This is a genomic window from Streptomyces bicolor (assembly GCF_000719285.1).
Classification (GTDB): Bacteria; Actinomycetota; Actinomycetes; order Streptomycetales; family Streptomycetaceae; genus Streptomyces; species Streptomyces bicolor.
Genome location: NZ_JOFS01000025.1, coordinates 57672 through 113607 on the forward strand (window position 1 = coordinate 57672; position 55936 = coordinate 113607).

The 55936-nt window shown below is 70.7% G+C and carries 54 protein-coding genes, 1 tRNA gene and 1 riboswitch (2 of these 56 only partly in view); of the genes, 23 read left to right on the plus strand and 32 right to left on the minus strand.

What is annotated here, in order from left to right; all coding sequences use genetic code 11:
* On the plus strand, window positions 1–1310 hold the 3' portion of the coding sequence (locus IF78_RS0129065) for a peptide MFS transporter (RefSeq protein WP_031481287.1). It extends 190 nt beyond the left edge of the window; only the last 1310 of its 1500 coding nucleotides appear in the window; its start codon lies beyond the left edge, outside the window; the stop codon is at window positions 1308–1310.
* A gap of 77 nt (window positions 1311–1387) precedes the next feature.
* Here the strand turns inward: IF78_RS0129065 and IF78_RS0129070 are convergent, their stop codons facing one another.
* Window positions 1388–1678 (minus strand): DUF397 domain-containing protein, encoded by a 291-nt coding sequence (locus IF78_RS0129070; RefSeq protein WP_031481289.1) that lies wholly within the window; start codon window positions 1676–1678, stop codon window positions 1388–1390.
* Window positions 1660–2502 (minus strand): helix-turn-helix domain-containing protein, encoded by an 843-nt coding sequence (locus IF78_RS0129075; RefSeq protein WP_031481291.1) that lies wholly within the window; start codon window positions 2500–2502, stop codon window positions 1660–1662. The genes IF78_RS0129070 and IF78_RS0129075 overlap by 19 nt, the downstream gene beginning before the upstream one ends.
* A gap of 189 nt (window positions 2503–2691) precedes the next feature.
* On the opposite strand from IF78_RS0129075, the gene IF78_RS48575 reads away from it, so the two are divergent.
* Window positions 2692–2847, plus strand: a complete 156-nt coding sequence (locus tag IF78_RS48575; RefSeq protein WP_158751528.1) for a hypothetical protein — start codon at window positions 2692–2694, stop codon at window positions 2845–2847.
* Window positions 2848–3016: 169 nt separating this feature from the next.
* Window positions 3017–3202, plus strand: coding sequence for a hypothetical protein (locus IF78_RS43975; RefSeq protein ID WP_199921402.1), 186 nt, complete (start codon window positions 3017–3019; stop codon window positions 3200–3202).
* Window positions 3203–3258: 56 nt separating this feature from the next.
* Here IF78_RS43975 and IF78_RS0129085 read toward each other — a convergent pair whose 3' ends face one another.
* From IF78_RS0129085 to IF78_RS0129115, 7 genes are all read right to left on the minus strand, one after another.
* A complete protein-coding gene (locus IF78_RS0129085) occupies window positions 3259–4584 on the minus strand; it encodes a hypothetical protein (RefSeq protein WP_031481295.1) in 1326 nt (441 codons plus the stop codon).
* Between the two features lie 80 nt (window positions 4585–4664).
* Entirely contained in the window at window positions 4665–5732 is a 1068-nt protein-coding gene (locus IF78_RS0129090; RefSeq protein WP_037641520.1) for a hypothetical protein, read from the minus strand.
* A gap of 32 nt (window positions 5733–5764) precedes the next feature.
* Window positions 5765–6607 (minus strand): hypothetical protein, encoded by an 843-nt coding sequence (locus tag IF78_RS0129095; RefSeq protein WP_031481299.1) that lies wholly within the window; start codon window positions 6605–6607, stop codon window positions 5765–5767.
* Between the two features lie 30 nt (window positions 6608–6637).
* Entirely contained in the window at window positions 6638–7324 is a 687-nt protein-coding gene (locus tag IF78_RS0129100) for an LPXTG cell wall anchor domain-containing protein (protein WP_031481301.1), read from the minus strand.
* A gap of 140 nt (window positions 7325–7464) precedes the next feature.
* On the minus strand, window positions 7465–8730 hold the full coding sequence (gene serS, locus IF78_RS0129105) for a serine--tRNA ligase (RefSeq protein ID WP_031481303.1): 1266 nt from the start codon (window positions 8728–8730) through the stop codon (window positions 7465–7467).
* A 367-nt stretch (window positions 8731–9097) separates the two neighbouring features.
* Complete coding sequence (locus tag IF78_RS0129110; RefSeq protein WP_031481305.1) at window positions 9098–9631, minus strand: ATP-binding protein; 534 nt, start codon at window positions 9629–9631, stop codon at window positions 9098–9100.
* A 246-nt stretch (window positions 9632–9877) separates the two neighbouring features.
* The gene (locus tag IF78_RS0129115) at window positions 9878–10273 is read right to left on the minus strand and encodes an STAS domain-containing protein (RefSeq protein WP_031481307.1); all 396 of its coding nucleotides are present in this window, start codon (window positions 10271–10273) and stop codon (window positions 9878–9880) included.
* A 239-nt stretch (window positions 10274–10512) separates the two neighbouring features.
* On the opposite strand from IF78_RS0129115, the gene IF78_RS0129120 reads away from it, so the two are divergent.
* Both IF78_RS0129120 and IF78_RS0129125 read left to right on the plus strand, forming a co-directional pair.
* The gene (locus tag IF78_RS0129120) at window positions 10513–11463 is read left to right on the plus strand and encodes an RNA polymerase sigma factor SigF (protein ID WP_031481309.1); all 951 of its coding nucleotides are present in this window, start codon (window positions 10513–10515) and stop codon (window positions 11461–11463) included.
* A gap of 269 nt (window positions 11464–11732) precedes the next feature.
* Window positions 11733–13331 carry an RICIN domain-containing protein gene (locus tag IF78_RS0129125; protein WP_031481311.1) on the plus strand — a complete coding sequence of 533 codons (1599 nt, stop codon included), beginning with the start codon at window positions 11733–11735 and terminating at the stop codon, window positions 13329–13331.
* Here the strand turns inward: IF78_RS0129125 and hutI are convergent, their stop codons facing one another.
* From hutI to hutU, 4 genes are read right to left on the minus strand one after another with little or no spacing between them, the layout of a single operon-like run.
* Window positions 13332–14639 (minus strand): imidazolonepropionase, encoded by a 1308-nt coding sequence (gene hutI / locus IF78_RS0129130; RefSeq protein ID WP_031481313.1) that lies wholly within the window; start codon window positions 14637–14639, stop codon window positions 13332–13334.
* Window positions 14636–15997, minus strand: a complete 1362-nt coding sequence (locus tag IF78_RS0129135; RefSeq protein WP_031481315.1) for a formimidoylglutamate deiminase — start codon at window positions 15995–15997, stop codon at window positions 14636–14638. Before IF78_RS0129135 ends, hutI begins: the two co-directional genes overlap by 4 nt.
* The gene (locus IF78_RS0129140) at window positions 15994–17211 is read right to left on the minus strand and encodes an allantoate amidohydrolase (RefSeq protein WP_031481317.1); all 1218 of its coding nucleotides are present in this window, start codon (window positions 17209–17211) and stop codon (window positions 15994–15996) included. The genes IF78_RS0129135 and IF78_RS0129140 overlap by 4 nt, the downstream gene beginning before the upstream one ends.
* A complete protein-coding gene (gene hutU, locus IF78_RS0129145; protein ID WP_031481319.1) occupies window positions 17208–18872 on the minus strand; it encodes a urocanate hydratase in 1665 nt (554 codons plus the stop codon). The genes IF78_RS0129140 and hutU overlap by 4 nt, the downstream gene beginning before the upstream one ends.
* Window positions 18873–19000: 128 nt before the next feature.
* Between hutU and IF78_RS0129150 the strand changes: the two genes are divergently transcribed.
* The 5 genes from IF78_RS0129150 (at window position 19001) to IF78_RS0129170 (ending at window position 22711) form a co-directional block, all read left to right on the plus strand.
* A complete protein-coding gene (locus tag IF78_RS0129150; RefSeq protein ID WP_031481321.1) occupies window positions 19001–20425 on the plus strand; it encodes a type III PLP-dependent enzyme domain-containing protein in 1425 nt (474 codons plus the stop codon).
* A 181-nt stretch (window positions 20426–20606) separates the two neighbouring features.
* On the plus strand, window positions 20607–20999 hold the full coding sequence (locus IF78_RS0129155) for a hypothetical protein (RefSeq protein ID WP_031481323.1): 393 nt from the start codon (window positions 20607–20609) through the stop codon (window positions 20997–20999).
* A complete protein-coding gene (locus IF78_RS0129160; protein ID WP_031481325.1) occupies window positions 20996–21784 on the plus strand; it encodes a hypothetical protein in 789 nt (262 codons plus the stop codon). The genes IF78_RS0129155 and IF78_RS0129160 overlap by 4 nt, the downstream gene beginning before the upstream one ends.
* A gap of 37 nt (window positions 21785–21821) precedes the next feature.
* On the plus strand, window positions 21822–22322 hold the full coding sequence (locus IF78_RS0129165; RefSeq protein WP_031481327.1) for a roadblock/LC7 domain-containing protein: 501 nt from the start codon (window positions 21822–21824) through the stop codon (window positions 22320–22322).
* Window positions 22323–22336: 14 nt separating this feature from the next.
* Window positions 22337–22711: a roadblock/LC7 domain-containing protein gene (locus tag IF78_RS0129170; protein ID WP_031481329.1), complete on the plus strand. Its 375-nt coding sequence runs from the start codon at window positions 22337–22339 to the stop codon at window positions 22709–22711.
* 1 nt (window position 22712) lies between these two features.
* Here the strand turns inward: IF78_RS0129170 and IF78_RS0129175 are convergent, their stop codons facing one another.
* From IF78_RS0129175 to IF78_RS0129185, 3 genes are all read right to left on the minus strand, one after another.
* Window positions 22713–23297: a hypothetical protein gene (locus IF78_RS0129175; protein WP_031481331.1), complete on the minus strand. Its 585-nt coding sequence runs from the start codon at window positions 23295–23297 to the stop codon at window positions 22713–22715.
* Window positions 23298–23383: 86 nt separating this feature from the next.
* The gene (locus IF78_RS0129180; RefSeq protein WP_031481333.1) at window positions 23384–24244 is read right to left on the minus strand and encodes a MurR/RpiR family transcriptional regulator; all 861 of its coding nucleotides are present in this window, start codon (window positions 24242–24244) and stop codon (window positions 23384–23386) included.
* The gene (locus IF78_RS0129185) at window positions 24241–25758 is read right to left on the minus strand and encodes an aromatic amino acid ammonia-lyase (RefSeq protein ID WP_031481335.1); all 1518 of its coding nucleotides are present in this window, start codon (window positions 25756–25758) and stop codon (window positions 24241–24243) included. Before IF78_RS0129185 ends, IF78_RS0129180 begins: the two co-directional genes overlap by 4 nt.
* Window positions 25759–25899: 141 nt before the next feature.
* On the opposite strand from IF78_RS0129185, the gene IF78_RS0129190 reads away from it, so the two are divergent.
* The 5 genes from IF78_RS0129190 to IF78_RS0129210 all read left to right on the plus strand — a co-directional run bounded on the left by IF78_RS0129190 (window position 25900) and on the right by IF78_RS0129210 (window position 29739).
* A complete protein-coding gene (locus IF78_RS0129190; protein ID WP_031481337.1) occupies window positions 25900–26934 on the plus strand; it encodes an ABC transporter ATP-binding protein in 1035 nt (344 codons plus the stop codon).
* A complete protein-coding gene (locus IF78_RS0129195; RefSeq protein WP_031481339.1) occupies window positions 26931–27572 on the plus strand; it encodes an ABC transporter permease in 642 nt (213 codons plus the stop codon). Before IF78_RS0129190 ends, IF78_RS0129195 begins: the two co-directional genes overlap by 4 nt.
* Before the next feature lies 1 nt (window position 27573).
* Entirely contained in the window at window positions 27574–28272 is a 699-nt protein-coding gene (locus IF78_RS0129200; protein ID WP_031481341.1) for an ABC transporter permease, read from the plus strand.
* Window positions 28273–28294: 22 nt separating this feature from the next.
* A complete protein-coding gene (locus tag IF78_RS0129205; RefSeq protein WP_031481343.1) occupies window positions 28295–29227 on the plus strand; it encodes an ABC transporter substrate-binding protein in 933 nt (310 codons plus the stop codon).
* A 71-nt stretch (window positions 29228–29298) separates the two neighbouring features.
* Window positions 29299–29739: a hypothetical protein gene (locus IF78_RS0129210; RefSeq protein WP_078662636.1), complete on the plus strand. Its 441-nt coding sequence runs from the start codon at window positions 29299–29301 to the stop codon at window positions 29737–29739.
* A 24-nt stretch (window positions 29740–29763) separates the two neighbouring features.
* Here IF78_RS0129210 and IF78_RS0129215 read toward each other — a convergent pair whose 3' ends face one another.
* On the minus strand, window positions 29764–30525 hold the full coding sequence (locus IF78_RS0129215) for an SDR family oxidoreductase (protein ID WP_031481347.1): 762 nt from the start codon (window positions 30523–30525) through the stop codon (window positions 29764–29766).
* 133 nt (window positions 30526–30658) lie between these two features.
* Between IF78_RS0129215 and IF78_RS0129220 the strand changes: the two genes are divergently transcribed.
* Window positions 30659–31489, plus strand: a complete 831-nt coding sequence (locus IF78_RS0129220) for a helix-turn-helix transcriptional regulator (protein ID WP_031481349.1) — start codon at window positions 30659–30661, stop codon at window positions 31487–31489.
* Between the two features lie 360 nt (window positions 31490–31849).
* Here the strand turns inward: IF78_RS0129220 and IF78_RS0129225 are convergent, their stop codons facing one another.
* Window positions 31850–33238, minus strand: a complete 1389-nt coding sequence (locus IF78_RS0129225) for a cystathionine beta-synthase (RefSeq protein ID WP_031481351.1) — start codon at window positions 33236–33238, stop codon at window positions 31850–31852.
* Window positions 33239–33404: 166 nt separating this feature from the next.
* Here IF78_RS0129225 and IF78_RS0129230 point away from each other — a divergent pair, with 166 nt between their 5' ends.
* The 3 genes from IF78_RS0129230 to IF78_RS0129240 all read left to right on the plus strand — a co-directional run bounded on the left by IF78_RS0129230 (window position 33405) and on the right by IF78_RS0129240 (window position 36928).
* A complete protein-coding gene (locus IF78_RS0129230) occupies window positions 33405–34430 on the plus strand; it encodes an SGNH/GDSL hydrolase family protein (RefSeq protein WP_031481353.1) in 1026 nt (341 codons plus the stop codon).
* Between the two features lie 184 nt (window positions 34431–34614).
* The gene (locus IF78_RS0129235) at window positions 34615–35835 is read left to right on the plus strand and encodes an acetyl-CoA C-acetyltransferase (RefSeq protein ID WP_031481355.1); all 1221 of its coding nucleotides are present in this window, start codon (window positions 34615–34617) and stop codon (window positions 35833–35835) included.
* Between the two features lie 295 nt (window positions 35836–36130).
* Window positions 36131–36928, plus strand: a complete 798-nt coding sequence (locus tag IF78_RS0129240; RefSeq protein WP_031481357.1) for a hypothetical protein — start codon at window positions 36131–36133, stop codon at window positions 36926–36928.
* A 113-nt stretch (window positions 36929–37041) separates the two neighbouring features.
* On the opposite strand, the gene IF78_RS0129245 is transcribed toward IF78_RS0129240, so the two are convergent.
* Window positions 37042–37353, minus strand: a complete 312-nt coding sequence (locus IF78_RS0129245; RefSeq protein ID WP_078662640.1) for a hypothetical protein — start codon at window positions 37351–37353, stop codon at window positions 37042–37044.
* Between the two features lie 94 nt (window positions 37354–37447).
* On the opposite strand from IF78_RS0129245, the gene IF78_RS0129250 reads away from it, so the two are divergent.
* On the plus strand, window positions 37448–37678 hold the full coding sequence (locus IF78_RS0129250; RefSeq protein ID WP_031481361.1) for a DUF4287 domain-containing protein: 231 nt from the start codon (window positions 37448–37450) through the stop codon (window positions 37676–37678).
* A 75-nt stretch (window positions 37679–37753) separates the two neighbouring features.
* Here the strand turns inward: IF78_RS0129250 and IF78_RS0129255 are convergent, their stop codons facing one another.
* The 3 genes from IF78_RS0129255 to IF78_RS0129265 form a co-directional block, all read right to left on the minus strand.
* Window positions 37754–38650, minus strand: coding sequence for a Bax inhibitor-1/YccA family protein (locus tag IF78_RS0129255; protein WP_031481363.1), 897 nt, complete (start codon window positions 38648–38650; stop codon window positions 37754–37756).
* Window positions 38651–38864: 214 nt separating this feature from the next.
* Window positions 38865–40040 carry a 4-hydroxybenzoate 3-monooxygenase gene (locus IF78_RS0129260; RefSeq protein WP_031481365.1) on the minus strand — a complete coding sequence of 392 codons (1176 nt, stop codon included), beginning with the start codon at window positions 40038–40040 and terminating at the stop codon, window positions 38865–38867.
* A gap of 146 nt (window positions 40041–40186) precedes the next feature.
* Window positions 40187–40270: transfer RNA gene (locus IF78_RS0129265), tRNA-Leu, on the minus strand.
* Between the two features lie 393 nt (window positions 40271–40663).
* Here IF78_RS0129265 and IF78_RS0129270 point away from each other — a divergent pair.
* Both IF78_RS0129270 and IF78_RS0129275 read left to right on the plus strand, forming a co-directional pair.
* Entirely contained in the window at window positions 40664–41434 is a 771-nt protein-coding gene (locus IF78_RS0129270; protein ID WP_031481367.1) for an ABC transporter ATP-binding protein, read from the plus strand.
* The gene (locus IF78_RS0129275) at window positions 41434–43968 is read left to right on the plus strand and encodes an ABC transporter permease (RefSeq protein WP_031481369.1); all 2535 of its coding nucleotides are present in this window, start codon (window positions 41434–41436) and stop codon (window positions 43966–43968) included. Before IF78_RS0129270 ends, IF78_RS0129275 begins: the two co-directional genes overlap by 1 nt.
* A gap of 72 nt (window positions 43969–44040) precedes the next feature.
* On the opposite strand, the gene IF78_RS0129280 is transcribed toward IF78_RS0129275, so the two are convergent.
* Together IF78_RS0129280 and IF78_RS0129285 are read right to left on the minus strand one after the other, a co-directional pair.
* Window positions 44041–45354, minus strand: coding sequence for a class I SAM-dependent methyltransferase (locus IF78_RS0129280; RefSeq protein ID WP_031481371.1), 1314 nt, complete (start codon window positions 45352–45354; stop codon window positions 44041–44043).
* Window positions 45355–45604: 250 nt separating this feature from the next.
* Entirely contained in the window at window positions 45605–46990 is a 1386-nt protein-coding gene (locus IF78_RS0129285) for an NAD(P)/FAD-dependent oxidoreductase (RefSeq protein ID WP_031481373.1), read from the minus strand.
* Between the two features lie 547 nt (window positions 46991–47537).
* Here IF78_RS0129285 and IF78_RS0129290 point away from each other — a divergent pair.
* Complete coding sequence (locus tag IF78_RS0129290; RefSeq protein ID WP_031481375.1) at window positions 47538–47762, plus strand: hypothetical protein; 225 nt, start codon at window positions 47538–47540, stop codon at window positions 47760–47762.
* A 108-nt stretch (window positions 47763–47870) separates the two neighbouring features.
* Here the strand turns inward: IF78_RS0129290 and IF78_RS0129295 are convergent, their stop codons facing one another.
* The 8 genes from IF78_RS0129295 to IF78_RS0129330 all read right to left on the minus strand — a co-directional run.
* On the minus strand, window positions 47871–48821 hold the full coding sequence (locus IF78_RS0129295) for a Ppx/GppA phosphatase family protein (RefSeq protein ID WP_031481377.1): 951 nt from the start codon (window positions 48819–48821) through the stop codon (window positions 47871–47873).
* The gene (locus IF78_RS0129300) at window positions 48818–49357 is read right to left on the minus strand and encodes a DUF501 domain-containing protein (RefSeq protein WP_031481379.1); all 540 of its coding nucleotides are present in this window, start codon (window positions 49355–49357) and stop codon (window positions 48818–48820) included. Before IF78_RS0129300 ends, IF78_RS0129295 begins: the two co-directional genes overlap by 4 nt.
* A 35-nt stretch (window positions 49358–49392) precedes the next feature.
* Window positions 49393–49869, minus strand: a complete 477-nt coding sequence (locus IF78_RS0129305) for an FtsB family cell division protein (RefSeq protein WP_031481381.1) — start codon at window positions 49867–49869, stop codon at window positions 49393–49395.
* A gap of 102 nt (window positions 49870–49971) precedes the next feature.
* Window positions 49972–51252 (minus strand): phosphopyruvate hydratase, encoded by a 1281-nt coding sequence (gene eno, locus IF78_RS0129310; protein WP_031481383.1) that lies wholly within the window; start codon window positions 51250–51252, stop codon window positions 49972–49974.
* Window positions 51253–51567: 315 nt separating this feature from the next.
* Entirely contained in the window at window positions 51568–52260 is a 693-nt protein-coding gene (locus tag IF78_RS0129315; protein WP_031481385.1) for a LysM peptidoglycan-binding domain-containing protein, read from the minus strand.
* A 4-nt stretch (window positions 52261–52264) separates the two neighbouring features.
* A riboswitch (cyclic di-AMP (ydaO/yuaA leader) is annotated at window positions 52265–52464 on the minus strand.
* 198 nt (window positions 52465–52662) lie between these two features.
* Complete coding sequence (locus IF78_RS0129320) at window positions 52663–53727, minus strand: transglycosylase family protein (RefSeq protein WP_031481387.1); 1065 nt, start codon at window positions 53725–53727, stop codon at window positions 52663–52665.
* 167 nt (window positions 53728–53894) lie between these two features.
* Window positions 53895–55175, minus strand: a complete 1281-nt coding sequence (locus IF78_RS0129325; protein ID WP_031481389.1) for a cytochrome P450 family protein — start codon at window positions 55173–55175, stop codon at window positions 53895–53897.
* A 499-nt stretch (window positions 55176–55674) separates the two neighbouring features.
* A protein-coding gene (locus IF78_RS0129330) for a nucleoside triphosphate pyrophosphohydrolase (protein WP_031481391.1) crosses the window boundary here: on the minus strand, window positions 55675–55936 show its final stretch. Its footprint extends 713 nt past the window's final position; only the last 262 of its 975 coding nucleotides appear in the window; the start codon falls outside the window, past its right edge; it ends in the stop codon at window positions 55675–55677.

Here is a 55936-nt window from a genome sequence, read left to right on the forward strand (position 1 = left end):
TGGCCGCCGCGATCTACGGCGTGTACAACGCGGTCGTGTACATGGCCGCCATGCCCGGCGGCTGGGTCGCGGACCGCCTCTGGGGCGCCCGCAAGGCCGTCCTCGTCGGCGGCATCATCATCGCCCTCGGTCACTTCACGCTGGCGATCCCCTCGGACATCGCCTTCTTCTGCGGTCTCGGCCTGATCGCGATCGGCACCGGCCTGCTGAAGCCGAACATCTCCGCGATGGTCGGCGGCCTCTACGAGGGGCAGCCCAGCGCCCGCCGCGACGCCGGCTTCACGCTCTTCTACATGGCGATCAACATCGGTGCCCTGGTCGCCCCGCTGGCCGTCGGCTACCTCGGCGAGAACGTCAACTGGCACCTCGGCTTCGGTGTCGCCGGTGTCGGTATGAGCCTCGCCGTCATCCAGTACGTCCTCGGCGGCCACCACCTCGGCGACATCGGCAAGCGGCCCGGCACCCCGGCCTCTCCGGAGGAGAAGCGCGCCGCGCTGCGCAAGGTCGCGCTGTGGGGCGGCATCGCCGTCGCCGCGCTGGTCGCGGACATCGCGCTGGGCACGTACGACATCGAGCACATCGTCAACGTGCTCGCGGTCCTCGGCATCGTGGTCCCGATCGTCTACTTCGTGACGATGTACCGGAACCCTGCCCTGGCCGGCGAGGACAAGCCGAAGATCCGGGCTTTCGCGTGGTTCTTCGCCACCGCCGTGCTGTTCTGGATGATCTACGACCAGTCCGGTTCGCTGCTGACGATCTTCGCGGACGGCAAGACCGACCGCGTGATCGGCGGCTGGGAGTTCCCGGCGTCCTGGTACCAGTCGGTCAACCCGGCCATGGTCATCGTGCTCGCCCCGCTCTTCGCCGCCGTGTGGGTCAAGCTGGCGAAGCGCAACCGTGAGCCCAGCACGCCCATGAAGTTCGCCCTGGCGATGCTCCTCATCGGTGGCTCGTTCGCCATCATGGGCCTGGCCGGCGCCGCCGCCGCGAACAGCGACACGGGCAAGGTCACCGTCTTCTGGCTGCTGAGCGTCTACCTCGTGCAGACCCTCGGCGAGATGTGCCTGTCGCCGGTGGGCCTGTCCCTGTCGACGAAGCTGGCGCCGAAGCAGTTCGTGGGCCAGATCATGGGACTGTGGTTCCTGGCCGTCGCGACGGGCAACGCCCTCAACGGCTGGACCACCAAGCTCAACGCTCCGCTGGGTGACGCGCTCTACTACAGCCTGTGGGCCGTCATCGCCGTGGCCGCCGGTCTGGCCTTCATGGTGGCCGGCCGCAAGATCCGCGCGCTGATGGGCAACGTGCGCTAGCGCCTGCGGCTGAGCTGAACCGACGGAGGCCGTCGCACCGAGGGTGGTGCGGCGGCCTCCGGCTTTTGCGGGTCAGCTCAGTTCGGCAGCTCGCCGCGTCGTACGGCCGTGACGAAGGAGGCCCACGCGGTCGCCGGGAGGATCAGGGCGGGGCCGTGGGGGGTCTTCGAGTCGCGGACGGGGACGAGGGGGGCGGGGATGTTGTCGGCGACTTCGAGGCACGCGCCGCCGTCCGGGTTGCTGTAGCTGCTCTTGCGCCACGAGGTCCCGGCCAGTAGGTCGTCGGAGACTTCGACGCACTCGCCACCGTCCGGATTGCTGTAGCTGCTCTTGCGCCACGTCACGCCGGTCAGGTCGATGGATCGCACGGTGCTTCCTCCAGCATCTGCCCGATGAACTTCAGCGACTCAGCCGGTGACAGCGCCAGGTCGCGCATCGAATCGTACGCACGTTGCAGCCGCTCAACCTCCCTGTTCTCCTCGACCAGTTCGCCGTGGTACGCGGTCTCGGTGTAGGCGACCGTTCGCCCCTCGGGCAACCGCAGGAACATCACGGCGGTGCCCACCAAGCCGTGCAGCCCGGCCCCCAGCGGCAGCACTTGGAGCGTGACGTGCGGGCGCTCTGCCACCTCCGCCAGATGTTCGAGCTGGTCCCGCCAGGCCTTGGCGTCCCGCGCCGGCGTGCGCAACACAGCCTCGGACAGGATGCTGCGGAACGTCGGCGCATCCTCCCCCAGCAGCAGCGCGCGGCGGCCGACCCGCGCCTCCACTTGCTGGGCCAATTCTTCGCCCTTGATACCGCCCGTCGCGAGCACCTCACTCGCGTAGCCATCCGACTGAAGCAGGCCCGGCAGGATGCTCACTGCGAAGTGCCACAAGCTGACCGCCTCGGCCTCCAGCAGCATGTACCGGCGGTACTGCTCCTTGAACCGCGCCGGATCTGCGACCGCCAGCTCCCACAACGCCAGCAACAACCCCGGCGTCCCGTAGTACTCGTCCAGAGCCTGCGCCACCTCAGGGCTCCCCAGCGTCTGGCCCCGCTCCAGCTTGCCGAGCATCGACCAGTCCCAGCCCAGTTCCGCCGCAAGTTCCCGCAGACTGACCCCTTTCCGCTCGCGCAGCGCCCGTACCTCCTCCGCGAACCGTCGTCGCGGCTCCTGGCTGCGACTCGTCACCCTCCGTCGCTGCGGCACCCTGTTTCCCCCTCCGCCCGGATGTGGAATTTGTGGAATTTGGAGAGCCGAGCGTGGAACTAGCGCGTCCCAACTGCCTTTTCGCGTCCCGGGCACGGCATGCTCGTATCTGCCACCTGAACACGCAGCGTAATCCAGCGACTGCGCACAGCACAGGCGTTCCAGGAAACGAGCCTCAAGGAGTGAGCCATGACGCCGACGACCCTCTCCCGCGTCCCCCGTCTCCCCCGCCGCACGCGCCCGAACCGCTCCTCCGCCGCCTGGACGCCACCCGGCGGCTGGGCGCGGCCGACACCCGCCGTGCTGCGTGCGTTGGAGACGGCGCTCGCGCGGTGGTCGGCGTGACCACGCGTCCGGCATGGACGGCGGCGCCCCCGCCGCCGCCCGCCTGTGACGTGTGCGGGGCGTTACTGGCTCAGCGCGACGCCGCGAGAGAGGCGGGCCGGACGGCCGAAGCCGACACGTGCGAACGGGAGTTGCGGGAGCACTGGAGCGTCGGAAAGGGGTGTGCGCCGTGACCGAGCAGTCGCCGTACCCCTCGTTCGACGTGAGCCGCTCGCCCAAACCCGTGGACGGCTGTGAGTCCTGCCGGGCACTCGCGGCGAAGCGGGCGGCGGCACGGAGGGCGTACGACCACAGCGCGGTGGCCGACGCGAACGTGCTGATGCGGACGCATTTACGGCTGGATCACAGGATGTGACGAGGAGACGCGGACCCTGCTCGGAGATGTTCCGGAGCAGGGTCCGCCACAACGCCCTAGCTCCGCCTGGGCATGAACGTGAACACCGCTCCCCCCAGCAGCAGCGCCGTCCCCGCCACCAACCCCAGCGCCTTCAGCGAGCCGTGCTCCTCCGCACCCGTCGCCGCCAAGCCACCGTCCGTCGACGAGCCTCCGGCGGAACCCCCCGCTGAACCGCCGGAGGCCCCGCTCGCCTGTTCCGTCGTGTCCAGGGTCAGGGACACCTCGGTCTTCGTCGGCGTACAGGTCGTCGTCGTGCCCAGGGCCTTCACCGTCAGGACGCCCGGCGACAGCGTCGACTCGCCGCTCGCGCCCGGCTTGTACGTGCCCGTGAGGTCGGGGATCTCGATCGGGTCGCCCGCCTTGATGTCCTCGGAGTTGGTCGGGCCCTCGACGTGGACCGTGCCCTTGTCCGCGCCGCCCAGGACGACCTCCATGGACGGCTTGACCGAGTCCTTGGGGATGTCGGCGGGGCTGTCCATCACCGACTTCTTGAACTGGACCGTCAGATCGAAACTGCCGCCGTTCTTCTTGGCGTTGATCTGGACGGGCGAGGTCGCGTTCTTGTCGCCGATGGGCGTCTTGCACTCGTACGGGATCTCGACCTCCCTGCCCGTGAAGTCGCTCTGGCCGCCGTCACCGCCGCCGCTGCCGCCACCGGTGTCCGAACCGCCGGTGTCGCCGCCCGTCTCGCTCTCACTCGGCGTCGGAGCCGTGGGCGTCGGGCTCGACGAACCCGTCGGCAGCCCGGTGGGCAGATCGGTCGGCACACCCGTCGGCAGCGTCGGCACGACCGTCGGCAACCCTCCCGTCGTACCGCCCGAGCCTCCGCCCGCGTCCGTCACCTTGATCGTCGCCGCCGGCTTCACCGTCTCCTTCGGCGTGCACTTGGTGTCCGTCGAGATCGGCTTGTTGACGTTGATGTTGTACGCGTCCGGCGTCAGCGTCACCTCGCCCGGCGCCGTCAGCTTCAGCTTGCCCTTCATGTCGGACAGCTTCATGTCGGTGTTCTTGGGAATCGGCGGGTTCTCGCGCGGCCCCTGCATCGCGACGTCCGCCGTCTGCGCACCGGCCGCCTTCAGGGTGCCGGTCGGCTGGACCGTGTTCGCCTCCAGGTCCAGGATGTTCGGGTTCTTGGACGCCGCCTGGACGAACTTCCAGACGACCTCCACCTCGTCGCCGACCTTCGCCTCGGCGGGCGCGGTGATCTCCACCTTGGTCGTGCCCTGGACCGGCGGCAGCCCGGAGATCGCGGGCGGGATGCACTCGGTCGCGTACGCCACCTCGGCGGCCTGCGCGGGCGCCGCCGCCACGCCGAGCAGCACGCCCGCGCCGCCGAGCATCAGGGCGGCGCCGGCCGCGGTCGCTCTCCGAGGGCTTCTGGGGCTCCGAGGCCCGACCGGTATGACTCTCCTTCGCTTGCTCACGGGGGTCCCTTCCTGGTGGGAGTCGTAGGACTCGTCGGGCTGTTGTCGTGCGGTGCGGAGAGCCGACCGGCCGTGCCCGGGTCGTTGTCCGGGCTGAACCACGGCAGGGTCGAGGGTGCGGGCGAGGCGTGCCTCGCCCCCGCCCGGGGCTTCAGCCCCGGGATGCGCAGGGCCACTTCGGGCATACGGAAGCCGCGGCGCCGGGACGTCTGCCGGGGCCGTACCCGGTCCACCACCGCCATCCCGACGCGGAACAGCGCCGCCGGCACGACCAGGCAGACCAGGACCCAGAACAGCGTCACGCCCCAGGGCCTGCCCACGCCCCAGGGCTGCTCGGCCATCACCTTGCCGCCGTACTTCAGGGAGACCGTGTAGTCGCCGTGCGCCCCGGCGGCGAGCTCCACCGGCAGTTCGATGCGAGCCTTTCCGCCCGGCCGGATCGTGCCGCGCCACTGCTGTTCCTGCCACTGAGGGGCGAACACGCCGTGGGAGGTGCCGACCTGGAAGACCGGGTTCTTCACTGCCGAGGTGCCCACGTTGCCGACGGTGAAGACGAGGGTGCGGGCGGGCGGAGCGCCGAACCAGGTGAGCAGGCCGCTGGAGCCGTCGAGGCGGGTGTCGGTGAGGACCGACAGGCGTCCACCCGCCGGCTCCGCGGGGAGTGGCTCGACCGCGTGTCCGGCCACCTGGAAGATCGCGTCCGCCTCGGCCTTCGCCCCGGTCACCGTCGCCACATGCACGACGCACGGGCACGGCACGGGCGGCTCGGCCACCGGCAGCTTACGGCTGAACCGCCCCTCGGCGTCCGTCGTCACGGCCCTGCCGTCCGCGTTGGCACAGGAGTTGGTGCCGCCGGTGACGCCGGTCGACGGCACTGACTGACCGCAGATCAGGAGCATCAGCAGCGCCTTGGGCCGCCAGCCGTCGCCGGTCACGGTGATCGAACCGCCGGTCCCCGCCTGGGACTTGGAGAGCTTCACGGTGGGCGGGTCAGCGGCGGCCATGGCGGGGGTCGGCGCCAACAGCAGCGCCAGCACGGACAGCACGGCCGCGACAGCCCCCATGGCCGGCAACACTGACATCCGCACCCTGCCGTTCACGTCCCCGCTCCCGTCAACTCGCCCTGTTTGTCCAGCCGTTCAGCCTCGGGCTCCTCGCCGTCGTACGACTTACGCCGCCTTCGATGTCGTACGGCGAACAAGGCGCCCAGCAGCGCCCCCGCGCACCCCACGGCCCCCGCCACCGCACCCCACGGCACGAACCGCGCCGACACCTGCGCCGTGTCGCCCGCGCCGCCCGCCGCCGTCACCGTCAGCCGGACGTCGACCGCGTCGAAGGCGGGGCGGTCGGGCCACGGCTCGGTGAGCTTGGTGCGGCTGCCCGGGGGGAGGCCGACGGGGAGGGTGCGCGGGGCGCGGTCGAGGACAGGGCCGAAGACGCCGTCGGCGTGCACGGCCAGCCTCGGGGCGAGGGGCGTCGTACCGCGGTTGACCAGTTCGTACGCGATGCGGTCGCCGGTCACCGTCACGTGCTCGACGGTCAGCGCCGACAGCTTCGGGACGGTCACCCGGAGTTGCATCCGCACGCGCCGTTCGGTGCCGTCCGTGTCGCGGGCGACGATCTCGACGGCGCGGTCGGCGGTCGGGACGGTCACCGCGAAGGGAACATCGGCGCGGGTGCGGGCGGGGACGCGTACCGTGCCGTCCGCGAACGTGACGCCGGGTGCGTGCAGTCGGACCGTGAGCGGTTCGCCGGCCGGGTTGGTCACGGACACCGTGTCCTGCAGGACCGTCCCCGCCGGGCCCTCGCCGTAGACGGACGGTCGCCCACCGCCGGAGGGCGCGAGGGACCACCCGTCGGCGGCGGCCGCCACGGGGGCGACCGCCGGCACGAGCGGAAGCAGCAGGGACAGGCACAGGACACGGGCGGCTGACGACATCGGCGGCTCCAGCGGTGATACGAAAACCGGTCAGCGGCGTACCGTCTGCCCCCTCCGCGTGAGCCACAGCGCACCCGCCGCGCCCGCGAGCAGGACCGTGCCGCCGAGGGTGCCGAGCGCGATGGCGGAGTCCTCGGGTCCGGTCTGCGGCAGCTCGTCACCGGAACCGGAGCCGCTCTGGGTTCCTCCGCTTCCCGCTCCACCGCCCGCCGCCGTCACGTCGAGGGTCAGCGAAGGGCCGGGGCTGTTGGTCGGCGTGCACGTGGTGGTCGTGCCGAGCGCCTTGATGGTGAGGATGCCCGCGGTGAAGGTGACCTTGCCGGTCTTCTTCGGGGTGTACGTGCCCGTCAGGTCATTGATCTTGATGGGCGTGTTGGCGGGAATCGCCTCCTGGTTGGCGGGCCCGGTGACGGACATGGTGCCGCTGTCGGTGCCGCCCAGCTTGATGGTGGCGCTCGGGTTCATCGCGCCCTTGCCCAGCTCGACCGGGCTGGACGAGACGCCCTTCTGCCACGACATGGTGATCTTGTAGCCGCTGCCGCTCTTGACGCCCTTGATGTCGATGGGCGAGACGGCGCTCTTGTCGCCGATCGGCGTCTTGCAGGCGTAGTTGACGTCGACGACCTCGGCCCGGGCCGCGGGGGCGGCCATCAGCACCGCCGATCCGGCCAGGGCCGCGACGGTGGCGAGCGCGGCGGTTCGCTTCTGCTTCGACACGGTCCCCTCTTTCCTGACGGCACATCAGATCGGCCGTCAAGGTACGCCCGGGGCCCTGAGGAAGGAAGACACGGTGCACGCCGGAGTTGTGGCGATCCGGCGTGCACCGAGTGGAGGGGGTGACCCTTGGTAACGCAGGGTCAGGCCGGGCGCAGGACTTCGGGCAGCCCCCACCGCCGCAGCACCTCCGGGACGGCCACCGTCCCGTCCGCCCGCTGGTGCTGCTCCAGGATCGCGGGCAGCAGGCGGCTGGTGGCGAGTCCCGAGGCGTTGAGGGTGTGGACGTGGACCGCCTTGCCTCCGCCCTCCGGGCGGTAGCGGATGCCGCCGCGCCGGGCCTGGTAGGCGCGGGCGTTCGACACCGAGCTGACCTCGGCGTACGCACCCAGGCTGGGCAGCCAGACCTCCACGTCGTACGTCTTGGCCTGGGCGGGACTGGTGTCCCCGGCGGCGAGCTGGGTGACCCGGTAGTGCAGGCCGAGTCCGGCCACCAGCTCCTCGGCGCGGGCGAGGAGTTCCCGGTGCGCGGCGTCCGAGTCCTGCGGCCGGGTGAACTGGAACAGCTCGACCTTGTTGAACTGATGGCCCCGCAGCGTCCCGCGCTCCGCCGTGCGGTGGCTGCCGCTCTCCTTGCGGTAGCAGGGCGTGTAGGCCACATACCCGCGCGGCAGCTCGCGCTCGTCGAGCGTCTCGCCGCGATGGAGGTTGACCAGGGCGGTCTCGGCGGTGGGCAGCAGGAAGTGGCCGTCGTCCGTGCGGAAGACCTCGTCGGCGAACTTCGGGAACTGGCCCGCCGTATAGCCCGCTTCGTAGGTCAGCAGATGCGGCGGCAGCACGAACTCGTAGCCCGCCCGGCGATGGGCGTCCAGGAAGTGGTTGAGCAGCGCCCACTCCAGGGCCGCGCCGTCGCCCCGGTAGATCCAGTAGCCGTTGCCGGCGAGTGCCGTACCCCGCTTGTGGTCGACGAGGCCGAGATCCTGGGTGAGTCGCACGTGGTCCTTGGCGGCGAAGCCGAACTCGGGTGGGCTGCCCACGGCCCCGACGACCTGGTTGTTCTCCTTGCCGCCCGCGACGACGTCGTCGTCCGGGAGGTTGGGCAGACCGTCGAGGAACTCCTGGTGCCGTTGCGCGAGCTCGGCCAAGTCGGCTTCAGCCGCGGCCAGTTGGTCGGCGAGCAGCCTGGCCTCGCCCCGGAGCTCGTCCGCGGGTGCGTCCGTACGGCGCCGTGCGGCGATCTCGGCCGAGATCCGCCGCCGCTCGCCGCGCAGCCGCTCCACGGCGGTACGGGCCTCACGGAACTCGGTGTCCAGGGCGAGGAAGGCCGGGATGTCGGCGTCCAGGCCGCGTTTGCGCAGGCCGTCGCGGACCTGCTCGGGGTGGTTTCGGATGAGGGTGACGTCGAGCATGATGCGCGCTCCGGCTCCTTTTATCGGCTCGGCTCGCCTCCGGAGCGGCACGGGCCGCCCCGGGGTGGTCCCTCGGGGCGTGGGCGAGAGGGTGCTCGCGGTGCCACCACGCCTTCACCGCCGTACGACGACCGCAAGGCCGTACGGCGATCTCGTTCGGGCCCGATGACGGGGGCCGGCCGGCGGGGCATTTCCTCCCCGCACTCGGGAGTGGATTCGCCCTGGGCGCGAGGCCGCCTTCACAGCGATCGGCGGCTCTCTCGGCTCGCGGACCCGGGTTACTTGTCTCCGTCAGCGCGTTACAGGGAGGGTAAAGGAGCACGTCAGCGGGAGGGAACCGATTTTCCCCCGCGGCCGGACGGGCGCCCTACGCCGGTGCGCCCAGCTCCGCCCACACCGTCTTGCCACCGACTCCCGGGGTCCGTACGACCCCCCAGTCCAGGCACAGCCGCTGCACGATGAACATGCCGTGGCCGCCGGGGCGGCCCGCGCGGTGCGGGGTGCGGGGCGCCGGCTGGCCCGTGCCCTTGTCGGAGACCTCGATGCGGATCACCTTGTTGTCGCAGGCGATCCGCATCTCGTCCGGTCCCTCGGCGTGCAGACAGGCGTTGGTGACCAGCTCGGAGACGACGAGCAGCACATCCTCGGCGGCGGCCCGCTGGTCGGCGGTCGCGGCGGGCAGCCAGCCCCACGCGTACAGCGCCTGGCGGGCGAAGTCGCGGGCGAGCGGGACGACCCCGCTCTGGCCCTCGAAGTCCAGCCGCCGGACCTGGGGTCCCGCAGGCGGCTCGGCGGACGACTCGGGCCCGCCGGATGCCCCGGAAGGCCCCTCGGACGCCCCGGAAGCGCCGCTGGGCTCATGGCCGCGGTCGCCCGGCGAGAAAGGCCGGGTGGTGCTCATCAGCGCTTCACCTCACCGATTCACCGATTCAGCAGTTCAACGTTCACACAATTCACGAGTCAGTACGCAGAGTCAGTACCTCAGTACATGGTCCTTGCCTGATACGTCGGTCACAGTCCCCACGCCCCCGGTGGCCGACATCACAGCCGACAGGTTCAGGGTGTCTCCTGCCCGACCGGGCCGAGGGAACACCCCCGTATTCGGCACAAATGATGTGACGTCCGATGCAGGGAGGGGCGGGGGAGGTCAGCCCGGCTTGTCGGCCTGGTCGACCCCGTCGGCCAGGGCGGCGTCGAGCGAGTCGTGGAGCGTGAAGACCGCCGATGCCCCCGTGATCTCGAACACACGCGCAACGGCGGGCAACATGCCCGCGAGATGCACCCCACCGCCGGCGGCTTCCGCCTTGAGGCGCGCACCGAGCAGCACGTTCAGCCCCGTGGAGTCACAGAACTCCAGCCGCGAGCAGTCGACGACCAGCCGGCTGAAGCCCTTGTCGAGGCAGTCCTCGAGTGGCTCACGCAACAAATCGGCCGTGTGGTGATCCAACTCACCCGCCGGGGTCACGACGGCGCTGGAACCCTCTTCCCGCACCTCGACCAGAAGTCGGCCAGACTGTGCGCTGCCGACGGTCCCGCGGTCCATGCCGTGTCTCACTCCCGACGTCGTGACTGCTGACTGACGCTCTCGAACACTACGCCTTCCCTACGCCCTCCAACACCCGAACATCCACCCAGAAACGGACATTTCGGAACAGAGCGCACTTGCGGTGGGCTCACGAAAGCGGGTAGGGCTAGTAGAGACACGTAACCGACTCGGCCGGCTTTGGAGGCGCCGCACACCGCAGTGCACGCACAGGCTTCGGCAGCCATATGCCGAGAACGATGGAGGACATCATGTCACCCCGGCTCGACGCATCGCATACCCCGAACGCGACGTCGGCACCCCGACCGGAACATCTGGATCCCATCGAGCGCAGCAGCGACGTAGGTTCCGAACAGGCCTTCGAGCAATTCGAGCAGGACGACGTCCTCGCCGGGCTTCCGGACATCCCTCCCTTCGACGAGGTGGGGCCGGTGGACGCGCGGGCCCTGTCCAAGACCCTCTTCGAGCGGCTGGAGTCGCTGGAGGAAGGGACCCACGAATACTCGTACGTCCGCAACACGCTCGTCGAACTCAACCTCGCCCTGGTCAAGTTCGCCGCCTCCCGCTTCCGCTCGCGCAGCGAGCCGATGGAGGACATCATCCAGGTCGGCACCATCGGCCTGATCAAGGCGATCGACCGCTTCGAGCTCAGCCGTGGCGTGGAGTTCCCCACCTTCGCGATGCCGACCATCGTCGGCGAGATCAAGCGTTTCTTCCGCGACACGTCGTGGTCGGTGCGGGTGCCGCGCCGACTGCAGGAACTGCGGCTCGACCTGGCCAAGGCCGGCGACGAGCTGGCCCAGAAGCTGGACCGCGCACCGACGGTGGCGGAACTGGCGGAGCGCCTCGGTCTGACCAACGACGAGGTCGTCGAGGGCATGGCCGCGTCGAACGCGTACACCGCCTCGTCGCTGGACGCCCAGCCCGAGGAGGACGACGCCGAGGGCGCGCTGGCCGACCGGATCGGCTACGAGGACCACGGCATCGAAGGCATCGAGTACGTCGAGTCGTTGAAGCCGCTCATCGCGGAACTCCCGCCCCGGGACCGGAAGATCCTCTCCTTGCGGTTCGTCGCGGGTATGACCCAGTCGGAGATCGGCGACGAACTGGGAATCTCGCAGATGCATGTGTCGCGGCTGCTGTCGCGCACATTGATCCGGCTCCGGAAGGGGCTGACGGTCGAGGAATGACGCGTCGAGGAGCGGCGTCTCCTTCCCGCTGACGTGCACTGTGCCCGGTGCCCCGCCGAATTCGGTCGGCAGGACACCGGGCACAGTGCGTTCGCGTCGACTGTCGCCGGCGCCGACGGGTCAGCCCACGGGTTGCTCAGCCCACGGGTCGCACATGGTTACCCCCAGAAACCCTTTCCCCATGGCTTCACTTCCTCCACTATGAGCCGTCATACCCGTCGGTAGGTCAGGACTCCGGACGGGTCGCACGGCTGCAAGGAGGCAGGCGGATGGCTCGGGCCGATGACGGTGGGGACCGTGGTGAGGGGATCCACACGGGCGCGTCCGACGCACGCCTCACCGAACTGCTGCGCGCCGACACGGCCACCGCATACGCGGCGCTCCAGGAACTCCGTGCGCGCCACCATGCCCCCGTGCTCGCCTACGCGCGCCTGTGCACCCCGAACGCCTCCACGGCACGGCAGTTGGCGGCCCAGGCGTTCACACTGGCGGCCCGTCAGACGGCGCGCGGCGTCGACCCGGGTCTGCCCTGGCGGCACCGGCTCCTGCTGCTGACCGCCCGGTCGGCCGGGACATGGGCCACGGACGAGCGCGCCGCCGGTCTCGACGCGGGCCTGCTGCTCGTGCTGAACACGACGGGCCCGTCCGGCCCGGTCCCGCCCATGCTCACGGCGTTCCAGACACTGTCGTCGCGCACCCAGGGGCTGCTCTGGTACGGCGTGGTGGAACGGGAGCCGGTGGAGCGGACGGCCGCTCTCCTGGGCCTCACCCGCGAGGACGTGACGTACGGCATCGACCCGGCGCTGCAGCAGCTGGCCCGCGCCTGCCTGCGCACCCGCCTCGCCGCCTCCGACGACGTCGACTGCCCCGACTTCGGCCGTCTCATCGAGGAGTCGGTACGTCCGGACAGCCCTCGTGACAGCGCCGACCTGCACGCCCACATGGCGCGCTGCCCGCATTGCACGACCGCGTACGAGGAGCTGTCGGCCCTGCGGGACGCGCCGCGCACGGCGTTGGCGGAGGGGCTGCTGCCGTGGGGCGGGGCGGCGTATGCGGGGGTTGGGGCAGGAGATCGGGCGGTCTCCGGCGCTGCGGTGGACAGGAGTCGGCCGAAGCGGGGGTGGCCTGAGCGGGGTTGGCCGCCGGACCGTGGCCGGGTCGTGCTGGTGTCGGCGGCGGCCGGGGTGGCGTTGCTGCCGCTGGTGCTCTTCCTGGTGGCGCAGGGCGGTTCGTCGTCGTCGCAGGATCCGGTGGGTTCGGTCGGCACCGCGGTGAGTGCGCCGCCGGTGGCGGTGACGGTGACGGCCACGGTGTCGGCGACGCCGTCGGCCTCTTCGCCCTCGCCCTCGCGCTCGTCCTCACCGTCGCCGTCGCCGTCGCGGAGCTCCGAGTCTCCTGCGCCCACGAGGAGTTCGACGCCGACGAAGACGGCGCGCCCGAAGCCGACGCCCTCCCCCACGTACCCGCCTGGCAGTACCTACGCCCAGGTCGTGAACGTCGGCTCGAGGCTGTGCCTGGACATCGACGGCGCCCCGGAGAACGGCACGGACGTCGTCACGGCCACCTGCACGTCCTCGCGCGACCAGCGGTGGCGGGTCGACTCCGAACGCGGCGTGCTGCAGTCGTACGCCTACCCCGACTACTGCCTGGACAGCCGGGGCTCGACGTACCGGGGTGTCGGGATCTGGACGTGCGACTCCGTCCATGGAAGCAACGGGCAGAACCTGAGGTTCGCGGTGGATTCCCGCGGGGTGATCCGTCCTGGCATCGCCCCGGACCACGCGCTCACACCGGGCGGCGACACATGGCTGTCCCTGGAGCCGGAGGCGGGGCGGGAGGATCAGCGGTGGCTGGCCGGGGCCTCCTGATCAGACGACCCGCAGTCCCCGCCGCCACACCCCGCTGACCAGCGGAACGCCCGGCCGGTAGGCCAGGTGGACGTGGCTCGGCGCGTCGAGGAGGAGCAGGTCCGCGCGGGCACCCGGGGTCAGGCGGCCGATGTCGTCCCGGCGCAGGGCCGCCGCGCCGCCCGCCGTGGCCGACCACACCGCCTCGTCCGGGGTCATTCCCATGTCCCGTACCGCGAGCGCGACGCAGAAGGGGACGGAGGAGGTGAAGGACGAGCCCGGGTTGCAGTCGGTGGAGAGGGCGACGGTGACGCCCGCGTCGAGGAGGCGGCGGGCGTCGGGCCACTGGGCGCGGGTGGAGAACTCGGCGCCGGGGAGGAGGGTGGCGACCGTACGGCTGTTGGCGAGGGCGTCGACGTCGGCGTCCGTGAGGTGGGTGCAGTGGTCGGCGCTGGCGGCGTCCAGTTCTACGGCCAGTTGGACGCCGGGGCCGTAGGAGAGCTGGTTGGCGTGGACGCGGGGGTGCAGGCCCTTGGCCTTGCCGGCGGTGAGGATCGCGCGGGCCTGGTCGCCGTCGAAGGCGCCCTTCTCGCAGAAGACGTCGATCCAACGGGCGTACGGCGCACAGGCGTCGAGCATCTCGCCGGTGACGAGGGCGACGTACGACGCCGGGTCGTCCGCGTAGTCCGGCGAGACGATGTGGGCGCCGAGGTAGGTGACCTCGTCGGTGTGGGCGGCGGCGATGCGCAGGGCGCGGGATTCGTCGTGGGTGGTCAGGCCGTAGCCGGACTTCGTCTCGAAGGTCGTCGTGCCCTGGCGAAGGGCCTCGGTGAGGTAACGGGTGAGGTTGGCTTCGAGTTCCTCGTCGCTCGCGGCGCGGGTGGCGGCGACGGTCGTACGGATGCCGCCCGCGCTGTACGGCCGCCCCGACATCCGGGCGTTGAACTCCTGCGTCCGGTCGCCCGCGAAGACGAGGTGCGAGTGGGAGTCGACGAAGCCCGGGATGACCGCCCGGCCGCCTGCGTCGACCCGATTGTCAGTGGCGGGTGCTTTGCTTTGATCACCGGTCCACACGACGCGGTCGCCTTCGATGACGACGGCCGCGTCCTGGATCAGTCCGAGGGGGGAATTGTCACCGAGGGAGGGGTCGTTGGTGACCAGGGCGGCGATGTTGGTGATGAGCGTGCTTGCGGTGCTCGCGGAGTGGGCGGGGCTGACGGTCGTCGCGTTGCTCATGGCGTCCTTGGTTGCCTGGTCGGCGGTGGGGTCGGGTTCCGGGGCGGAGGCGGAGGCCGGGTCGGGCCGCACAGGCGCGCGGCCCGCCGTCATCCGCGCAGGGCTTCGACGGCGTCAGCGAGGGCTTTCGGCACATCCGGTACGAGGGTGTGGACCCCGTCCCGTACGACGTGCCGACCTGCCACGACGGTATGCGACACGTCTGCTGCCGACGCGGCGAATACGGCCGTCTCGGCCCCGAGCCGCGGAAGCGGCCCTGCCGTCCTGACCGAGTCCAGCGCGATCGTCGCGAAGTCGGCGCGAGCGCCCGGCTCCAGGGTGCCCACGTCGTCCCAGCCGAGGGCCGCGTGGCCGTCGGCGGAGGCCGCCCGCAGGAGGGCCGCCGCCGTCCAGTGACCTCGGGTGCGGGTGCGCAGACGCTCGTTGAGCTCCATCGCGCGCGCCTCTTCGAGCAGGTCGATCACGGCGTGGCTGTCGGAGCCGAGGGAGAGCGGGGAGCCCTCGTTCTGCAGGGCGACGGCCGGCCCGATGCCGTCGGCGAGGTCCCGTTCGGTGGTCGGGCACATGCAGGTGCCGGTGCCGCTGCCGCCGATCAGGGAGATGTCCTCGGCGGTGAGGTGGGTGTTGTGGACGCCGGTGGTGCGGGGCCCGAGCACGCCGTGCAGGGCGAGGAGCTGGGTCGGGGTGCAGCCGTGGACTTCCAGGCACGCCTCGTTCTCGGCCGTCTGCTCGGACAGGTGCACATGGAGCGGGGCCCGCCGCTCCTCGGCCCACCGCGCCACGGTCTCCAACTGGTCGGCGGGCACGGCCCGTACGGAGTGGACGGCCGCACCGATCCGCGCGTGATCCTGTTCCTTGAGAACTGAACAGCGTTCGGCCCAGGCCTCCGCGTCGCCGTCGGAGAAGCGGAGCTGGTGGGTGTTGGGCGGCTGTCCGAAGCCGGAGGAGAGATAGGCGGTGTCGAGGAGGGTGATGCGGATACCGGCTTCGGCGGCGGCCGCGACGAGGGCCTCGCCCATGGCGTTCGGGTCGGTGTACCGGGTGCCGCCCGGCGCGTGGTGGACGTAGTGGAACTCGCCGACCGCGGTGATCCCGGCCAGCGCCATCTCGGCGTACACGGCGCGGGCAAGGGCGTGGTAGGTCTCCGGGGTGAGCCGGGCGGCCGTGGCGTACATGACCTCGCGCCAGGTCCAGAAGGTGCCGGAGCCGACCTGGACGGTGCCGCGCAGGGCACGGTGGAAGGCGTGCGAGTGGGCGTTGGCCAGTCCGGGGAGCGTGAGCCCTCGGAGGATCTCGGCGCCGGGGGGTGGGGCGGGGACGTCGGTCCGGACGGCGGTGATGCGGCCGTCCTGCCCCGCGGCGGAGCCGCCTGTGGACACGGTCAGGGCGACGCCCGGCTCGACGTGGGTGTCGAGCCAGGCGTGCTCCAGCCAGTAGGTCTTCGAGGTCACCTGCAGGCCAGCCCTTCCAGTACGTCGGCGAGTGCGAGGACCCCGGCCACGCAGTCGTCCTCGGCTGCGAACTCGGCCGGGGAGTGCGAGACGCCCGTGGGGTTGCGTACGAACAGCATGGCGGTCGGGATGCTCCCGGACAGGATTCCGGCGTCGTGTCCGGCACCGGTGCCCAGGACGGGGACGGTGAGGTCGGTTTCCTTGCCGAGGATGCGACCCAGTTCGTCACGCAGGGCGTGGTCGAACTCGACGACGGGCGTGAAGGACTCCCGGACGACGTCGAGGTCGATGCCGTGCGCCTGGGCGTACTCCCGGGCGGCCTTCTCGATGCCGCCGACCACCCGGTCGAGGCTCGTCTGGTCCTCGGCCCGGGAGTCGAGCCAGCCGCGCACCAGGGAGGGGATGGCGTTGACGCCGTTGGGCTCGACGGCGATCTTGCCGAAGGTGGCGACGGCACCGGCGAGTTCGGCCTCCCGGCGGGCGGCCAGCACCGTCTCGGCGTACGACAGCATGGGGTCACGCCGGTCCACGAGCCGCGTGGTCCCCGCGTGGTTGGCCTCGCCCCGGAAGTCGAACCGCCACCGGCCGTGCGGCCAGATGGCGCTGGCGATGCCGACGCGGTCGCCGGACAGGTCCAGCGCCCGGCCCTGCTCGACGTGCAGCTCGACGAAGGCACCGATGCGGGCCAGCCGCTCGGGGTCGGCACCGATGGTGTCGGGGTCGTATCCGGCGGCCTCCATGGCCTGGGGCAGGCTGACGCCGTCCCCGTCGGTCAGCCGGTGCGCGTTCTCGACGCTGAGCTGCCCGGCGGTGAGCCGCGACCCGACACAGGCGAGCCCGAACCGGGCCCCCTCTTCATCGCCGAAGTTCACGATGGCGAGGGGCTTCGCGAAGTCCACGCCCCGGCCGCGCAGTTCATCGAGCGCGGCGAAGGAGGACACGACACCGAGGGGCCCGTCGAAGGCGCCCCCGTCCGGCACGGAGTCGAGATGCGACCCGGTGACCACGGCGTCCCCGGCGGCGGGGTCCCCGACCCAGGCCCACTGGTTCCCGTTCCGGTCCACCTCGTAGGCAAGCCCGCGCGCCTCGGCCTGCTCCTTGAACCAGGCCCGGCAGTCGAGGTCGGCTCCGCTCCAGGCGAAGCGGCGGTAGCCGCCGGAGGCGGAGCTGCGGCCCAGCGGCAGCAGCTCCGCCCACATGCTGTGGAAGGTCACGCGTCGTCACCTTCGCGCATCGGAACACGGACGTTGCGCTCGTCGGCGACGGACTCCGCGATGTCGTAACCGGCGTCCACGTGCCGGATGACACCCATCCCGGGATCGTTCGTCAGCACCCGGCGGATCTTCTCCCCGCCCAGCTTCGTGCCGTCGGCCACCGTCACCTGCCCGGCGTGGATGGACCGCCCCATCCCCACGCCACCACCGTGGTGGATGGACACCCAAGACGCACCGGAGGCCACATTCACCATCGCGTTCAGCAGCGGCCAGTCGGCAATCGCGTCCGACCCGTCGAGCATGGCCTCGGTCTCGCGGTACGGAGAGGCGACGGAACCGCAGTCGAGGTGGTCGCGCCCGATGGCCAGCGGCGCGGCAAGCTCGCCGCTCGCCACCATGTCGTTGAAGCGCTCGCCGGCCTTGTCCCGCTCCCCGTAACCGAGCCAGCAGATGCGCGCGGGCAGCCCCTGGAAGTGCACCCGCTCGCCGGCCATCTTGATCCAGCGGGCGAGGGACTCGTTCTCCGGGAAGAGGTCGAGGATCGCCTTGTCGGTCTTGGCGATGTCGGCGGGGTCACCGGAGAGGGCCGCCCAGCGGAAGGGGCCCTTGCCCTCGCAGAAGAGGGGGCGGATGTAGGCCGGGACGAAACCGGGGAAGGCGAACGCCCGGTCGTACCCGGCGAGTTGGGCCTCGCCACGGATCGAGTTGCCGTAGTCGAAGACCTCGGCACCGGCGTCCATGAAGCCGACCATGGCCTCGACGTGCCGTGCCATCGACTCCCGCGCCCGGGTCGTGAAGCCCGCCGGGTCCTTGGCGGCGTAGGACGCCATCTCGTCGAAGTCGACGCCGAGCGGCAGGTACGAGAGCGGGTCGTGGGCGGACGTCTGGTCGGTCACGATGTCGATGGGCGCGCCCATCGCGAGGAGCTGGGGGACGAGCTCGGCGGCGTTGCCGAGGACGCCGATGGAGAGGGGACGGCGGGCGTCGCGGGCCTCGGTGGCGAGCTGCAACGCCTGGTCGAGCGAGTCGGCCCTCACGTCCAGGTAGCGGTGCTCGATGCGGCGCTCGATGGCGCGCGGGTCGCAGTCGATACAGATCGCGACGCCGTCGTTCATGGTCACGGCGAGCGGCTGGGCGCCGCCCATGCCGCCGAGACCGGCGGTGAGGGTGATCGTCCCGGCGAGGGTCCCGTTGAACTTCTTCGCGGCGACGGCGGCGAACGTCTCGTAGGTGCCCTGGAGGATGCCCTGGGTGCCGATGTAGATCCAGGAGCCGGCCGTCATCTGGCCGTACATGGTCAGCCCGAGCTGCTCCAGCCGGCGGAACTCCTCCCAGTTGGCCCAGTCGCCGACGAGGTTGGAGTTGGCGATGAGGACGCGCGGGGCCCACTCGTGGGTCTGCATGACGCCGACCGGGCGGCCGGACTGGACGAGCATGGTCTCGTCCTGCTTCAAGCCCTTCAGCGTGCGGACCATCGCGTCGAAGGAGCGCCAGTCGCGGGCCGCCTTGCCGGTGCCGCCGTAGACGACGAGCTTGTCGGGGTGCTCGGCGACCTCGGGGTCGAGGTTGTTCTGCAGCATGCGCAGGGCGGCTTCCTGCTGCCATCCCAGGGCACTCAGTTCCGTACCGCGCGGCGCTCGGACGGGGCGGGGTCCTGACATGGTCTGCCTCCCAGCGGACTGTGACTGCGAACTGTTGAGGTGGATATTCACATCCTGGCCGCCTGAATAGAACTAGTCAATACGTTCGTGCGCCAGCGCTCGCGCGTCGCGGGTGTTTGGCTGGATGCATGGGCTCGTGCAACGACATGACGGGGGATGTTGTGAGCAACCGAGTGGAGAACGGGACCGAGATTCCGGCGTGGGACGCCGACCGGGCCGTCCGGCGGGACGAGGCGGTGCGCGCCGCCGTGGAGCAGGGGCTGCTCGGGCCCGCCTCCCCCATCGTCGGGCTGCTCGACGTGACCGGCATCCGGGAGTCGGCGGCGGCACTGCGGGCGGCGTTCGCCGCGGTGACGGCGCCGGGCACGCCCGTGCTGCACGCCTTCGCGGTGAAGGCGACCCCGCTGGTGCCGGTGCTGCGGCTGCTGCGCGAGGAGGGCATCGGCGCGGAGGTGGCCAGCCCGGGTGAGCTGGCGCTGGCGCGGGCGGCGGGGCTGAGCCCGGAGATGACGGTCCTGGACTCGCCCGCCAAGACACCCGCGGAGCTGCGCGAGGCGCTGACGCTGGGCATCGCGGTCAACGCGGACAACCCGCAGGAGCTGGACCGCATCGACGGTCTGATGAGGTCCGCCACCAGTCGCTCCCCGCTCGGGATCCGGGTGAATCCGCAGCTCGGCGGGGGTTCCATCGAGGCGACGTCCACGGCGACGGCGACCTCGAAGTTCGGGGTGGCGCTGCGGGACGAGGGCGCGCGGGAGTGGGTGATCCGCGCGTACACGGACCGTCCGTGGCTGACCCGGCTGCACGCGCACACCGGCTCACAGGGCATCCCGCTGTCGCTCATGACCCAGGGCGTCGCGGAGACGTACGCGCTCGCCGAGGAGATCAACCGGCGGATCGGCCGGCGACAGATCGACACGGTCGACATCGGGGGCGGGCTGCCGGTGAACTTCGCGTCGGACGCGACGGCGCCGACGTACGCGCAGTACGCGCGGCTGCTGAGCGAGGCCGTGCCGGGACTGTTCGACGGGCGGTACGGGCTGGTCACCGAGTTCGGGCGCTCGCTGCTGGCCAAGCACGGGACGGTCGTGGCGCGGGTCGAGTACGCCAAGAGCGCGGGTGGGCGTCCGGTGGCGGTGACGCACGCGGGCGTGCAGGTCGCGACGCGGACGGTGTACGTGCCGGGGAGCTGGCCGCTGCGGATCGCCGCGTACGACGGGAAGGGGCGCCCGAAGGTGGGTCCGGCCGTGGTGCAGGACGTGGCCGGGCCGGCCTGCTTCTCGGGCGACCTGCTGGCCGCCGGGGCCGCGCTGCCGTTGCTGGAGCAGGGGGACTTCGCGGCGGCGCTGGACACGGGGGCGTACTACTTCGCGCACCACTACGCCTACAACTCGCTTGCCCGGCCCGGCATCTACGGATTCGCGCCGGACGACGCCGGGGGCATCGCCTTCGCGACGGTGCGGGAGCCGCAGTCGCTCGACGAGATCGTGGCCGAATCAGGAGGGGCGCACGCGACGTCGCTCACCACCCTGCCCGCGCCGAAGCGCCGTTGACGTAGGCCGACGCGGATCAGTACGCCATACGCGATCAACTGACGTGAAAACGGGCTCAGTTGACCCACCTTAGCCACTCGGCGCATGTTCCACTGGAAAATGCCCGAACACTCACTCGCCGCACACACGTTGCGTAGTTTGGCCGTCACTCAGCCGAACCCCAGGCGGGAGGGGAGCGACGGTGCCCGGAATCGACGAGTGCTTGCTGGAGACGATGCGGCTGCCCGGTGCGCGGGGCGCCGCGCTGGTCGACTGGACCAGCGGGCTGGCCCTGGGCACCGTGGGCGACCCTCCGGGCGGCGACCACGAGACGGCGGCCGCCGAGGCGGCGGAGCTGGCGCGGCTCGCCGCCGAGCAGCATACGTTCGGGCCCGACGACGGCGCCGGCGCGGCGGACCCGCCCGTCGAGGACGTGATCCTCAGCAACCGGGACAGCTACCACGTGCTGCGGTTCGTGCCGACGACCTTCGACAGCAGCGTGGTGCTGTACCTGTGGCTGGCCCGCGCGGACGGCAACCTCGCGCTGGCCCGCATCCGGCTGGGCGAGATGGCCGAGCGGCTGGTGCTGGCATGACCATGGTCGGAACCACGCCGCCACCCCGGCTGCCGGTCCGGGACCGGACGTCGGCCGGTGAGCGCAGCCCGGGCTGCGTCTCGCCCATGCTGACCCGGCTCGCCGAGGAGCGGGCCACCGGCGTCCTGGCCCGCGAGCACGGCACGCTGCACCTGGTCGAGGGCCGGGTCGTGCACGCCGAGAGCCCGCTCGCCCCCGGCCTCGGGGTGCTCCTCACAGCGCACGGCGCCCTCGACGCCGCGACCTGGCGGGACGCCGAGGACAGCGCCGACGAGGGGCGGCTCCTGGAGCACGGCGTCACCCCGGGCGCGTTGGAGCTGGCCCAGGTGAGCGCGCTGTACGACGCGGCGTACTTCGCCCTCGCCCCCAGCAGCACGCCCGGCCGCTTCCGCTACGGCGCCGCGCACTGGCTCGCCTCCCTGCATCCCGTGCCGGTCGCCGACCTGGAGCGCGAGACGCTGCGCCGCCGTGCCCTACTGCGCCGCATCTGGCCCGACCCGGCGACGGACGCCGCGCCCCTGATCCGCGCCGACCCGGTCGCGCCCCCCGCGGTCCCGCCCCGGCAGGCCGCCGTACTGGAACGGGTGGACGGCGTTCGCAGGGCCGCGGACATCGCGCGGGAGCTGGGCAGACCGGCGTTTCACACGCTGGTGCACATCCGGCGGCTGGCCGCGGCAGGGCTGGTGTCCTCGCAGCCGTCGCCCGTGGCCGACCACCCACCCGACGCCGCCGATCCCTACATCGCGCTGCTGAAGAGGGTCAGGGATGCGCTGGAGGCCCTTTGACCGCAAACCCGACGAGGACGCCGAGAGGAGACACCCGATGGCGGCCCAGGCCCCGATACTCGACGAGTTCCGCCGGCTCAGAGCCCGGGTGCCGCAGCTGACCGGAGCGCTCGCGGCCGGCGTGGACGGCCTCGTCCTCGCCCACGACACCCCGGGCGTAGAGCCGGACGGACTCGCCGCGCTCACCGCCGCCGCACTCGGCGTCGCGATCCGGGTGACGGACGCGACCGGCCGGGGCGACTTCCGCGAACTGCTCCTGCGCGGGACGGACGGCTATGTCGCGACGTATGCCGCGGGCCGCACCGCCGTGCTGACGCTGCTCGCCCAGGACGGCGTCAACGTCGGCCGGCTGCACCTGGAGGGCCGTCGTGCCGCTGCCCGCATCGGGGAGCTCGTCGACGCGGAGGTGAAGCCGGTGCGCAACGGCCCTGCCAAGAGCTCCGCGAAGGAGGCCGCCAAACCCATGCCCACCCGCACGAGAACCGCACGTTCCGCACGTAGCACCACCGCCGACGCGCGGACCACTACCGAGAGTTGAGAGGACCACACCTCATGGCCAACACCGAGACCACGCTGAAGGAATGCCTCGCCTCCATCGAGGGCGCGACCGGGGTCGCGCTCGTCGACTACACCAGCGGGATGGCGCTCGGCACGCTGGGCGGCAGCAAGGGCTTCGACCTCAACGTCGCCGCCGCCGGCAACACCGACGTCGTCCGCGCGAAGATGCGCACGATGGAGCACCTCGGCCTCAAGGGCGGCATCGAGGACATCCTGATCACGCTGACCGACCAGTACCACCTGATCCGGCTGATCACCGGGCGCGGAGGCAACGGCCTCTTCCTCTACCTGGTCCTCGACGGCAAGCGGGCCAACCTGGCGATGGCCCGGCACCAGTTGAAGAAGATCGAGCAGGACCTCGAGGTCTGACCTACACGAGCGCCGCGGTGCGGCGGCGGGCCCCACCCGGGGCCGCGTCGCCCGCGGCGATGCCCGTACTGCGGTAGGCCTTGACCGCCTTGCCCGCCGGCCGGCCACCCCGTCGGTCGAGCCAGTCCACGCGCACCCACAGCAGGGCGTTCCCGTCCCGCTCCCGCCGCCCGAGCCACGCGGCCTTGAGCCGCAGCCCCGCCCCGCACCCCGCCAGCAGCATCCCGCCCGCCGCCGGCACGGCGAACGCGCTGCCCAGCGCGGCGAGGAACGCCAGCAGCAGCCACCAGCGGTGGCCCCGGCGCCAGTTGCGCACGGCCACGGCGCGGTCCTGGAGCACGTCGTGCTTGCCGGCGCGGGCGGCCGAGCGGGTGAGAGCGGTGTAGCGCCCGCGGCGTACGTACGGCACCGCCGCCACAGCGACGATGAACAGCGCGGCCCCCGCCAGCACCCCGATCCGGCGTCCGGTCAGCCCCGGCGCCAGCACGCCGATGCCCGCCGCGAACACCCCGAGCCACCACAGCGGCGCCGCCCCAGCCCGTACGACGACAGCCACCCGAGCCAGTCCCTGACCTCCGCGTGCCACGTTCCGCCTCCTCGTCGTCCTGGCACAGTCGTGTCGGGCGGCAGATTAGTGAACGAATGTGAGACAAGCCTTAAGAAACCTCAGGCTCACTCCACGAACAGCCCCCGAGTCGCCGCCCGCGCGTCGAACTCCTCCAGCCGCGCCTGCGCGTCCGGCAGGTCGTCGCACATCGCCTCCAGCAGGACCCGGCCCAGCAGCATCGGCGCGCAGGCCGTGTCGAAGGCGAGGCCCGTGCCGACGGCGGCGGGCAGCAGCAGGTCGGACACCTTGGCGACCGGCGCGAAGGCGGAGTCGGCCACCGTCACCACCGTGAGCCCGGACTCCTTGGCATACGCCAGGGTGTCCACGACCTCGCGCGGATGCCGGGGCAGCGCGAAGCAGAGCAGGGTCGTCGCCCCGGCCCGTACGGCGGCGTCGATACGGTCGTGGATCATGGTGCCGCCCTCGTGCAGCAGCCGGACGTCCGGGTGGACCTTGGCGGCGAAGTACGCGAAGCCGTACGCCTGGGAGGCGGCCGCCCGCAGGCCCAGCACCGGCAGCGGGCGCGAGGCGGCGAGCAGGCGTCCCGCCTTCTGCACCGGTCGCGGGTCGGCCAGCAGCTCGGCCAGGTGCCGCAGGTTCTCGATCTCGGCCTCGACGGCCTGCTGGTACTCGTTGTACGAGCCGGTGTCCGCCGCCGGCTCGACGGGCGCGACCTCGCGCAGATGCCTGCGCAGCGCCGGGTAGCCGTCGAAGCCGAGGGCGACGGCGAAGCGGGTCACGGACGGCTGGCTGACCCCGGCCAGCTCGGCCAGTTCCACGCTGGACAGGAACGGCACGTCGGCGGCCCGTCGCACCATGCTGTGCGCGATGCGCCGCTGGGTCGGGGTCAGCCGGTGCCCTTCGAAGAGCGCCTGGAGTCGTGAGGCGGGGCTGTCCGCCCCGCCCGTGTTCCTGTCCGCGCTCATGCCGCGCTCCCCCTCCAGATCTCCGTGAACCGGTCCAGCAGTGCCGCCGCCGCCGCCACGTCGTCGGTGAGCGGCCGGTCGGCCAGGTCGTCGTCGAGCACCGACTCGGCCAGCTCCAGCGCCCGGCCGACCGGAAGCTCAGGGTCGGGCCTGAGGCCGCGCTGGCGCAACGCCCGTACGGCGGCGACGAGTTCACAGCCGACGACGAGACGGTACGCGCCGCACGCGCGCAGTGTCTGCCGCGCGGCGAGCGAGGCGAAGCTCGCCTGCTCCTCCACGCCCCGGGAGAGTACAGCGTGGCCGAGCGAGGCGGGAGCGGAGAAGGCGCGCAGGTCACCGAGGGCGGCCGCGGCGGCGTACTCCAGGATCATCACGCCGGACGAGGCGGGCTCGGCGTCGGCGAGGAAGGGCTTCAGGCGGGTGTAGGCGGGCTCGTTCAGGGTGGACAGGCGGGACGTCGACAGCCGGGCCACCTGGGTCAGCGCCAGCCTGAAGTGGTCCAGGGCGAGGGCGAGTTGGGCCTGGTAGAAGCCGCCGTGGTGGTAGGCGGCCATGTCCTCGGGGGAGATGAGGGGGTTCTCGGCGGCCGCGTTGATCTCGACCGCGAGCACCTCCTCCAGGGCATCGGCGGCGTCGTGCGCGGGGCCGTGGATCTGGGGCAGGCAGCGGAAGCCGTACGGGTCCTGGATGCGGCCCAGCGGCGGGGTCGGCCGGTCCTCGGCGCCGATCAACTCCCGCATCCGGCGGGCGACTTCGGTGCTGCCCCGGTGCGGTCGGGCGGTGTGCACGGGTGCGGCGTACGCCTCGTGGGAGCCGTCGACGGCGAGCAGGGACAGGGCGGCGACGACCTGGGTGGCGGCGACGAGGCCGCGCAGCTCATGCAGGGCGAGGGCCGCCTGGCCGAGGGTGAGGGCGTTGCTGCTGATGAACGCGAGGGCGTCGTTGTTGTCGAGCGGCTGCGCCTCGGGGGCGCCGGAGCCGCGCCAGGGATGCTCGCCGGCCAGTGCGAGGCCGGTCTGCGCGAGCGCCGCGAGGTCGCCGGTGCCGACGGAGCCGAACTCGTTCACCACCGGGTGGGCGCCGTTCTCCAGGGCGTCGCACAGGGCCGTGATGACGCTGGGGCGCAGGCCCGCGCCGCCGGCCAGCAACTGGTTGGCGCGTACGGCGAGCATGGCCCGCACCTGCCGGGCGGGCAGTTCCTCGCCGATGGCACCGGCGTGGCTGCGCAGCAGACGCAGGCCGTGCTCGGCGGCGGCCTCGGTGGGCACGTCCTCGTTCCGGTTGGCGCCCACGCCGGTGGAGCGGCCGTAGACGCGCCCGGTCGCGGCGATGAGGCGGGCGGCGTCCCAGGACTCCTCGGCGCGCTTCATCGCGTCGGTCGCGGGCACCGGGCGCGCGGTCCCGTCGGCGAGGCGTACGACATCCTCGACGCCGAGCCCGATCCCGTCGAGGACGACCAGGCCGGTGTGTCCAGAAGACACCACACTCAGCGCGTCCACGATCCGAGACGACATCAAGCCCAAACTCCCCTCAACCCGGACATCCGATCTCGCCCTTCAGTCAGCCGTTACTTCGGATTTACACCAACCCGTTGACAACTTATTCACCTACCGAGAACTCTGCATGACGTTATACAGCCGGGCAAGGGACATCTCATGATCCAGTTCGACGCGGTCCACAAGCGCTTCCCCAACGGCACGACAGCAGTCCATGATCTCTCCCTGGAGGTGCCGGAGGGCGGGGTGACCGTCCTGGTGGGATCCTCCGGTTGCGGCAAGACGACCACCCTGCGGATGATCAACCGGATGGTGGAACCGACCTCCGGCACCATCCGGGTCGGCGGCAAGGACGTCACCCGCCAGGACGCCGCCGAGCTGCGCCGCTCCATCGGGTACGTCATCCAGCAGGCGGGCCTGTTCCCGCACCGCACGGTGCTCGACAACATCGCCACCGTCCCGCTGCTGCTGGGACACGGCCGGAAGAAGGCCCGCGCCCGCGCGGCGGAACTCCTCGAGACCGTCGGCCTGAGCGGCGACGCCGGCAAGCGTTACCCGCACCAGCTCTCCGGCGGCCAGCAGCAACGCGTCGGCGTGGCCCGCGCGCTCGCCGCCGACCCGCCCGTACTGCTGATGGACGAGCCGTTCGGCGCGGTCGACCCCGTAGTGCGCACCCAGCTCCAGGACGAACTCCTGCGCCTCCAGAAGGAGCTGAGCAAGACCATCGTCTTCGTCACGCACGACATCGACGAAGCCGTACGGCTCGGCGACCAGATCGCGATCTTCCGCACCGGTGGCCACCTCGTCCAGTGCGCCTCCCCCGCCGAGCTCCTCGCCCGCCCCGCCGACGACTTCGTGGCCGACTTCCTCGGCGCCGAGCGCGGCCTGAAGCTGCTGTCGCTGAAGACGCTCGCGGACGTCCCGCAGGGCCCGGCGCCGGAGGGGGGCGACTGGAGCCTCGTACTCGACGCGGCGAACAAGCCCGTGCACTGGGCGTCGAAGGACGCCGAGATCCCCGTACGACCGCTGACGGACGGCGACTCCCTGCTCGCCGCGCTCAACGAGTCCATCGCCTCCCCCACCGGCCTGGTGGCCCGCGTCGACGCGGACGGCGTCCTCACCGGCGTATCGTCCCGCGACGACATCCACGAGCACGCGGGCCAGGCCCACACCGACGCACGGGTGGCGGCATGACCATCGACTGGTCGTGGACAGCCGACCACACCGACGACCTCACCACCCTGACGCTCTCCCACCTCCAGGCCGCGCTCACCGCCGTCTTCCTGGGCGTCCTCATCTCGCTGCCCCTCGCGGTGGTCGCCCACCGGGTCCGCCCCCTGCGCGGCTTCCTGCTCGGCCTCTCGAACGTCCTGTTCACGATCCCGTCGATCGCGATCTTCGTGCTGCTGCTCCCGGTCAGCGGCCTCACCCGCACCACGACCGTGATCGGCCTGACGGTCTACACCCTGGTCGTCCTGCTGCGGAACACCGTCGAGGGCCTCGACTCGGTCCCCGTGAAGGTGAAGGAGGCCGCGAAGGCGATGGGCACGCGCCCCCTGCGCACGCTCCTCACCGTCGAGTTCCCGCTCGCGCTCCCCGTGATCATGGCCGGTGTCCGGATCGCGACCGTCATGTCCATCTCCCTGGTCTCGGTCGCGACCTACATCGGCGACGGCGGCCTCGGCCAGCTCTTCACCGACGGCTTCCAGCGCAACTTCCCGACCCCGGTGATCGTCGGAGTGGTCCTCACGCTGCTCCTGGCCGTGGTCGCGGACGCCCTGCTGGTCGCCCTCCAGTACGTCCTGACCCCGTGGCGGAGGCGGCGAGCCTGACATGTACGAACTCTTCAAGAACCTCGGCGACTGGCTGGTCAGCGGCGAGCAGTGGTCCGGCCCGGACGGCATCGGCCATCGCCTGGCCGAACACCTCCAGTACTCCCTCCTCGCCACGCTCATCGCGGCCGCGATCGGCCTCCCCCTCGGCCTGCTGATCGGCCACACCGGCAAGGGCGCCTTCCTCGCGATCAACCTCGCGTCCTTCGGCCGCGCACTGCCGACCGTCGGCCTGGTCGTGCTGGTCTTCCTGGCCGGCGGCCTGTCCATGCTCCCGGTCTACGTCGCCCTGGTCGCCCTCGCGGTCCCGGCGATCGTCACCAACACCTACGCGGGGATGACGGCCGTGGACCCGGACGTGAAGGACGCGGCACGCGGGCAGGGCATGCGCGGCCACCAGGTCCTGTTCCAGGTGGAACTCCCCCTCGCGCTCCCCCTGGTCATGACGGGCCTGCGTCTGGCCCTGATCCAGGTCGTGGCCACGGCGACCATCGCCGCGTACGTCTCCTTCGGCGGCCTGGGCCGCTACGTCTTCGACGGCCTCGCCCAGCGCGACCTCGTGCAGGTGCTCGGCGGCGCGGTGCTGGTCGCCGTGGTCGCCGTAGCCCTGGATCTGCTGCTCTCCGGCCTCCAACGCTTCCTCTTCCTCCCCCACTCTCGGCTTCGCTCGAGCGGGGGGACCCCCACCCGCACCGCCTAGGGACCTCTCCATGAACCTTCCGATGAACCGACGCACGCTCCTCGGCGGCCTCTTCGCAGCGGCCTCCGTCCCCGCCCTCGCCGCCTGCTCCAGCGGCATCACCTCGCTCGAAGGCCAGGGCACGACCTCCGGTGGCGGTGGCTCCAGCAAGGACGGCATCACCATCGGCACCGCCAACTTCACCGAGAACCAGGTGCTCGGGTACCTGTACGCCGCCGTGCTGGAAGCGGCCGGGGTGAAGGTGACCGTCCGCCCCAACCTCGGCACCCGCGAGATCCTCATCCCCGCCCTGAAGGGCGGCGACATCGACCTGCTCCCCGAGTACCAGGGCGCCCTGCTGCACTACGTCGCCCCCAAGGCGACGGCGACGGAGGAGGGCGAGATGCAGAACGCCCTGACCATGGCGCTCCCCAGCGGCCTGCAGGTGCTGGCGTACGGCATGGCCGAGGACTCGGACGCCTTCGTCGTCACCCGGCGGACGGCCGAGAAGTACGGTCTGGTCTCCCTCGCCGACCTGAAGAAGCGGAACGGCGAGCTGGTCATCGGCGCGGCGCCCGAGGTGAAGAAGCGGGAGGTCGGGGTGGTGGGCCTGAAGGAGGTCTACGGCGTGGAGTTCAAGGAGTTCAAGTCGCTGGACTCCTCCGGTCCGCTGGTCAAGGGCGCCCTGAAGAAGGGCGATGTGGACGTGGCGAACCTCTTCACCACCGACACCGACATCCAGGCCAACGACTGGGTGGTCCTGACCGACCCCAAGAACCTCATCCCCGGCCAGCACGTCGTCCCGCTCATCGCCGACCGCAAGGCCGACTCCACCGTCCGTAAGGCCCTCGCCGAGCTCGGCAACACCCTGACCACCGCCCAGCTCACCGAGCTGAACCGGCAGGTGGACAAGGACAAGAAGGACCCCGAGGACGTGGCGAACGCGTACGCGAAGGAGCACGGGCTGGTGAAGTGACGGCACACCCCCTGACGAACAGGGGGGCTAACCCCAGTGCGGCCGTCTCACCCGCTGCCTACCGTGGGCGTATGACCGGAATGGAAGCGCGGGACACCGAGCTCAAGAAGGAACTCAACGCCACCCTGCAGGCTCGCAGGGAGCTGGGCGACGAGTACGAGTCCGCGCTGGTCGACTCGTTCATGGAGAAGGTCGACCAGCGTATCGACGGGGCTGTCGAGCGCCGGCTGCGACGTCAGCTGGCCGAGCAGCAGATGGTGGTGGCCCGCGGCGCGCGGTCACCGAAGCCGACGGACTCCTTCGGCGAGCGCTTCGGCTTCGGCATCGTCTCGCTGGTCATGGCCATCCCGCTGTCCGGCATCGGCGGCGGCGTGGCCGGTCTCTCCGGTCTGCTGGTCACCTGGGTCGGCATCGTCGGCGTGAACGTCGTCCAGGCGGTGCGCACCAACCCCGGCCTGTTCCGGGGCTGGCGCCGCAAGGCCGCCAAGGGCGACGACAAGTGGGAGGACTGAGCCTCCCCCTGCCGGTCGTGCCGCTCACGCCTGCCGGGTCGGCATCGCCATGATCTGCCGCAGGTTCACATGCCGGGGCCGGCTCGTCGCGTACGCCACCACGTCGGCGAGTTCCTGCGCCGACAGCGCGCCGATCGCCTGAAGCATGCCCTCGACCTGCTCCGACAGCTCGGTGTTGTCGTTGTGCAGCCGCAGCTCGCTCTCCACGAACCCCGGCTCGATGTTGGTGACCCGTACGTCACGTGGCCCGAACTCGGTGCGCAGGCACTGGGAAAGATAGGTGACCGCGGCCTTGGTCGCGCCGTACACCGCGTAGTTGGGGAAGGTGAGGTGCGCGGCGACCGACGAAATGTTCACCAGGTCGGCGGTACGGCCGTCAGCGGCCGCAGCCACCAGATCGCCGGTGAACGCCCGGACGACGCGCAGTACCCCGGTCACATTGGTGTCGATCATCCGCTGCCACTCGTCGATCCGCCCGGCGTCGACGGGGTTGCCCAGCATGACACCGGCGTTGTTGACGACGAGGTCGACGGCCCCGTACACGTCGTGGATCCGCTCCACGGCGGCCGTCACGGACGCGTCGTCGGTGACGTCGGCGACGACGGCCAGCGCCGCACCCCCTCCCGCCGTGATCTTCGCGGCGAGCTCGTCCAGCCGCTGCCCGCGCCGCGCCAGCAACGCGACCCGCGCTCCCCGCTCCGCGAGCAGCACGGCGATGGCCTCGCCGATCCCGCTCGCCGCGCCGGTCACGACGGCGGTACGGCCGGTCAGGTTCTCGTACGACATGGGAACTCCTCCAGGTAAGGGCCGGCGAACACCACCCACCCTCGGCCGCCGTGCCCGCCCTGCCCAGGGGTGCGTTGTTCCTGTGTCTGGCAGTACCAGGCTCACGGCCCGCCGCGCGTCTACCCTCGAACCCATGGACGGGGACCTGGGAGACTTCCTGCGCTCGCGCCGCGGCCGGATCCAGCCGGAGGAGGTGGGGCTGCCCTCTTACGGGCGGCGTCGCGTTCCGGGGCTGCGCCGGGAGGAGGTGGCGCAGCTGGCCGGGGTGAGCGTCGACTACTACGTCCGCCTCGAACAGGGCCGGGGCCAGCGCGTCTCCGACGCCGTCCTGGACGCCATCGCCCGGGTCCTGCGGCTGGACGAGACAGAGCACGCCTATCTGCGGACGGTGGCCCGGCCCCGTCGCGGCGGGGACGCGCACCGGCCGGAAGCGGCTCGCGTCCGCTCCGGCGTCCAGGCGCTGCTGGACAGCATGGACCGCACACCGGCCTTCGTCATCGGCCCCCGCATGGACGTCCTCGCGTGGAACTCCCTCGCCGACGCGGTGAGCGGCTACAGCCGTACGGCCCCCGCCGACCGCAACATCCCCCGGCATGTCTTCCTCGACCCCGCGGCCCACGACCTCTACCCGGACTGGCCCGCGATCGCCGCCCAGGCGGTCGCCCACCTGCGCCTGAAGGCCGGTCACCGCCCTGACGACGCCGAGTTGTGCACACTCGTCGACGAACTGTCCGTGCGGAGCGAGGACTTCCGCCGCCTGTGGACGGACCACCAGGTCAAAGCCTGTATGTCCGGGATGAAACGCATCCGCCACCCACTGGCGGGCCTGCTGACCCTCCCGTTCGAGACCCTGACCATCCCGACGGAGCCGGACCAGACGATGGTGGTCTACACGCCGCAGCCGGGCTCGGCCACGGCTGAGAGGCTGACGCTGCTGGGGAGTTGGGCCAAGACCGAGGTGTAGTTTCCGCCGCCTCGACCCACCGCCGGCCAAAAAGCTGTGCGCGGGGACCGCCGCACCCCCGTTGCCGGGGGGCGGGACGACGGCGGTCCCCGCGAGGGACGCGGGCCGGGTCAGGGCCGGGCTTGCGCGTCCGTGGCGTCCATGGAGGTCCGGGAGCCGCTCCGGAGGTCCTTGGCGCCGTTCGGCGCCGGCTCGGGCGGGGAGCCGCTCCCGCCCTGCCGACACCCACTAATGTGCCGGACCCGTGTTAAGCGGGTGCTGCGCGGACGTGACGCGCTCGTACCAGTTCCGCGACGGCCCGAGCAGCCCCGGTCACCGCAAGTTCGCCGCGGACACGGGCCGTTCACCGCAGGTTTGCCCCTACTTCCCGCCCTTGGCGAGGAAGGCCAGCAGGTCCTGCCGGCTGACCACACCGGTCGGCTTGCCCTCGACGAGCACGATGGCCGCGTCCGCCGTGCCCAGCACCGACATCAGGTCACCGACCGGCTCACCGGAGCCGACCTGCGGCAGCGGCGCCGACATGTGCTTCTCCAGCGGGTCGTCGAGCGAGGCCCGCTTGGTGAACAGAGCGTCGAGCAGCTCCCGTTCGACGACGGACCCGACGACCTCGGCCGCCATCACGTCCGGGTGGCCGGCGCCCGGCTTCACGATCGGCATCTGCGAGACGCCGTACTCGCGCAGCACCTCGATGGCCTGACCGACCGTCTCGTCCGGGTGCATGTGGACGAGGGAGGGGATGGCGCCGTGCTCCTTGTCGTTGAGGACGTCGCCGACGCGCGCGTTCGGGCCCTCGTCCTCGAGGAAGCCGTAGTCGGCCATCCACTCGTCGTTGAAGATCTTGCTGAGGTAGCCACGCCCGCTGTCGGGCAGCAGCACGACCACGACGTCGTCCGGCCCGAGCCGCTCGGCGACCCGCAGCGCGGCCACGACGGCCATGCCGCAGGAACCGCCGACCAGCAGCCCCTCCTCGCGGGCCAGGCGGCGGGTCATCTGGAAGGAGTCCTTGTCGGACACGGCGACGATCTCGTCGGCGACGGTGCGGTCGTACGCCGTCGGCCAGAAGTCCTCACCGACGCCCTCGACGAGATACGGCCGCCCGGAACCGCCCGAGTACACCGAGCCCTCCGGGTCGGCGCCGATGACCTGCACCTTGCCGTCGCTGACGTCCTTCAGGTAGCGGCCGGTGCCCGAGATGGTGCCGCCGGTGCCGACGCCCGCCACGAAGTGGGTGATCCTCCCGTCCGTCTGCTCCCACAGCTCGGGGCCGGTGGAGTGGTAGTGGGAGAGCGGGTTGTTGGGGTTGGAGTACTGGTCGGGCTTCCAGGCGCCCGGCGTCTCGCGCACGAGCCGGTCGGAGACGTTGTAGTAGGAGTCCGGGTGCTCGGGATCGACGGCGGTGGGGCACACGACCACCTCGGCCCCGTACGCCCGCAGCACATTGATCTTGTCCGTGCTCACCTTGTCGGGGCACACGAAGATGCACTTGTACCCCTTCTGCTGGGCCACGATGGCGAGTCCGACGCCGGTGTTGCCGCTGGTCGGCTCGACGATGGTGCCGCCGGGCTTGAGCGCGCCGCTCTCCTCCGCCGCCTCGATCATGCGCAGCGCGATGCGGTCCTTCACGGAGCCGCCCGGGTTGAAGTACTCGACCTTGGCCAGGACGGTCGCCCGGATGCCCTTGGTCACGTTGTTGAGCCTCACCAGCGGGGTGTTGCCGACGAGGCTGATCATCGAATCGTGGAAATGCACCGTTGTCTCCGGATGCTGCAAAAAGGGTGGTCGTAGTGGTTCCGCCAGCGTAGGCCCTGTCGCCTGCACGGGGCTGGTCAAGGTCGTTCACGCGCCGTTGGGATTGGGCCACGGTCCGTGCGGGGCAAGCAGTGGATGTACGGCTATGAGGAGGTGGCGGCGACGCATGACGAGCATGTCGAGGGCGCGAGTGGCCCGGCGGATCGCGGCCGGCGCCGCGTACGGCGGAGGCGGGATCGGCCTGGTCGGCGCGGCGGCCGTCGGTCTGCTCCTCGCCGAGGTGCGGCTGGCCAGGCGCCACGTGGGCAACGGCACGAACAACCATGTCCCGAACGCCGACGGCCGGTACGGCCACACCTACGACACCGCCGGCGAACCGCCGCTGCGCCTGACGCTGCTGGGTGACTCGACGGCCGCGGGCCAGGGCGTGCACCGGGCGGGGCAGACGCCGGGGGCGCTGCTGGCGTCCGGGCTGGCGGCGGTGGCGGAACGGCCGGTGGTGCTCCGTAACGTCGCCCTGCCGGGAGCCCGTTCGGACGACCTGGACCGCCAGGTGGCCCTGGTGCTCGCCGATCCCGCGCTGGTGCCCGACGTCTGCGTGATCATGATCGGCGCGAACGACGTCACCAACCGCATGCCGCCGACGCGTTCGGTACGGCACCTGTCCGCGGCGGTACGGCGGCTGCGCACGGCCGGCGCGGAGGTGGTGGTCGGCACCTGCCCCGACCTCGGCACGATCGAACCGGTCCAGCAACCGCTGCGCTGGCTGGCCCGACGCGCCTCCCGCCAGCTGGCGGCCGCCCAGACGATCGGCGTCGTCGAACAGGGCGGCCGCACCGTGTCGCTGGGCGATCTGCTGGGCCCGGAGTTCGCGGCGAACCCGCGCGAGCTCTTCGGCCCCGACAACTACCACCCCTCGGCGGAGGGCTACGCCACGGCGGCGATGGCCGTCCTGCCGACGGTCTGCGCGACCCTCGGCCTGTGGCCGGCGGAGGAGGAGCGCCCCGACGTCACCCGCCGCGAGGGCTTCCTGCCGGTCGCCCGAGCCGCGGCGGAGGCCGCCTCGGAGGCAGGCACAGAGGTCACGGCAGCGATGCCGACGGGACCGAAGGGGCCCTGGGCACTGCTCAAGCGCCGGCGCCGTCGGCGCGTCCCGGAACCGGACCATGCCCCGGTGACGCCGTCGTCCTGACCACGGCGAGGAAAGCAAGCGCTTAGAAAATTGCGGTCAGGGTCACACGGCAACAGCCGTGACCTCACCCGTACGTACGGGTAACTTCCCAGAAAGCCCTGCCCGACCCCCGGTACGCCCACCCGTCGCCCGACCGCCACCCCTCAACGAGGCGCTACGCGCCGAACCTTTCAATGGAGCCGTGATGCCCGAAGCCGTGATCGTCTCGACCGCCCGCTCGCCCATCGGCCGCGCCTTCAAGGGCTCCCTGAAAGACCTGCGCCCGGACGACCTCACCGCCACGATCATCCAGGCCGCCCTCGCCAAGGTCCCCGAGCTGGACCCGCGCGACATCGACGACCTGATGCTCGGCTGCGGCCTCCCCGGCGGTGAGCAGGGCAACAACCTCGGCCGTATCGTCGCCGTGCAGATGGGCATGGACCACCTCCCCGGCTGCACCATCACCCGGTACTGCAGCTCCTCCCTGCAGACCTCCCGCATGGCCCTGCACGCCATCAAGGCCGGCGAGGGCGACGTCTTCATCTCGGCCGGCGTGGAGATGGTCTCCCGCTTCACCAAGGGCAACTCCGACAGCCTCCCGGACACGCACAACCCGCTGTTCGCCGAGGCCGAGGCCCGCACGGCCGCCGTGGCCGAGCAGGAGGGCACCACCTGGCACGACCCGCGCGAGGACGGCCTGCTCCCGGACGCCTACATCGCGATGGGCCAGACCGCCGAGAACCTCGCCCGCTGGAAGGGCATCACCCGCGAGGACATGGACGAGTTCGGCGTCCGCTCGCAGAACCTCGCCGAGGAAGCCATCAAGAACGGCTTCTGGGAGCGCGAGATCACCCCGGTGACCCTCCCCGACGGCACGGTCATCAGCAAGGACGACGGCCCCCGCGCCGGGGTCACCCTGGAGGGCGTCCAGGGCCTCAAGCCGGTCTTCCGCCCGGACGGGCTCGTCACCGCCGCCAACTGCTGCCCCCTCAACGACGGCGCCGCCGCGGTCGTCATCATGTCCGACACCAAGGCCCGCGAGCTCGGCCTCACCCCGCTCGCCCGCATCGTCTCCACCGGCGTCTCCGGCCTGTCCCCCGAGATCATGGGCCTCGGCCCGGTGGAAGCCTCCCAGCAGGCCCTGCGCCGCGCCGGCCTGACCATCGACGACATCGACCTGGTCGAGATCAACGAGGCGTTCGCCGCCCAGGTGATCCCCTCCTACCGCGACCTGGGCATCGACCTCGACAAGCTGAACGTCAACGGCGGCGCCATCGCCGTCGGCCACCCCTTCGGCATGACCGGCGCCCGCATCACCGGCACGCTCATCAACTCCCTCCAGTTCCACGACAAGCAGTTCGGCCTGGAGACGATGTGCGTCGGCGGCGGCCAGGGCATGGCGATGGTCATCGAGCGCCTCAGCTGAAGCCGCTCGACGAAAGCCCCTGAGTAGTCAACTCACGACCCAGCGTGAGCCTTCGGCCCAGAACCCGGGAAACTCCAAGGTTCTGGGCCGTTTTGTGATCCAATCTCCCCCAGGATGTGACCTATCTCCCTCGCCGGAGGGATTTACGCAGCTCAGAGCCCTACAGCACTAAACCCCAGGCCCAAAGTCCTGTCCGTTTCGTGACGTTACGCACTGACAGCTGGATAGTCCGCCCTTCAAGCTGATGTAGGAAGTCGGGGGTCGACTTTGAACCGGGAGTACGTCAGTGAGCGCCATGCCGATCGCCTTGCTGCTCACCACGGCCGCCACCGGCGCCGTGGGCGTCGCCGTCCTGCGCACCCTCATGGTGCTGCGCCGGCAGGTCGCGGCCCTGCACACCGAGCTGGCACAGAACAACCTGGCACAGCGCGGCGAGGCCACCGCCCGCGGTCTCGTCCCGCAGGCCCGCCTCTCCGCCGACGCCGATGAGATACGCGCGGCGGTCGCCGAGGCCCTCGCGGAGGAACGCGAGCGGGAGCTCGCCGAGGCGCGCGCCTTCTGGGCCGCCCAGGAGGCCCGTGACGCCTCCGACGCGCCCACGCTGCTGGGCCTGTCCGACAGCGAGCTGTTCCTGCCCCGCCAGACCGATTTCGCGGGCCTGGAGCACCTGGAGCCGGTGACCGAGCCGACCGCCGACGCCGAAGAGTTCGCCGGCGACTCCCCCGAACTGGCCGCGGCCCGCCGCCGCCACCCCTCCCACCCGGACTTCGTCCCGGTCCAGTCGCCGACCGTGAACGACCACGAGCGCACGGTGGCCACCCTCGAGGAACTGGCCGAGTCCGCCACCGAACTGACCGACGTCCGCCCGGGCCCCCTCGGCACCCTCGACGTCTACGTCTTCGCCGACGGCACGACGCTGTGCATGACCCCGGGCCACCGCGAAACGGCGGAGCGCCTGGCGGCAGCCCTGCGCGCGGGTGAGACCCCGGTACTGCTGGGCGGTTCCGGAATCTCGGGCGCGTACACGCTGACGTTCGCGTGCGGCGAGGAGAACGTGTACATCCTGGCGGACCGGGTCATAGCGTCCCTCTAGCCTGACGGCGCAGGGGCACTGCAACGCCGCCAGGGGCGCGGGGCTGTGTCGATATGCGGCTCCGCCGCTTGGGCGCGACAAGCCCCCACAAACCCGCGGTCGCCGACGAACCCTCAGACCCCCGCCCTCTTCTGCGCCTCCTCAACCAACCGAACCGCCTCGGAGACCTGGTCGTCGTTCTCCAGAACCACCGCCAAGTCATGCACAGCAACGGTGATCTGATCGGCCGCAGCGAACATCCCGGCGTCAGGCATCTCCCGAGGCTCCACCCCCGGCGCCTCCAGCACCTGCGCCCACCGAGCCAATTCCCTGGCCAAGCGCAGAGCCTCCGTCGCCGCCCCTCTTTGCAGCCGACTCTGCGGAGCGGCACGCAACCGGTCGGCGAAGTGATCCACGGCTCTGGTCAGACGCGTCGTATCAACCACGCCGTGAGCGTACGCGACTGTTGCCAACGGGCGAACGCTCAGGCACGGTGACCTGAAGGACCGGCTTACATCCCCTTTGCGTCCGGAGGCGCCGATGTCCCACGTCCTCTCCGAGGAGACCCACCGCAACATGCTCGCCCGTATCCCCCACTGCACCGGTCGTGAAGTCGCCGACTGGCTCCGCACCGTAGAAGAAGGCCCGGCCCTCGTCCGCTTCGAGGAGAAGGTCAGCTGGCTTCGCCACGAATACGACCTCGCGTACGGCCACGCGAAGGCGATCGTCCACGAGTACGACCTGAGGAGGGCGGCGCGCAAATTCCTCTAGGCGCGCGCAGACGACGAAGGGCCCCGGGAACGACCCGGGGCCCTTCGCTTACGACTGTGCTACGACCGTCGGAGATCAGTCACTGCTGTTGAGGATCGAGATGAGCCTCAGGAACTCCATGTAGATCCACACCAGCGTCATCGTGAGGCCGAAGGCCGCGAGCCAGGCCTCCTCGCGCGGCGCGCCGTAGGCGATGCCGTCCTCGACCTGCTTGAAGTCCAGGGCGAGGAAGCAGGCGCCGAGCAGGATGCCGACGATGCCGAAGACGATGCCGAGCGGGCCGCTGCGGAAGCCGAGGCCGTCACCGCCGCCGAAGACGGCGAACAGCAGGTTGACCGCCATCAGCAGGATGAAGCCGAGCGCGGCCGCCATCACGAAGCCGTAGAACCGGCGGTTGACGCGGATCCAGCCCGCCTTGTACGCCACCAGCACGGCGGCGAAGACCGCCATCGTGCCGAGCACCGCCTGCATGGCCGCACCGCTGGCGATGTGCGTGTCGACGACGCTGGAGACGACGCCGAGGAAGACGCCCTCGAGCGCGGCGTAGGACAGGATCAGCGCGGGCGAGGCCTGGCGCTTGAAGGACTGCACGAGCGCCAGCACCATGCCGACCAGACCGGCGCCGATGGCGATGCCGTAGGACCGGTTGATGTTCTCGGCGTCGACCGGCAGCAGGAACCACGCGAGCGCGGCCGTGACGATCAGGGTGCCGAGGGTGGTGCCGGTGCGCAGGATGACGTCGTCCATCGTCATCCGGCCGGTGGTGGCCGGGGCCTGCGGCGGCGCGCCGTGCTGGAGGTCCTGCTGGGCGTACGGGTTCTGCGCGTACGGGTTGCCGGCCTGCGGCTGGGCGTACGGGTTGCCCTGCGTGCCGACAGCGGCGCCCCCGGCCTGCGGCTGGGCGTTGAAGCCCGCGTAGCCGTTGTCGCGGCTGAACCCCCGTCGCGAGAAGACCGGGTTGCTGCTCCTCATTTCACTCCTCCATGGCCACCGTGCGTGGCCTTGGCTCAAGAGTAATAGGTAGGCAAAGGATTGACCCTAGTGCTTGGGGAGGATCTTTCCCTCGTCGTGCTGGGCAACACGCTACGCGGCCGGGTGATTCCCGGCCACGGAGGGGCACCTTCATGACGAAGCTGGTACGCGGCCGGAACCGATCGGAGATCACTCCGACGGTCCGCCCGTGCGATCACCCGAACGGGAACCCGGTGTAGCCCTCGGCGAGGTCCGTCTCGGCCGCCCTCGATCCCGCGATCCGCTCCAGACGGGCCAGCTGGAGCCGGTCCTCGAAGGGCGTGGCGTCGGGTGCGCGGTGCAGCAGCGTCGTCATGTCGTACGAGAACCGCTCGGCCTGCCAGACCCGGCGCAGACAGGTCTCGGAGTAGGCATCGAGCAGCTCCGCCGAACCGGTCTCCTTCTTGTGCGTCAGCGCCCGCGCGAAGGTGACGACGTCGCCGACGGCCAGGTTCAGCCCCTTCGCGCCCGTCGGCGGCACGATGTGCGCCGCGTCGCCGGCCAGGAAGAGACGGCCGTACCGCATGGGTTCGTGGACGTAGGACCGCATGGGCGTGACGGACTTCTGGGTGATGGGGCCGCGCTCCAGCCGCCAGTCGTCGGCGGTCTCGAAGCGGCGCTCCAGCTCCGCCCAGATCTCGTCGTCGCTCCACGCCTCGGCGTCCGTGCCCTCGGGCACCTGGAGGTAGAGGCGGGAGACGGACGGGGAGCGCATGGACAGGAGGGCGAAGCCGCGGTCGTGGCGGGCGTAGACCAGCTCGTCGTGCGAGGGGGCGACGTCGGCGAGGATGCCGAGCCAGCCGAAGGGGTACGTCCGCTCGAACACCCGGGTCAGTTCGGCGGGGATCGCCCCCCGGGACACCCCCCAGAAGCCGTCGCAGCCGACGACGTAGTCGCACGCGAGGACCTCCTCGCGGCCCTCGTGCCGGAAGCGCACGCGCGGGCTGTCGGTGTCCGCGCCCTCCACCGCCAGCGCCTCCGCCTCGAACAGCAGCGGGCCGCCCTCCTTGAGCTGGAGGGCGATGAGGTCCTTGCAGACCTCGGTCTGGGCGTAGACCATCACGGACCGGCCGCCGGTGAGGGCGGGGAAGTCGACGCGGTGGCGTTTGCGGTCGTACCGCAGCTCTATGCCGTCGTGGCTCAGTCCCTCGCGGTCCATCCGTTCCCCGGCGCCGGCCGCGCGCAGCACGTCCACCGTGCCCTGCTCCAGGATCCCGGCGCGCTGGCGGTGCTCGACGTAGGCGCGGTCGCGGCTCTCCAGGAGGACCGAGTCGATGCCGGCGTTGTGGAGCAGCCGGGCGAGGAGGAGGCCTGCCGGGCCCGCTCCGATGATGCCGACGGTGGTGCGCATCGGTCGCTTCCCTTCTTGTTCGTAGCGTGAAGTTTTATTCACCAACTCTCGATGTGAGTCTCCGGCCGTACTCGTCCGCTGTCAATGGTTGTGCGATGAACTGTTGAAGCGCGGTCAACTCTTGAAGGGAGGGAGAGAGTCGGAAGTGCCCAGAGCCGGACTTGAACCGGCACGCCCGCGAAGGGGCAGCGAGGTTTAAGCTCGCCGTGTCTGCATTCCACCATCTGGGCAGGCCATGGGCTCCGCATTGAGGTTCCGAGCCTATCTGGATACATCCCCCGAACAGCGGACGGGCGGACCGATGTTGTCTTATTTTATTGACGTCTGAGGGTGCATCAGCCCACGGAACGCGCCGTCCGCACTTGCCAATAGCCTTGCGTGCGACGGTTGACGGCGCATACGGAATGACGGAATTTCACCGTCCAAACGAGGACGCTCCACCTGTTCCCAACACGAACACGTGTCAGGGTCCTGCGTCATCCTCAGGTATGACACAGCGGTCTCCGGTCCATCCGCAGTCTGCCTTCGGAACCGGAACAGCGACTGACTACACGGCGGTCCGCGGCCAGGACGATGGACGAGTCCCATCGAACACATCGTCGTCCCTCAGGAGCGTTCCTCTCGTGACCACCGCATCCATCGCCGGCCGGACCACCACCGTGGCCGCGCGTGCCACGGATCTGTCGAAGATCTACGGACAGGGCGAGACCCAGGTGGTCGCCCTGGACCGGGTCTCCGTCGAGTTCCGGCAGGCCGAGTTCACCGCGATCATGGGCCCCTCGGGCTCCGGCAAGTCCACGCTGATGCACTGCGTCGCCGGTCTGGACACCTTCTCCTCCGGTTCGGTGCGCATCGGCGACACCGAACTCGGCTCCCTGAAGGACAAGCAGCTGACCAAGCTGCGCCGCGACAAGATCGGCTTCATCTTCCAGGCGTTCAACCTGCTGCCGACGTTGACGGCCCTGGAGAACATCACCCTCCCGATGGACATCGCGGGGCGCAAGGCTGACAAGCAGTGGCTGGATTCGGTCATCCGGATGGTGGGCCTGGCCGATCGCCTCAGCCACCGCCCCGCGCAGCTCTCCGGCGGCCAGCAGCAGCGCGTCGCGGTCGCCCGCGCGCTGGCCTCCAAGCCCGAGATCATCTTCGGCGACGAGCCCACCGGCAACCTCGACTCGCGCTCGGGCGCCGAGGTGCTGGGTTTCCTGCGCAACTCCGTACGGGAGTTGGGGCAGACGGTGGTGATGGTGACCCACGACCCGGTCGCCGCGGCGTACGCGGACCGCGTGGTGTTCCTCGCGGACGGCCGGATCGTCGACGAGATGTACCGCCCGACGGCCGACAACGTCCTCGACTTCATGAAGCAGTTCGACGCGAAGGGCCGCACCAGCTGATGTTCCGCACCGCCCTGCGCAACGTACTCGCGCACAAGGCCCGGCTGTTGATGACCGTGCTCGCCGTGATGCTCGGCGTCGCCTTCGTCTCCGGCACCCTGGTCTTCTCCGACACCCTCTCCAACGCCTTCCGCAACGAGTCGGCGAAGAGCTACGACAACGTCGCCGTCGCCGTCACCTCCTACGCCAACCCCGACGACCCCAAGGAAGAGCCCGGCCTCTCCCAGAAGACCCTCGACAAGATCTCCGCGGTCGACGGCGTCGCCGCCACGTACGGCCGCGTCGACGGCTTCGCCGGGGTCGCCGACCCCGACGGCAAGCTGATCGGCGTCGGCTGGTCCAACAAGGGCTCCAACTTCGCTCCCGGCAAGGACGGCAAGGACAGCGCCTACACCTTCACCGACGGCTCGGGCCCGGTGAAGGACGATCAGATCGCCCTGGACAAGGACTCCGCGGCCAAGGGCGAGTACCAGGTCGGCGACCGGGTCCGGGTCGCCACGAACGGGCCGGTGAAGGAGTACACCCTCAGCGGTGTGTTCACCACCGAGGACGGCGCCGTGAACGCCGGCGGCAGCCTCGTCCTCTTCGACACCGCGGTCGCCCAGAAGCAGTACCTCAAGCCGGGCTACTTCGAGAGCGCCACCGTCACCGCCGCATCCGGCGCCGACGACGCGAAGATCCTGGACGCGGTCAAGCCGATGCTGCCGGACACCGCGGAGGCCAAGACCGGCAAGGCTCTCGCGGACGAGCAGGCCGAGGAGATCGAACGGGGTATGGGCAACCTCAAGCAGGTCCTGCTCGGCTTCGCGGGCATCGCGCTGTTCGTCGGGATCTTCCTGATCTCCAACACCTTCACGATGCTGGTCGCCCAGCGCACGAAGGAGATCGCCCTGATGCGCGCCGTCGGTGCGTCGCGCAAGCAGATCACCCGCTCGGTGCTCGCCGAGGCCGCGGTGGTGGGCCTGGTCGCCTCGGTGATCGGCTTCGTCCTCGGCATCGGCCTCGCGGTCGGACTGCGGTCCGGGATGGCCGCGTTCGAGATGAAGATCCCGGGCGGCCCGCTGATCATTTCCGCCACGCCCGTGCTCGCCGCGATCGGCGTCGGCGTGCTGATCACGATGCTGGCCGCCTGGCTGCCCGGCCGCCGGGCCGCGAAGATCCCGCCGGTGGCGGCCATGAACAGCGTCCACGCGGCTGCCACCACCAAGTCGCTGGTGGTGCGCAACTCCATCGGCGCGGCCATCACCGGCCTGGGCGCGGCCGCGATCGTGGCGGGTGCCTCGACCGGCGGCGGCGACGGCCGTATGTACATCGGGGCGGGCGCGTTCTTCGCGCTGGTCGGTGTGATCATCCTGATCCCGCTGCTGTCCCGGCCCGTGATCGCGCTCGTCCGTCCGCTGCTCGTCGGCCCGTTCGGGGTGGCCGGCAAGCTGGCCGGCCAGAACGCGGTCCGCAATCCGCGCCGTACCGGAGCCACCGCCTCGGCGCTGGCGATCGGACTGACGCTGGTGACCGGCCTGTCCGTGCTCGGCATCACGGTCGGCACCGCCATCGACAAGATGACCACGGACAACATCAAGGCCGACTACATGGTCTCGATGGCGAATGGCGGGGACCTCGACCAGTCCGCCCTGACGGCGCTGGAGAAGGCCAAGGGCGTGTCCGCGGTCTCGCCGCAGCAGAGCGTCTACTTCGAGCTCGGGAACGACGACTTCGTGTCGGCTTCGGCGGTCACGCCGGGCGACATCGAGCGGGTCCTCAACGTCGACGTCGTCAGCGGCAGCATCGACACGCTCGCCAAGGGCCAGATCGCGGTCGCCGAGAAGACGGCCAAGAGCAAGGGCTGGAAGCCCGGCGACACCGTGCCCGTCACCTTCAACGACGACAAGAAGGGCACGCTGACGGTCGGCGCCGTCTACAAGGACAGCGAGTTCCTCTCCCCCGTCCTCGTCGACACCAAGGTCGTGAACCCGCACGAGGTCAAGCCGTCCATCCCGCAGATCTTCGTGAAGACGGACGGCGGCCAGAGCGCGGCGAACGAGCAGGTCCTCATCGACGCGCTGGGCGACAACCCCGCGATCAAGGTCATGGACAAGCAGGACATCCGCAACGAGTTCGGCGGCGCCATCAACACCATGCTGAACATCATGTACGGCCTGCTGGCGATGGCCCTGATCATCGCGGTGCTGGGCGTCGTCAACACCCTCGCGATGTCGGTCTTCGAACGGCAGCAGGAGATCGGCATGCTGCGGGCGATCGGTCTCGACCGGCGCCGGGTGAAGCGGATGGTCCGGCTGGAGGCCGTGGTCATCTCGGTGTTCGGCGCGGTGGTCGGCATCGGCCTCGGCTCGTTCCTCGGCTGGGCGATCGGCGAGACCATCGCGGAGCAGATCCCGGGCTACGCGCTGGTCCTGCCCTGGGACCGGATCGGCATCTTCCTGGTGCTGGCCGGACTGGTGGGCGTCCTGGCCGCGATGTGGCCGGCCCGCAACGCCGCGCGGCTGAACATGCTGAACGCGATCAAGGCCGAGTGACCACGCCCTGACACCCGAAGGGCCGGGCTTCCCCATGACGGGGGAGCCCGGCCCTTCCGCTCGCGCCCCGGATCAACGGCCCTCGGACTCGGTCCACTCGCGGGCCCGCAGTGGCATCCCGGAAGCGCCCCCGTCCGGCGTCTTCACCGCCAGCACCTGGTTGACCCCGATGCGGTTGCGTTCGAAGGCGAGCGCGCATGCGGCCATGTACAGCCGCCAGACGCGGGCGCGGCCGGGGCTGGTGAGCTCGACGGCCCTGGCCCAGTCGGCCTCCAGGTTGGCGACCCAGCGGCGCAGGGTGAGGGCGTAGTGCTCGCGGATCGACTCCACGTCGCGCACCTCGAAGCCGGCGCGTTCGAGCTGGGTGACGGTGGTGCCGATGGGCTGGAGCTCGCCGTCGGGAAAGACGTAGGCGTCGATGAACTCGTCGACCTGGTACGACGATTCGTCCCGCTGTGGCCGCCGCCCGATCTGGTGGTTCAGCAGCCGCCCACCGGGCTTCAGGAGCCGGTACAGCACATCGCAGTACTCCAGGTACCGCTCGGCGCCGACGTGTTCGGCCATGCCGATGGACGAGATGGCGTCGTACGGCCCGTCGGTGACGTCCCGGTAGTCCTGCACCCGGATCTCGACCTTGTCGGTGAGCCCCTCGTCGGCGACGCGCTTGCGGGCATACGTCGCCTGCTCCTGGGAGAGGGTGACGCCGACGACGCTCACGCCGTACTCGCGGGCCGCGTGCACGGCCATCGAGCCCCAGCCGCAGCCGACGTCGAGCAGCCGCAGGCCGGGCTTCAGACCGAGCTTGCGGCAGATGAGGTCGAGCTTGTCGCGCTGGGCGGCTTCGAGGGTGCCGTCCGGGGGCGGGGCCGGCCAGTAGGCGCAGGAGTACACCATGGACGGGCCGAGGACGATCCCGTAGAAGTCGTTGCCGACGTCGTAGTGGTGGCTGATGGCGCGTTTGTCGGTGCGCTTGGTGTGCAGGTGGGCGCGGTTGCGGCGGACCTCCTCGGGAGGCGGCGCGGGCGGCAGCGGAAGCCCGCCGATTCTGACGAGCCCGCGAACGGCGGCGCGCACCTCGGGATCCCGAAGCGCCTCGGCCACGCTCCGGGCATCCTCGCCCCGCTCCCACACGAGCCCCGCGAGATGATCGAGGGCGGCGTACAGATCCCCCTCGATGTCGAGGTCCCCGGCGACCCAGGCCCGCGCGAGCCCCAACTCACCCGGTTTCCACAGCAGTCGGCGCACGGCGCGCCGGTTCCGTACGACAAGGGTCGGCGCCCCCGGCGGCCCCGCCTGCGAACCGTCCCAGGCGCGGATGCCCACCGGGAGCGGTGCTCCCAGCAACTGTTCGAGAAGGCCCTTCAGCCGCACCGCGGCATCTGCCATGGCGCACACCTCCGTGAGGGGGGAGATCCCGGAATGTCCAACACCACGTAAACACCTGCGGGGCGCCAAAACAGTCCCCCGAGCGCGTGTTTTAGCCCGTCCGGCGTTTGAGGACAAGGCCCTTCGGGCCGAAGGGGGGTCCGGGGGCGCAGCCCCCGGGGACAGCAACCCCCATGCCGGAGAACGCCGAAGGACCTCCCGCACCACGGATGGCGGGAGGTCCTTCGGTTGGTTCAGTGACCGAAGCCGGTCAGGAGGCCTTGGCCTCGCTCTTCTCCGGCTTCGCTGCCGCAGGCGCCGGCATGGGCTTCGCGGCCTCGTAGAACTCCTCGCGCGGGTGCTCCATCGCGCCGAGGGAGACCACCTCGCGCTTGAGGAACATGCCGAGGGTCCAGTCGGCGAAGACGCGGACCTTGCGGTTCCAGGTCGGCATCGCGAGGCCGTGGTAGCCGCGGTGCATGTACCAGGCGAGACGGCCCTTGAGCTTGATCTTCATCTTGCCCATGACGATCATCGCGACGCCCTTGTGCAGGCCGAGCCCGGCCACCGCACCCTTGTTGGCGTGCTCGTAGTCCTTCTGCGGGAAGCCCCGCATACCGGAGATCACGTTGTCACCGAGGACACGGGCCTGACGCAGCGCGTGCTGGGCGTTCGGCGGGCACCAGGCGTTCTCGTTGCCCGCCTTGCGGCCGACGAGGTCCGGGACCTGGGCGTTGTCGCCGGCGGCCCAGATGTAGTCGGTGCCCTTGACCTGGAGCGTGGTCTCGCAGTCGACGTGGCCACGGGGGCCGAGGGGCAGACCGAAGCGGCCGAGGGCCGGGTTGGGCTTGACGCCGGCCGTCCACACGATCGTGTTGGAGTCGACCTCCAACCCGTTCTTCAACACGACGTGGCCGTCGACGCAGGAGTCCATGGAGGTGGAGAGGTAGACCTCGACCCCGCGGGCCTCCAGGTGCTGCTTGCCGTACTGGCCGAGCTTGGGGCCGACCTCGGGGAGGATCTTGTCGGCGGCGTCGACGAGGATGAACCGCATGTCCTCACGGGACACGCTGGTGTAGTACTTCGCCGCGTCGCGGGCCATGTCCTCGACCTCGCCGATGGTCTCCGCGCCCGCGAAGCCACCGCCGATGAAGACGAAGGTGAGCGCCTTGCGGCGGATCTCCTCGTCGGTCGTGGAGTCGGCCTTGTCCAGCTGCTCGAGGACGTGGTTGCGCAGGCCGATGGCCTCCTCGATGCCCTTCATGCCGATGCCCTGCTCGGCGAGGCCGGGGATCGGGAAGGTGCGGGAGACCGCGCCGAGCGCGATCACCAGGTAGTCGAAGGGCAGCTCGTACGCCTCGCCGACCAGCGGGGCGATCGTGGCGACCTTGCGGTCCTGGTCGATGGTGGTGACCCGGCCGGTGAGGACCTCCGCCTTGGGCAGCACGCGTCGCAGCGGGACGACGACGTGGCGCGGGGAGATGCTGCCGGCGGCGGTTTCGGGAAGGAAGGGCTGGTAGGTCATGTACGACCGGGGGTCGACGACCGTGACGGTCGCCTCGCCGTAGCGCATCTTCTTGAGGATGCGCCGAGCTGCGTACAGGCCTACGTACCCACCGCCTACTACGAGGATCCTGGGACGCTCCGTGGTGCTCATGCCATCGAGTATCCACCCGCCCCAGGGGGGTCGCTCGTGCGCCCCTTCACAAGCTCTTGCAGGCCCTGTGCTACACTCCCCGGCCCGCGTGACCCAGGTCATGGTCGCGATCGGGAACCGGATTGCGATACGACCCGTTGTCAATGCCGCGTGAGCTGCCTCTCTGGCTCGTGAGGCCTCCGGTGAGCGGACCGAAACACCCTCCGGAGCCGACCCCCAGGGCCCTCCTTACACCGCCCATCTGAACATGTTCAAGGGCCTGTTCACCCCTCGGAAGGGTCAACCGGCCCCCATCCTTGCTTCGACAGGGCCGAAATCCTTGTGAAGAACTTCACGAACTTTCTTCGGCGGGCGCCCGCAGGGGGTCGTGAAGGGGTCCGCGAGCGCCCCTCGGAGGCGCTCATACGCTAGCCGACCTGCTCAGCCGTCGGCTACCAGCGAGTAATAAACGAGACCCGAACCACCCGCCGGCAGCGACTTGGATCACCGTTCACCCTTCAGCCACATTCCGCGCGCGAGCGGAGAAAAGTGTGCATAGCGTGCAGCCATGATCACTACACACCAGGCCCTCAAGCGGGCCACCGCGCGAATAGTCTCGGTCGGCGCTGCCCTCGGCATCGCCCTCGCAGCAGGGGCGGCGACGGCCGCGGCCGCTGCCCCTGTCGCCACCAAGGCCACGGTCGTCCAGTCGAGTCCCGCCAAGGGCGGCCACGGTCACGACGGTGGCGACGGCGGCGATTGCGACGGCATCATCATCCTCCTCTGCAACTGACCCACCGCCCAGCACATGGGCTCAGACAACGGCCCCGGTTCCTCTTACGAGGGACCGGGGCCCTTCCGTGTCCAGACGTCCTCCACGTCCTGCACGCGCTACGGCGTCCTACGCCTCCTCCGCGACCTTGAAGGCGATGCCGTCGAGGATGTCGTGCTCGCTCACCACGACCTCCTCGGCGCCGATCCGCTCCATGATCGCGAGCAGTACGAGGGCGCCCGCCCCGATGACGTCGACGCGCCCCGGGTGCATGGACGGTACGGCTGCCCGCTCGGCGTGGGTGGAGTGCAGCAGCCAGTCGGTGATCTCGCGGACCCGGTCGTGGCTGATCCGCGAGTGGTGGATGCGTGTCGAGTCGTACTCGGGCAGGTCCTGGGCGATCGCCGACACCGTGGTGACCGAACCGGCGAGCCCCACCAGGGTCCTGGCCTCGCGCAACGGCACCGTCTCCTCGGCGAGGTCGAGGGCCGCCTCGATGTCGGCCCGCATCGCCGCGATCTGCTCCTCGGAGGGCGGGTCGGAGACGACGCCGTCGTGGACCAGGTGGCGCTCGGTCATCCGCACACAGCCGACGTCCACGGAGCGCGCCGCGCGCACGTGCCCCTCACCGACGACGAACTCGGTCGACCCGCCGCCGATGTCCACGACCAGGTAGGGCCGGTGCACGTCGTCCCGGCCCGTCAGCTCCTTCGTCGCGCCCGTGAAGGAGAACTCGGCCTCCTGGTCGCCGGTGACGACCTCGGGCTCGACGCCCAGGATGTCCAGGACACCGCGCACGAACTCGTCCCGGTTCTCGGCATCCCGGGAGGCGGAGGTGGCGACGAAGCGGAGCCGTTCGGCGCCGTGCTCCTTGATGATCGCCGCGTAGTCACGGCACGCGGCGAAGGTCCGCTCCAGCGCCTCGGGGGCGAGCCGGCCCGTACGGTCGACGCCCTGGCCGAGCCGCACGATGGTCATACGGCGGTCCAGGTCGACGAGTTCGCCGGTGGTGGGGTCCACATCGGCGACCAGGAGCCGGATGGAGTTCGTACCGCAGTCGATGGCGGCGACCCGGGTCACTGGGCGGCCTCCTCGGACTCCTCCGGGAGCGTCACGCACGCTCCCTTGCTCCACCACTCCGGCAGCATCGCGAGCGCCTCGTCGCCCAGCGGATTGACGCCGGGCCCGGCCGCCAGGGAGTGCGCCACCAGCACATGCAGGCACTTCACCCGGTCCGGCATGCCGCCCGCGCTGGGGAAGCCCGTCAGCTCCTCGATCTCGTCGCGGCGCCGGATGTAGTCCTCGTGGGCGGAGCGATACGCGGCGGCGAGCTCCTCGTCGGTCTCCAGGCGCGCCGTCATCTCCTTCATCACGCCGTTCGCCTCCAGCGTGCCGATCGCCGACGACGCCTTCGGGCACGTCAGGTAGTACAGCGTCGGGAAGGGCGTGCCGTCGGGCAGCCGCGGGGCCGTCTCGACCACGTCCGGCTGACCGCAGGGGCACCGGTGCGCGATCGCGCGCAGCCCGCGCGGCGGACGCCCGAGCTGCTGCTTGAAGGCCTCGACGTCCGCGTCGGTGGGCTCGGTGCGCGGGGTGGGCGGCGGGGGCGTATCCATGCCTGTACGAAAGTCTCTCTGAAGTATCTGTCGGTTCACTGGTCGGAGGCGTCGGCCTTGTCGATCCCGTCCCAGATGTTCGAGTACCAGGGGCGGTCGGCCGCGGCCACGTCGGCCCGCGACTGCTTGGCGGCGTCCGGGTCGACCACGATGAAACCGGTCTCCCCCGGCATCACGTAGTGCAGCCGCTCCCGGATCTGCTGTTCGGCGTACGCGTCGTCCTGCCAGCGTGCCTTGGTGTCGCGCAGCTGCTCGACCCGCTGGGCGGCCTCTTCCTTCTGCCGCTCCAGATCGGCGATCTCGGCGCGCTGGGAGACGTACTGCCTTATCGGGTAGGCGAGCGCCACGACCATGGAGCAGACGACCAGCGCGAGCAACGCGGCACGTCCGGTGAGTCTGGAGCGCCGGGCCTGCCGCTTGGTCTGGGAGCGGTAGACGCGGGCCGCCGTCTGCTCGCCGAGCAACCGGATCCTGGTCGCGGTGGAGAACCGGTCCCGGTCCTTCACGGCCATGTTCCCCGCCTCCCGTCTCACACGCGTACGTCCCCGCACACGGTACGGGACCGAGTACGGGGACGTACGTACGCCTGGCTAAGCCTTAACCCAGGAAGGCGCTCAGCCCTTGAAGCGGGGGAAGGCCGAGCGACCGGCGTACACCGCCGCGTCGTCGAGGATCTCCTCGATGCGCAGCAGCTGGTTGTACTTGGCGACGCGCTCGGAGCGGGCCGGGGCGCCGGTCTTGATCTGGCCGCAGTTGGTGGCGACGGCCAGGTCGGCGATCGTGACGTCCTCGGTCTCGCCGGAGCGGTGGGACATCATGCACTTGAAGCCGTTGCGCTGGGCGAGCTCGACGGCGTCCAGGGTCTCGGTGAGGGAGCCGATCTGGTTCACCTTCACCAGCAGGGCGTTGGCCGCGCCCTCCTCGATGCCGCGCGCGAGACGCTCGGGGTTGGTGACGAACAGGTCGTCGCCGACGAGCTGGACCTTGTCACCGAGCTTGTCGGTGATGGTCTTCCAGCCGTCCCAGTCGTCCTCGAACAGCGGGTCCTCGATGGAGACGAGCGGGTACGCGTCGACGAGCTCCGCGTAGTACTCGGTCATCTCGGCGGCGGAGCGCGTCTTGCCCTCGAAGACGTAGGAGCCGTCCTTGTAGAACTCGGACGCGGCGACGTCGAGCGCCAGGGCGATCTGCTCGCCCGGGGTGTAGCCGGCCTCCTTGATGGCCTCGAGGATGAGGTCGAGGGCCTCACGGTTGGAGCCGAGGTTCGGGGCGAAGCCGCCCTCGTCGCCGAGGCCGGTGGCCAGGCCCTTGCTCTTCAGGACCTTCTTGAGGGTGTGGTAGACCTCGGCGCCCCAGCGCAGGGCCTCGGAGAAGGTCTCCGCGCCGATCGGGGCGATCATGAACTCCTGGATGTCCACGTTGGAGTCGGCGTGCGAGCCGCCGTTCAGGATGTTCATCATCGGCACCGGCAGCAGGTGCGCGTTGGGGCCGCCCAGGTAGCGGAAAAGGGGGAGGTCGGAGGCCTCGGAGGCGGCGTGGGCGACGGCGAGCGAGACGCCGAGGATGGCGTTGGCGCCGAGGGAGCCCTTGTTGTCGGTGGCGTCCAGGTCGAACATGGCCTGGTCGATCAGGCGCTGCTCGGTGGCGTCGTAGCCGACGAGCTCCGGGCCGATCTGCTCGATGACGGCGAGGACGGCCTTCTCGACGCCCTTGCCCAGGTAACGGTTGGTGTCGCCGTCGCGGAGCTCGATGGCCTCGAAGGCGCCCGTCGAGGCGCCGGACGGAACGGCGGCACGACCCGTGCTGCCGTCGTCGAGGCCGACCTCGACCTCGACCGTGGGGTTGCCTCGGGAGTCCAGGATTTCCCGGGCTACGACGACGTCGATGGACGGCACGAGCATCTCCTTCTTGGGATGTGACGCGGGTACGCAGACCGCGGTGGGTGCTGCGAGATGAGCCTAACCGGCTCCGGCGGATCGGCCAGCGGTCGACCGCCCCGTGGACGGAACCGAGAGCGAATTGTTTCCGAACGGAACAAAAATGCGGTGCGGAGTCCCGGGATCCTGGGGGAAAAGAAAGCCCCGCCCCGGTGCGTACGGGGGAAGACGCACCGGAGCGGGGAGCCCGTGGGGACGGGGGTGGCCCTCACGAGGCCTTCACTATGAGGTCCACGGATGTGAGGGCGCTGTGGTTCAGCTGCCGACCCGCTGTTACTTCAGGTGCAGCTGCTGACCCGGGTAGATCAGGTCGGCGTCCTCGACGATGTCCTTGTTGAGCTGGAACAGCTTCTCCCAGCCACCCTTGACGTTCTGCTTCTCGGCGATCGTGCTGAGGGTGTCACCCTTGACGACCTTGTACTCGCCGTCGCCCTTCTTGACCTTCTTGCCGGTCGGGGTGGTGACGGTCTTGCTCGACTTCTTCTCGGCGGCCGGACGCTCGGCGGAGCGGGAGGCCGACTGCTCCTCGGTGGAGCGGGTGGTGCTCTCGCTGCTCTGCGAGGAGCCGCCGGCGGCGGAGCCGGTGTAGGCGGCGCTGGACAGGCCGGTGCCGCAGTGCGGCCAGGCGCCCTTGCCCTGGCCCGCGAGGACCTTCTCGGCTATCTGGATCTGCTGGGCCTTGGTCGCCTTGTCGGCGGTGGCGGCGTACGCCGTGCCGCCGTACGCGGCCCAGGTGGAGGCGGAGAACTGCAGACCGCCGTAGTAGCCGTTGCCGGTGTTGATCGACCAGTTGCCGCCGGACTCGCACTGGGCGACGGCGTCCCACTCGGACGCGGTGGCGGCCGAGGCGCTGCCGGCCGCCATCAGCGGGGCGGCGACGGCGGCGGCGCCGGTGACGCCGACGACGGCGATGGCGCGAGCGGCCTTGGACGGACGACGGTGCTTGCCCTTGCTGGAAAACAGCATGGAGAGATCCCCTCACCGACGCCTGCGAGGTGAGCTGTCGGGTTCGGGCCGGTTGAGTTGCCCGGCCGCGCACGTTCGCCTTTCGGCTCGCGTTGCGCGGCTTCACCCCAAGCCGACTCCGGCCGTGCGGCCCCGAAGGGCCTCAACTGCCGGACCCGGCACAAACCTTGGGTCCCCCGCTCCTGCCTACGGCGCTTGACGCGACGACTGTTCCCGTACGGCCGCCGGCAGGATTCGGCGTGACGGCTGTCGGGGCTCGCACTGGTGGCGAGCGATCACGACCGTAGACACTCGATTCCCGGAATTACAAAGACGATCAGGGCTTCTGAGATCTATCTCTCACTGCATCTAAAACGGACATTCAGGAGCGAAGTGGGGCGCGAACTCCCGTTGCTTTTCGCCCTATTCGGCAGGGACTTCCAGGGTCTGACCGGGGAAGATGTGGTTCGCGTCAGCACCGATGTCCTGCTTGTTCGCCTGGTACAGCGCACGCCACCCGCCGTCGAGGTCAAGGGAGTCGGCGATGGAGGCGAGAGTGTCGCCGGCGCGGACGGTGTACGAGGCATGGCGGCCCGAGGACTTGACGGTGCCGTCGGCAGCCTCGCTCTCGTCGGCACTGGCACCGCGATGACGCCCGGAGCCGACCGCGGCATCGACCGTTCCGGCGTCGGCGGCACCGGTGTCGACGAGACCCCAGGAGCCCGCCCGCTGCTCCGAGTTGTCCTGGTCGTCGCCCGTGGGCGTCTGCGTGGGGGAGCCGTCGGGCGACTGGGAGTTCTCCGCGCCGGAGGTTGCGTCCGACTTTGCGGAGCTGTCTGCCTCGGAGGGAGAAGCGGGCGAAGAGGAGGGATCCTGGGAGGATTCGGACGAATTATCGGCGGAGCCGCTCGCCGAGCCGGGAGAATCGGAGGCACTCGAGGAGTTCGAGGAGCCGTCGGACGACCCATCGGACGCGGACGAATCCGACGAGTCGGATGACCCGGATGACTCGGATGAGCTGGACGAGTTCGACGAATCAAGCAATCCGGATGATCCGGACACCTCGGACGGGGAGTCCTCCTCCACGCCGGTGTCGAGGTCGACCGATCCGGACTCCTGGGTGAGCCCGCTGAGCAGTCCACAGGTACGCCAGGCGCCGACGCCCTGGTCCGCGAGGATCTTCTGGGCCACCGCGATCTGCTGGGAGCGGCTCGCCAGGTCGGGGCTCGCGGCGTAGTCGAGGCCGCCGTACTCTTCCCAGTCCTCCTGGGTCAACTGCAGTCCGCCGTAGCGCCCGTTGCCGTCGTCGGCGCTCCAGGAGCCGCCGCTCTCACACTCGGCCACCTTGTCCCAGACGGTGCCGTCGGCGGCGCTCGCGCCCGTGGCGCCGAGGAGCGGGATGGCGATGGCGGAGCCGGTCACTCCGGCCGCGACGAGGAGAGCCGGAGCCTGACGGGGGCGTCGGTGACGACCGTTCCCGGAGAGCATGCGGGGACCTTTCGCGAGACAGCAGTGAACGCGGCGCCCGAAAACCTGTACGCCATGTTGATCCGTGAAGTTATAGGCAGACGATCACTTGTCACAAGTTAATGCCGCGTAGATCACGTGAAGATCACAGACTTGAGTGCGTGTCACGTTTGCGACGGTGGACGAACTCACCCAACCGGGGTGAACTCCACCGGAAGCGTGCGCAGTCCGCGCATGATGAGGCCACCGCGCCAGCGCAACTCGGCCGGGTCCACGGCGAGTTCCAGATCCGGTAGCCGGGTGAGGAGAGTGGCGAGGGCGGTCTGGCCCTCCAGTCGGGCGAGCGGGGCGCCGAGGCAGTAGTGGATGCCGTGGCCGTAGCCGAGGTGCTGGTTGTCGCGGCGGCCGAGGTCCAGGACGTCGGGGTCGGCGAACCGTTCCGGGTCCCGGTCGGCGGCGGCCAGGACGACGAGGACGGGGTCGCCGGGTGCGACGTGCTGCCCGCCGATGGTGAGGGGTTCGGTGGCGAAGCGCCAGGTGGCGAGTTCGACGGGGCCGTCGTATCGGAGGAGTTCCTCGATGCCGGTTTCGAGCAGGGCCGTGTCGTGGGCGGCGAGGGAGGTCTGCAGGCGGGCGCGCTGCTCGGGGTGGGTGAGCAGGGCGTAGGTGCCGTTGCCGATGAGATTGACGGTCGTCTCGAAGCCGGCGAACAGCAGGATGAAGGCCATGGCGGCGGCCTCGTTCTCGGTGAGGTGCTCGCCGTGGTCGGAGGCGCGGATGAGGCCGGAGATGAGGTCCTCGCCGGGGGTGGGGGCGTCGGGGAGTGCCTCGCGCTTGCGGTGGATGAGGTCGGCGAGATAACCGCGCATCTTCTTCACGGACCGCGCGACGCCGCCCCTCGGACCGCCCTGGTGGCGGATCATCATGCCCGCCCAGTCCCGGAAGTCGTCCTGGTCCTCGCGGGGGACGCCGAGCAGGTCGCAGATGGCGTAGATGGGGAGCGGGAAGGCGAACTCGTGGATGAGATCGGCGCTCCCCTTCTCGGCGAACCCGTCGATCAGGTGGTCCGTGAGCTCCTGCACCCGCGGGGCGAACTCGGCGACCCGGCGTGGGGTGAAGGCCTTGGAGACGAGCCGGCGGAGCCGGGTGTGGTCCGGCGGGTCGATGTTGAGCAGATGCGTCATCAACTCGGCCTTGCGTTCGCCCGGGATACCGGTCTTGCCCTTGGCGTGGGCGGGTTCGTCGTGGTGCGCCGGGTTCTTGGAGAGACGGCTGTCGGCGAGGGCCTGCTTCGCGTCGCCGTACCGGGTGACCAGCCAGGCCTCCACGCCGCTGGGGAGACGGGTGCGGTGCACGGGGGCGTGGTCGCGGAGCCAGGCGTAGGCGGGGTAGGGGTTGGTGGCGAACTCCCAGGTGAAGAGGTCGGGGGGTTCGGGGGTGGGGCTGGTGGGGGCAGGGTGCTCGGTCACTCCTTGACGGTATCCGCCCGCTCGGTGAGCACCTTCCGCGCGGCGTGATGCCCGGTGTCGGCGGCCTTGTGATACCAGGCGGCGGCCTCTTCCGCGACGCCCTGTCCGTGCAGAAGGGGTAGGTGCCGGTGTGCGTCGGGTCCTGGAACCCTTGCTCGGCGGCATCCATCGTCTCGGGACCGCGATGAGCGAACCTCAGCAGGTCGGCGGCAACGTCGTCCCCCGCGTCCGCCGCCCGCCTCAAGTACACCTCGGCCGTTTCTCTGCTGCCTCCAGCGCTTCGTAAAGCACGCGGCGAAACGGTTGCGGACCCGTTTCCAGTCCTCCGACCTCAGCCCGGCCAGGAACACCGCGCTGCCCTGGGCCGCCAGCTCCTCCAACTCCGGTTGCACGTACGCCCCACACCACTCGACCGCCGTCGGTGAATCCACGGTATCCGTCATGGGGCACGCTGTCGGGTCGTCGAAGGACCAGGCCGCGCCTGTCAGGTCACCGAGCCTCAGCCTTCGCCCTCCACCTGACGGATCGCATCCCGGTAGGCCCGCGCGGCCACCCGCAGCGCCGCCTCCGGATCCACCCCCGCCGCCTCCGCCCGCACCGCCATGGCCAGCAGCTCGTACCCGACGCCCTCCCCCGAGGGCAGCGGCACCTCCAGCCCCGCCGTGCGCACCCGCGACGCCAGCTTCGCCGCGAGGGCGAGGCCGGGCTGGCCCAGGGGTATGCCCTCGGTCACCGACTCCCGCCGCTTCTCGACGGCCTTC

Bases quoted from the DNA above. Each gene is read 5' to 3' on its own strand.
- IF78_RS0129085 (WP_031481295.1), bottom strand. From the start codon at position 4,584: ATGCTCGGCGGCGCGGGCGTGCTGCTCGGCGTGGCGGCGGCGCCCGCG.
- IF78_RS0129185 (WP_031481335.1), bottom strand. From the start codon at position 25,758: ATGTCGTCTCGGATCGTGGACGCGCTGAGTGTGGTGTCTTCTGGACAC.
- IF78_RS48575 (WP_158751528.1), top strand. From the start codon at position 2,692: ATGACGCCGACGACCCTCTCCCGCGTCCCCCGTCTCCCCCGCCGCACG.
- IF78_RS0129215 (WP_031481347.1), bottom strand. From the start codon at position 30,525: ATGTCGTACGAGAACCTGACCGGCCGTACCGCCGTCGTGACCGGCGCG.
- IF78_RS0129290 (WP_031481375.1), top strand. From the start codon at position 47,538: ATGATCACTACACACCAGGCCCTCAAGCGGGCCACCGCGCGAATAGTC.
- IF78_RS0129110 (WP_031481305.1), bottom strand. From the start codon at position 9,631: ATGAGCACCACCCGGCCTTTCTCGCCGGGCGACCGCGGCCATGAGCCC.
- IF78_RS0129205 (WP_031481343.1), top strand. From the start codon at position 28,295: ATGAACCGACGCACGCTCCTCGGCGGCCTCTTCGCAGCGGCCTCCGTC.
- IF78_RS0129315 (WP_031481385.1), bottom strand. From the start codon at position 52,260: ATGCTGTTTTCCAGCAAGGGCAAGCACCGTCGTCCGTCCAAGGCCGCT.
- IF78_RS0129165 (WP_031481327.1), top strand. From the start codon at position 21,822: ATGGCGGCCCAGGCCCCGATACTCGACGAGTTCCGCCGGCTCAGAGCC.
- IF78_RS0129125 (WP_031481311.1), top strand. From the start codon at position 11,733: ATGGCTCGGGCCGATGACGGTGGGGACCGTGGTGAGGGGATCCACACG.
- IF78_RS0129195 (WP_031481339.1), top strand. From the start codon at position 26,931: ATGACCATCGACTGGTCGTGGACAGCCGACCACACCGACGACCTCACC.
- IF78_RS0129280 (WP_031481371.1), bottom strand. From the start codon at position 45,354: ATGGCAGATGCCGCGGTGCGGCTGAAGGGCCTTCTCGAACAGTTGCTG.
- hutU (WP_031481319.1), bottom strand. From the start codon at position 18,872: ATGTCAGGACCCCGCCCCGTCCGAGCGCCGCGCGGTACGGAACTGAGT.
- IF78_RS0129150 (WP_031481321.1), top strand. From the start codon at position 19,001: ATGGGCTCGTGCAACGACATGACGGGGGATGTTGTGAGCAACCGAGTG.
- IF78_RS0129300 (WP_031481379.1), bottom strand. From the start codon at position 49,357: ATGGATACGCCCCCGCCGCCCACCCCGCGCACCGAGCCCACCGACGCG.
- IF78_RS0129235 (WP_031481355.1), top strand. From the start codon at position 34,615: ATGCCCGAAGCCGTGATCGTCTCGACCGCCCGCTCGCCCATCGGCCGC.
- IF78_RS0129240 (WP_031481357.1), top strand. From the start codon at position 36,131: ATGCCGATCGCCTTGCTGCTCACCACGGCCGCCACCGGCGCCGTGGGC.
- IF78_RS0129210 (WP_078662636.1), top strand. From the start codon at position 29,299: ATGACCGGAATGGAAGCGCGGGACACCGAGCTCAAGAAGGAACTCAAC.
- IF78_RS0129285 (WP_031481373.1), bottom strand. From the start codon at position 46,990: ATGAGCACCACGGAGCGTCCCAGGATCCTCGTAGTAGGCGGTGGGTAC.
- IF78_RS0129190 (WP_031481337.1), top strand. From the start codon at position 25,900: ATGATCCAGTTCGACGCGGTCCACAAGCGCTTCCCCAACGGCACGACA.
- IF78_RS0129220 (WP_031481349.1), top strand. From the start codon at position 30,659: ATGGACGGGGACCTGGGAGACTTCCTGCGCTCGCGCCGCGGCCGGATC.
- IF78_RS0129230 (WP_031481353.1), top strand. From the start codon at position 33,405: ATGACGAGCATGTCGAGGGCGCGAGTGGCCCGGCGGATCGCGGCCGGC.
- IF78_RS0129090 (WP_037641520.1), bottom strand. From the start codon at position 5,732: ATGGGGGCTGTCGCGGCCGTGCTGTCCGTGCTGGCGCTGCTGTTGGCG.
- IF78_RS0129250 (WP_031481361.1), top strand. From the start codon at position 37,448: ATGTCCCACGTCCTCTCCGAGGAGACCCACCGCAACATGCTCGCCCGT.
- IF78_RS0129095 (WP_031481299.1), bottom strand. From the start codon at position 6,607: ATGTCGTCAGCCGCCCGTGTCCTGTGCCTGTCCCTGCTGCTTCCGCTC.
- IF78_RS0129255 (WP_031481363.1), bottom strand. From the start codon at position 38,650: ATGAGGAGCAGCAACCCGGTCTTCTCGCGACGGGGGTTCAGCCGCGAC.
- IF78_RS0129160 (WP_031481325.1), top strand. From the start codon at position 20,996: ATGACCATGGTCGGAACCACGCCGCCACCCCGGCTGCCGGTCCGGGAC.
- hutI (WP_031481313.1), bottom strand. From the start codon at position 14,639: ATGACGGCGGGCCGCGCGCCTGTGCGGCCCGACCCGGCCTCCGCCTCC.
- IF78_RS0129275 (WP_031481369.1), top strand. From the start codon at position 41,434: ATGTTCCGCACCGCCCTGCGCAACGTACTCGCGCACAAGGCCCGGCTG.
- IF78_RS0129200 (WP_031481341.1), top strand. From the start codon at position 27,574: ATGTACGAACTCTTCAAGAACCTCGGCGACTGGCTGGTCAGCGGCGAG.
- IF78_RS0129120 (WP_031481309.1), top strand. From the start codon at position 10,513: ATGGAGGACATCATGTCACCCCGGCTCGACGCATCGCATACCCCGAAC.
- IF78_RS0129260 (WP_031481365.1), bottom strand. From the start codon at position 40,040: ATGCGCACCACCGTCGGCATCATCGGAGCGGGCCCGGCAGGCCTCCTC.
- IF78_RS0129180 (WP_031481333.1), bottom strand. From the start codon at position 24,244: ATGAGCGCGGACAGGAACACGGGCGGGGCGGACAGCCCCGCCTCACGA.
- IF78_RS0129115 (WP_031481307.1), bottom strand. From the start codon at position 10,273: ATGGACCGCGGGACCGTCGGCAGCGCACAGTCTGGCCGACTTCTGGTC.
- serS (WP_031481303.1), bottom strand. From the start codon at position 8,730: ATGCTCGACGTCACCCTCATCCGAAACCACCCCGAGCAGGTCCGCGAC.
- IF78_RS0129170 (WP_031481329.1), top strand. From the start codon at position 22,337: ATGGCCAACACCGAGACCACGCTGAAGGAATGCCTCGCCTCCATCGAG.
- IF78_RS0129305 (WP_031481381.1), bottom strand. From the start codon at position 49,869: ATGGCCGTGAAGGACCGGGACCGGTTCTCCACCGCGACCAGGATCCGG.
- IF78_RS0129320 (WP_031481387.1), bottom strand. From the start codon at position 53,727: ATGCTCTCCGGGAACGGTCGTCACCGACGCCCCCGTCAGGCTCCGGCT.